Source organism: Magnetospirillum sp. UT-4 (genome assembly GCF_902729435.1).
Lineage (GTDB): Bacteria > Pseudomonadota > Alphaproteobacteria > Rhodospirillales > Magnetospirillaceae > Magnetospirillum.
In genome coordinates this window covers 1-54,762 of sequence record NZ_CACVCG010000030.1, presented here as the reverse complement: position 1 = coordinate 54,762, position 54,762 = coordinate 1, and the positions used below count along the sequence as shown (strand labels likewise).

The following is a 54,762-nucleotide window of genomic DNA, read 5'->3' as shown; positions in this document are numbered from 1 at the left end:
GCCGGCACGATCAGCGCCACCAGATGGGGGCGCTTGTCGCCGTGGACCATGGCCTGGGCGATCTCGGGCTGCAGCGTCAGGAATCCCTCGATGCGCTGCGGCGCGATGTTGTCGCCGCCGGAATTGACGATGATGTCCTTCTTGCGGTCGGTGATGCGGATATAGCCGTCGCCGTCGATCTCGCCGATGTCGCCGGTGTGCAGCCAGCCGTCCGGGCGCACGGCGCGCCGCGTCGCATCCTCGTCGCGCCAGTAGCCCTGCATCACCACCTCGCCGCGGACCAGGATCTCGCCGTCACCGGCGATCCGCACCTCGATGCCCTCCAGCGGCGGGCCGACGGTGTCGATCTTGACCCGGTCGGGCGGGTTGCAGCTGACCGCCGGCCCCGCCTCGGTCTGGCCGTAGCCCTGCAGGATGCGCACACCCAGCGCGGTGAAGAACAGCCCGACCTCGAAGGACAGCGGCGCCCCGCCCGAGACCAACGCCTTCAGCCGGCCGCCGAAGCGGGCCCGCACCTTGGACCGCACCAGCCGGTCGAGCGCCAGATCGGCCAGGGAATCCAGCGGCCCCAGCCGCCCGCCCTGACGGTAGCGCTTCGCTCCCAGCGCCACCGCCCACCGGAACAGTCTGGCCTTCAGCCCGCCCTGGCGCTCGATGGCGTGCAGGATGCGCCCGCGCATGGTCTCGTAGAGGCGGGGCACCGCGGTCATGATGGTGGGGTGGGTCTCGGCCATGTTGGCGGCCAGGTGCTCCAGGCCCTCGGCGTAGCGGATCTGAGCGGCGATGGCGATGGGGAAGATCAGGCCCACCGTGTGCTCGTAGGAATGGGACAGCGGCAGGAACGACAGGAACACCTCGTCGCCCAGGCCGAACCCGGCCAGCAGGCGGTGGGCGCCGAGGCAATCGGCGATCAGGGCGCCGTGCGACAGCATCACCCCCTTGGGCGCGCCGCCGGTGCCCGAGGTGTAGATGATGCAGGCGGTGTCGGTGCGGGCGATGGCCGCCGCCGAGGCCCGCATCTCCAGGTCGCGGCCGCGCCCGGCTTCCGTCACCGCCGCCCAGTCCAGCACGGTGACGCGGCAGGCCTGCGCCATGACGGCCGGCTCCAGGCAGATGACGGCCGGCGGCACCGCGGCCTGGGCGGCGGCGGCCAGCACCCGCTCGGCCAGGGCGCGGGTCGAGACGATGGCGACGCGCGCCCCCGAATCGGTCATCACGTGCAGGTGGTCGGCGGCGGTGTTGGTGGTGTAGGCCGGCACGGTGACGCCGCCGGCGATCATCGCGGCAAGGTCGGCGATGGCCCATTCCGGCCGGTTCTCCGCCACCAGCATGACCCGGTCGCCGCTTTGCAGGCCCAGATTCTTCAGGCCGGCGGCCAGGGCCAGCGCCGCGTCGCGGGTCGCCGCCCAGCTCCACGGCCGCCACACTCCGTCGCGCCGGGCCCACAGGAACGGCCGCTCGCCCAGGCGGTCGGCCTGCTCCAGGAACATGGCCGGGACGCTTTGACAGGTCGAATAGTCCACGAACATCGCGAGGCCCCTTGCGCCGGTCGGAAGTTCGACGTTTGATCCTAGTCCTTGGCCGCGCCGCCGGCCATACCCATATCCGCAGCGGACACGAAGGAGTCACCGAATGACGGCGAATGTCGCGAACGCTTCCCTGGGCAATCTTCCCGAATGGGACCTGTCCGACCTCTACCCGTCCCCGGATTCTCCCGAACTGAAGCAGGACCTGGATGCGTCCGAGGCCGCCGCCAAGGCCTTCCACGACCGCTACGGCGGCCGGCTGGAGACCCTGTCGGGCGACCAGTTCGCCGCCGCCATTGCCGAGTACGAGCGCATCGGCGAGGTCATCTACCGCGCCATGTCCTATGCCCAGTTGCATTATTCCGGCGACCAGACCGATGCGGAGCGCGGCCGCTTCTACCAGGGCATGAGCGAGCGGGTGACCGCCATCTCCACCCACACCCTGTTCTTCACCCTGGAGATCAACCGCCTGGACGACGCGGTGCTGCAGGCCAAGCTGGCCGAGCCGGCGGCCGCCCGCTACGCGCCGTGGCTGCGCGACGTGCGGGTGTTCCGCCCGCACCAGCTGTCGGACGAGGCCGAGCGGCTGCTGCACGAGAAGTCGGTCACCGGCCGCGCCGCCTGGCACCGCCTGTTCGACGAGACCATGGCGCGGCTGCAATTCCCCTACCAGGGCCGCATGCTGTCCTCGGCCGAGGCGCTGCACCTGATGAGCGACCGCGACGGCGCCGTGCGCAAGGCCGCAGCAGGGACCCTGGGCAAGGTGCTGGGCGACAACACGCCGCTGTTCGCGCTGATCACCAACACCCTGGCCAAGGACAAGGAGATCGAGGACGGGTGGCGCGCCTATGCGCGGCCGCAATCCTACCGCAACCTCTCCAACCACGTTGAGGACGAGGTGGTCGACGCCCTGGCGGCGGCGGTGCAGGCCAGTTCTCCGCGCCTGGCCCATCGCTACTACGCGCTGAAGGCCAGGTGGTTCGGGGTGGACGCGCTCGACTACTGGGACCGCAACGCGCCGCTGCCCGACGATGCCGACCGCACCTTCGATTGGGAGACGGCGCGCGACACCGTGCTCGACGCCTACGGGCGGTTCAGCCCCGACCTCGCCGCGGTGGGGCGCAAGTTCTTCGACAATGCCTGGATCGACGCTCCGGTGCGGCCGGGCAAGTCGCCCGGCGCCTTCGCCCATCCGACGGTGACCACGGCGCACCCCTATCTGCTGGTCAACTACCAGGGCAAGACCCGCGACGTCATGACCCTGGCCCACGAGCTGGGCCACGGCGTCCACCAGGTGCTGGCGGCCGGGCAGGGCGGGCTGATGGCCGACACGCCGCTGACCCTGGCCGAGACCGCCTCGGTGTTCGGCGAGATGCTGACCTTCCAGGCCATGCTGGCGGCCGAGACCGACCCGGTGCGGCGCAAGGCCATGCTGGCCGGCAAGGTCGAGGACATGCTGAACACGGTGGTGCGCCAGATCGCCTTCTACCAGTTCGAGTCGCTGGTCCACGACGAGCGCCGCTCGGGCGAGCTGTCGCCCGACCGCATCGGCGAATTGTGGATGCGGGTGCAGGGCGAGAGCCTGGGTCCGGCCATCCGCTTCCACGACGAATACCGGGCGTTCTGGACCTACATCCCGCACTTCGTGCACACGCCCTTCTACGTCTACGCCTATGCCTTCGGCGACTGCCTGGTCAACTCGCTGTATTCGGTCTACCAGGACGGCGAGGCGGGCTTTGCCGAACGCTACCTGGAGATGCTGAAGGCCGGCGGCACCAAGCGGCACAAGGAGCTGCTGGCCCCCTTCGGCCTGGACGCTTCGAAGCCCGAATTCTGGTCCAAGGGGCTGGACGTGGTGTCGGGGTTCATCGACCAGCTGGAAAAGATGTAGCGGAATGCCTGACGAGCAGAACACCCTTGGCGGCCGCGTCCGCCGCTACGCCCAGGTCGGCCGCGCGGTGGGCGGGCTGGCGGCCCGGGTGGGGGCGGAGCGGGTGCTGGGGGTCAAGCTCGACCGCCCGGCCCACGCCGCCGAACTGACCACGGCCCTGGGCGGCCTCAAGGGGCCGTTGATGAAGGTGGCGCAGATCCTGTCCACCATCCCCGACGCCCTGCCCAAGGAATACACGCTGCAGCTGGCCCAGCTGCAGGCCAACGCGCCGCACATGGGCTGGCCCTTCGTCAGGCGCCGCATGGCCGCCGAGCTGGGGCCGGACTGGCTGTCCCGCTTCCAGAGCTTCGAGCACGAGGCGGCGGCGGCGGCCTCGCTGGGGCAGGTGCACCGGGCGGTCGGGCCGGACGGCCGCGCCCTGGCGTGCAAGCTGCAGTACCCGGACATGGCCAGCACCGTGGAGGCCGACCTGCGGCAGCTGAAGGTCATCTTCGGCCTGTACGCCGCTTACGACCGCGCCATCGACACCGGCAACATCCACGCCGAGCTGTCCGAGCGCCTGCGCGAGGAACTGGACTACCGCCGCGAGGCCCGGCACATGCGGCTCTATGCCCGCATGCTGGCGGACGAGGCCGGGGTGCGCGTGCCAGAGGTGGTGGACGAACTGTCCACGGGCCGCCTGCTGACCATGACCTGGGCCGAGGGGGCGCGTATCCTCACCCTGGCCGAGGCGCCGGTGGAGGTGCGCAACCGCGTCGCCATGAACATGTTCCGCGCCTGGTACATGCCGTTCTACGGATACGGGGTGATCCACGGCGATCCGCACCTGGGCAACTACACGGTGCGGGCGGACGACCACTCCATCAACCTGCTCGATTTCGGCTGCATCCGCATCTTCCCGCCCGGGCTGGTGCAGGGGGTTATCGACCTCTACCACGCGCTGGAGCGCGGCGACCGGGAACTGGCGGTGCATGCCTACGAGACCTGGGGCTTCCGCAATCTCAGCCACGAGACGGTGGACATCCTCAACATCTGGGCCGGCTTCATCTATGCCCCGCTGATGGAGAACCGCCCGCGCGCCATCGACGAGACCAATTCCGGCGCCTACGGCCAGGAGGTGGCGGCCCGCGTCCATGGCGAGCTGAAGCGCATCGGCGGCGTCACGCCGCCCCGGGAATTCGTGCTGATGGACCGCGCCGCCATCGGCCTGGGCTCGGTGTTCCTGCACCTCAAGGCCGAGGTCAACTGGTACCGATTGTTCCACGAGCTGGTGGAAGGCTTCGACGCCACCGCCCTGGCCACCCGCCAGGCCGAGGCGCTGGCGGCGGTGGGCCTCGGCCCTTCCCCTTGAGGGGGGAGGGTTGGGTGGGGGTGATGGCGCCGCGCGTCGGGTGCGTCACGCATCGTCGCGGAACCGCCACCCCGCCCCCGACCCCTCCCCATCAAGGGGAGGGGAGTCCCGTCACGCCGCCGCCGCCGCGGGCGCGGCCGTTTCCTCCAGGCACGCATCCTCCTCGTCCTGCCTCGGGCATCGCCCGGATGGGAAGGTGACGGTCACCGTGGTGCCGACGCCCACCTCGCTGGTCAGATGCAGGCCGCCGCCGTGCAGTTCCATCAGCCGCTTGGCCAGGGGCAGGCCCAGCCCGGTGCCCTCGTCGGTCAGCACATGGGTGTGGGCGGCCTGCAGGAACGGCGTCATCACGCGTGGAATTTCGTGGACGGGAATGCCGATGCCGGTGTCGGCGACGTCGATGGCCACCGCGCCGCCCTCGCGCCGCACCCGCACCGAAACCGTGCCGCCGCGCGGCGTGAACTTCACCGCGTTGGTCAGCAGGTTGAGCATGACCTGCTTCACCTTGGTGCGGTCGCACAGCACCGCCACCGGCGTCCCGGTGTCGAGGTCGAGGGCCACGCCCGCCCGGCGCGCCCGTTCGCCCAGCAGACGCTGGCAGCTGAGCAGGATCGGGCCGAGGTCGTGGGTGTCCTCGTGCAGTTCGAGGCGGCCGGCCTCCAGCCGCGACAGCTCGAGGACGTCGTCGATGAGGTCGAGCAGGTGACGGGCCGAATAATGGATGTCGCCGGAATACTCGACGTAGCGGCGGGTTCCCATCGGTCCCATCATCTCGCCCTTGAGAATTTCGGAAAATCCCAGGATGGCGTTGAGCGGGGTCCGCAGCTCGTGGCTGAAATTGGCGAGATAGGCGCTTTTGGCCATGTGGGCGGCGTGCTCCTGCACCAGCTTGCGCCGCGAGCGCACCAGCTCCCACACCAGCACCGCGATGATCGCCTCGGAGCCGAGGAAGACCAGGGCGAACAGCGGCGGCAGCTGGAACAGGGAATAAACCATGCCGATGGCGAGGATCACCAGCAGGGCGGCCAGGGCTGTCGATCGGTAGGTGGACATGGGGCACCCGCAATCAGCTGTAGGGAGGCTTACTTTAGTCGCCGGGCGTTACCGCCGGATGGCGGGATGGTTATGGATTGGTTAATGCGAGCACCACCCGGAGGGGTGGTTTTGGCATACCCAGGGTAGCCACTCGTTGGGCATAGTGCGCACGATGCGCTCGCTTCCCGGCGGGATGTGGTGTACCTCGGACGGATATGGTGCGCCGCACAATCGGCTTCAGGTTATCGCGGCAGCGCAACAAAAATGACGGGACGGTGCAATTTCCTGATGTTATATTTCTTGATGCCGATTTCGCCACGGCGTGGTCCGTGCATCCTGTCCAATTCCTAGGCAGTCCGTCTTTCGAGCAGGGGAACAAGGATAATGAAGATCGCCATACCCAAGGAGCGGCGTGCCGGCGAGGCGCGTGTGGCCGCTTCGCCCGATACGGTCAAGAAGTTCGTCCAGATGGGCTTCGAGGTGGTCGTCGAGACCGGCGCCGGTGACGGCACCGACATCGCCGACGCGGTGTTCCAGGAGGCCGGCGCCACCATCGCCGCCGATGCCCGGGCCGCCTTCGAGTCCGACGTGGTGCTGAAGGTCCAGCGCCCCACCGAGGACGAGATCGCCCTGCTGCGCGAAGGCTCGGTGCTGATTTCGGCGCTGGCCGCGCTGACCAACAAGGAGATGGTCCAGGCCATCGCCGCCCGGAAGGTCACCGCCTTCGCCATGGAACTGGTGCCGCGCATCACCCGCGCGCAGAGCATGGACATCCTGTCGTCGCAGGCCAACCTGGCCGGCTACAAGGCGGTGCTGGACGGCGTGCATGAATTCAAGCGCGCCGTGCCGATGATGATGACCGCCGCCGGCACCGTGGCGCCCGCCCGCTTCCTGGTGATGGGCGCCGGCGTCGCCGGCCTGCAGGCCATCGCCACCGCCAAGCGCCTGGGCGGCATCGTGTTCGCCTTCGACGTCCGCCCGGCGGTCAAGGAGCAGGTGGAATCGCTTGGCGGCAAGTTCGTCGAGGTCGATCCCGAGGCGACCAAGGACGCCGAGACCGCCGGCGGCTACGCCAAGGAAATGAGCGAGGAGTACAAGCAGAAGCAGGCGGCCAAGATCGCCGAGATGGCGGTCAAGTCCGACATCATCATCTGCACCGCGCTGATCCCCGGCAAGCCCGCCCCGGTGCTGATCACCGAGGACATGGTCAAGTCCATGAAGCCCGGTTCGGTCATCGTCGATCTGGCGGTCGAGGCCGGCGGCAACTGCCCGCTGTCGGAATTCGACAAGGTGGTGGTCAAGCACGGCGTCACCCTGGTCGGCCACGGCAACGTGCCGTCGCGCCTGGCGGTGGACGCCTCGTCGCTCTATGCCAAGAACCTGCTGAACTTCATCGCGCCGCTGGTCGACAAGGAGACCAGGACGCTGAAGTTCAACTGGGAGGACGAGATCCTGAAGGGCGCGTGCGTGGCGCGCGACGGTCAGGTCGTCCATCCCGCGCTCGCCGGCTAAGGAGGAATCGGAAATGGATCCCAAGGAACTCGTCGAAGGCGCCGCAGGGCTCGCCACCGACGCCCAGGCCCTGGCGGCCAAGGCCGCCCTGCTGGCGCAGCAGGCCACCCAGCTGGCGGTGCAGACCGGCGACGCCGGCCACATGAGCTTCATGTCGCTGTTCACCGTGTTCGTGCTGGCCTGCTTCGTCGGCTACTACGTGGTGTGGCGGGTCACTCCGGCGCTGCATTCGCCGCTGATGGCGGTGACCAATGCGGTATCGTCGGTGATCATCGTCGGCGCCCTCATCGCCACCTCGACCGACACCATGGCGTCCAAGGTGCTGGGGTTCCTGGCGGTGATCCTGGCCTCCGTCAACATCTTCGGCGGCTTCATCGTCACCGAGCGGATGCTGTCCATGTTCAAGAAAAAGCAGAAGTAAGGGGGCGGACATGGCTGGAAGTCTGACGCAATTCGCCTATCTCGTCGCCGCGGTGTGCATGATCATGGCGCTCCGCGGGCTGTCGAGCCCGGAAACCTCGCGCGGCGGCAACCGTTGGGGCATGGCCGGCATGGCCATCGCCATCGTCACCACCGTGCTCACCCCCGACGCCTCGTACATCCTGATTCCGCTGGGCCTGCTGATCGGCGGCGCCATCGGCACGGTGGTGGCCAGGAAGATCCAGATGACGGCGCTGCCGCAGCTGGTGGCGGCGTTCCACTCGCTGGTCGGCCTGGCGGCGGTGTTCGTCGCCGGCGCGGCGCTGTCGGCCCCCGAGGCCTACGGCATCGTCGGCGCCGACGGCGGCATCATGGCCGCCTCGCTGATCGAGATGAGCCTGGGCGTCGCCATCGGCGCCGTCACCTTCACCGGCTCGCTGGTGGCCTTCGCCAAGCTGCAGGGCCTGGTCTCGGGCAAGCCGCTGGTGTTCCCCATGCAGCACCCGCTGAACGCGGCGCTGGGCATCGCCATGGTGCTGCTGATCGTGCTGTTCGCCATGTCGGGCGGCTCGATCGCGATGTTCGTGCTGATCACCCTGATCGCCCTGGCCCTCGGGTTCCTGCTGATCCTGCCCATCGGCGGCGCCGACATGCCGGTGGTGGTGTCCATGCTCAACTCGTATTCGGGCTGGGCGGCGGCGGGCATCGGCTTCACCCTGGGCAACCCGCTGCTGATCATCGTCGGCGCCCTGGTGGGCAGCTCGGGCGCGATCCTGTCCTACATCATGTGCAAGGGCATGAACCGCTCGATCTTCAACGTCATCCTGGGCGGCTTCGGCGGCGAGGTGGCGGGGCCGGCGGCCGGTGCGGCCGGCGGCGACAAGGCAGTCAAGGCCGGCTCGGCCGACGACGCCGCGTTCATCATGAAGAACGCCTCGAAGATCATCATCGTGCCCGGCTACGGCATGGCGGTGGCGCAGGCCCAGCACGCGGTGCGCGAGATGGCCGACATGCTGAAGAAGGAAGGCGTCGACGTGCGCTACGCCATCCACCCGGTGGCGGGGCGCATGCCCGGGCACATGAACGTGCTGCTGGCCGAGGCCAACGTCCCCTATGACGAGGTGTTCGAGCTGGAGGAAATCAACCACGAATTCGGCACCGCCGACGTGGCCTATGTGATCGGCGCCAACGACGTCACCAACCCGGCGGCCAAGACCGACCCCACCTCGGCCATCTACGGCATGCCGATCCTGGACGTCGAGAAGGCCAAGACGGTGCTGTTCATCAAGCGCTCGATGGCGTCCGGCTATGCCGGCGTCGACAACGAGCTGTTCTTCCGCCCGAACACCATGATGCTGTTCGGCGACGCCAAGAAGATGACCGAGGAAATCGTCCAGGCCCTGGGCTGATCCCCCTCACCGGCGACGGCGCCGCATCCCCGGTTGGGGGTGCGGCGCTTTTTTTTTTGGGATTCAGCTGTCCGACTGGCCCAGGCCTTTGAACACGTCGGCCATGCTGGTGTACTGGTCGTCGGGCATGCCGTCCAGGGCCTTGATGATGTCGTCCGAGGCGTTCTTGGAACGGGCGTATTCGACGATCTTGCTTCTGTCGGCGGGGAAGTCGATGCCGGCCAGGGTCTGGGCGGCGTCATGCGGCATGGATTGGCGGGCGAGCGGCATCTCCGGTCCTCCGTGGGGAAGGGTGGGTTCCGCTCTCCGAACACCGGCGGGCGCGCGCGAGTTCCCGCGCCAGGAACACCCTTGGCGCCGCCGGCCGTCCTTGTTCGGGGGGGACGGGGGACAGGGGGAGTTTCCCGAGCCAGACGGCCGGCAAACGCCAAGAGCGCCGCGACTGTGCCATCGCGGCGCTCTCGGATATTTGACTTTGGTCAGCTGTCACGGCCCGGAAGGGCCGGCGGAACCGGGCGCGAAGGGGTAGAGGAGGCTTGGCCCCCGCGCCCCTTGGCCCGGCTAGAAGCCTTCGCGTTCCAGGCGCTTGCGCTCGAGCTTGCGGGCCCGGCGAACCGCCTCGGCCTTTTCGCGGGCGCGGCGCTCCGAGGGCTTCTCGTAGTTGCGGCGCAGCTTCATCTCGCGGAAAACGCCCTCGCGCTGCATCTTCTTCTTGAGCGCCTTAAGGGCCTGATCGACGTTGTTGTCACGAACGAGAACTTGCACGTTTCGTCACCGCTCCTCTACGCTGAAAACCGTCCCGACGCACGGCAGCGTCTGCCGTCCGGGAGGACGGGTACATATCACAGCCCACCGGGCTTGTGAAGAGGGCGTGAACATCCTATGCCGATTCCGAAGCCAGGGCGATTTTGAAGCCATGCCGATCCTGAAGATTGCCCGCATGGGGCACCCGGTGCTGGCCCGCCCGGCCGAGCCGGTGGCCGACCCCACCGCCCCGGACATCCGCCGTCTGGTCGCCGACATGATCGAGACCCTGGAGGATGCCGGCGGCGCCGGGCTGGCGGCGCCGCAGGTGCATGTGCCGCTCAGGGTGGTGGTGTTCCGGGTGCCGCCGGGGCGCGACGCGCCAAAGCAGGACGGGGCGGGCGAGGTGCCGCTCACCGTGCTGGTCAACCCGGTGGTGGAGCCCCTCGACGGCGAACTCCGTCTGGGGTACGAAGGCTGCCTGTCCATTCCGGGGCTGACCGGGGCGGTGCCGCGCTTCCACCGCGTCCGCTACCGGGGCTTCGGGCTGGACGGCGCGGTGGTGGAGAGGGAAGCCGAGGGATTCCACGCCCGGGTGGCGCAGCACGAATGCGATCACCTGGACGGCGTGCTCTATCCCGCCCGCATGCCCGACCTGGCCACCTTCGGCTTCGTCGAGGAGGTGAAGCGAACCATGGAGCAGAGCCGATGACCGCCGCACCCTTCCAGTCCGTCCGCGATCGTCTGGTGCTGGCGGCGCTGCCGCATGCGGTGTTCGACGGCTGGTCGGCGCGCAGCCTGGCGGCGGCGGCGCGCGACGAGGGCCTCGACCCGACCATGGCCGAACGGGCCTTCCTGGGCGGCCCGGCGGCGGCGGTGGACCACCTGGTCGATCTTGCCGACCGCCTGATGGCCGAGGAGGCCGCCGGCCTCGACCTGGACTCCATGCGGGTGCCCGACCGCGTCTTCACCCTGCTGAAGCTGCGCTTCGAGCGGTGGGCGCCGCACCGCGAGGCGATCCGCCGCGCCATGGCGCTGCTGGCGCTGCCCGGCAACGCGGCGGGCGCCGCCCGCATCACCTGGCGCACCGCCGATGTGGTGTGGCGGCTGGCCGGCGACCGCTCCCACGATTTTTCCTGGTACACCCGCCGCGCCACCCTGGCGGCGGTGTGCTCGGCGACGCTGCTCTACTGGCTGGACGACCCGTCCGAGGACAGCGCCGACACCTGGGCCTTCCTGCGCCGCCGCCTGGCCGATGTCGGCCGCGTCACCCGCGCCCGCAAGCAGGCGCAATCGTGGCTGGAAGGCCTGCCGCGGCGGATGCCGAGGGGCCTGCGCCCTTGATGCAGAAGTCATGGATTATTCACGGCCCCGGCCATTCGGCGTGGGTTGGCGATAAGGCCATCCGGGTGTAGCATCGGGGAACGCTTACCCTATGGGGGAGTTTCGCATGCCAGGGGTGGACACGCCCGCCAGCGCCGCGACGGTATTCGACCTGGACGGCCTCGCCGCCCTCGTCACCGCGCTGAAATCCAAGGGTTATCGCGTCATCGGTCCCCGCGTGGCGGACGATGCCGTGGTTTACGACGACATCGACGACGTTCGGGACCTTCCCGCCGGCATCGGCGACGAACAGGCGGGTGGGCGCTACCGGCTGCGCAAGCGGGGCGATAGCGCCGTGTTCGGCTATACCGTCTCGCCCCAGGGCTGGAAGCGCCACCTCTTTCCGCCGCGCCAGAAGCTGTTCGCCGCCCGCCGCAGCGCCACCGGCTTCGAGGTGCTGCCGCCCGACCCGGCGCCGCCGCCCTTCGCCTTCATCGGCGTGCGCGCCTGCGAGCTGGCGGCCATGGCGGTGCAGGCCAAGGTCTTCGGCGACAAGGACTACGCCGATCCCGGCTACCAGGGCCGCCTGAAGGACGCCTTCGTGGTGGCGGTGGAATGCGGCGAGGCCGGCGATCTGTGCTTCTGCGCCTCCATGGGCACCGGCCCGGCGGTGAAGGCGGGCTACGACGTCAAGCTGGTGGAACTGGCCGGCAAGGACGGCCCCCGCTTCATCGCCACCGCCGGCACCGCGCGGGGCGAGAAGATGCTGGGCAAGCTGAAGGCGGCCAAGGCCGCCGACGGCGACCTCAAGGCCGCCGCCGACCGTGTCGCCAAGGCGGCCAAGAAGATGGGCCGCAAGATGGAGACCGCCACCTCGGCGCGGCTGAAGGAGTTTTCCGAGCATCCGCGCTGGGACCAGGTGGCGGCCCGCTGCATGACCTGCGGCAACTGCACCATGGTCTGCCCGACCTGCTTCTGCACCACCGTCGAGGACGTCACCGATCTCAAGGGCGACAACGCCGAACGCTGGCGGATGTGGGATTCGTGCTTCTCGGTGGAGTTCTCGTACATCCATGGCGGGCCGATCCGCTCCGAGGCGCGATCGCGCTACCGCCAATGGATCACCCACAAGCTGTCCACCTGGTTCGATCAGTTCGGCACCGCCGGCTGCGTCGGCTGCGGCCGATGCATCGCGTGGTGCCCCGTCGGCATCGACATCACCGAGGAAGTGGCGGCGATCCACGAATCTCTGAAGGGGAGGAAGTGACCATGGTCCAGCCGGAAAACCTGGGTCGCATCATCGACGAGCATCCCTTCTTCCAGGGCATCGACGCCAAGCTGCGTGCCCTGCTGGTGGGCTGCGCCGCCAACGAGCGCTTCGAAGCCGGGCAGTTCCTGTTCCGCGAAGGTCAGGACTCCAACAAGTTCTTCCTGATCCGCGCCGGCACGGTGGCGGTGGAGATCGACGTCCCCGGCAAGGCCCCGATCATCATCGAGACCATCGGCGAGGGCGAGGTCGCCGGCTGGGCCTGGGTGGTGCCGCCCCACCGCGCCACCTTCGACGCCCGCGCCATGACCCTGGTGCGCGCCGTGTCGTTCGACGCCAAGTGCCTGCGCGGCAAGATGGACGCCGATCCGGCCCTGGGCTACGAGGTGCTGCGCCGCTTCGTGCCGATGATGGCGCACCGCCTGTCGGCCGCCCGCATGCAGATGCTCGACCTTTACGGCCCCGGCGCGGTGCCGGCCAGGCTCAAGGACGAGAAGAAGGCCAAGGTGGCCAAGGCGGTGAAGACCTCGAAGGGCCGCAACCGCGCCCCCGACGCCCGCCTCGCCGCCGCCGCCAAGGACACGGGCGAGAAGGCCAAGGCCAGGACCAAGGTCGCCAAGGAGGCCAAGCCGGTCAAGGCGCCGAAGGCGGCCAAGCCGGTCAAGGCGCCGAAGGCGGCCAAGGCCAAGAAGAAGGCGGGATGACCATGACGGCCAGCCCCAAGGACCCCATGCTGCCCAGGCAGTTCCGCATCGACAAGGTGCGGCGCGAGCTGTCCGACACCTTCACCATGGAGCTGACGCCGGACGCGAAGGCCGGCTTCGTCTTCAAGCCGGGCCAGTTCAACATGCTTTACGTCTTCGGCGTCGGCGAAGTCCCCATCTCCATTTCGGGCGATCCCGGCGACCGGACCAAGGTCGTCCACACCACCCGCGCCGTGGGCGCGGTCACCCGGGCCATGGACGCCCTCAAATCGGGCGACACGGTCGGCGTGCGCGGCCCGTTCGGCACCGCTTGGCCGGTCGAGGCGGCCTACGGCCAGGACATCGTGTTCGTCGCCGGCGGCGTCGGCCTGGCCCCCTTGCGTCCCGCCATCTATCACGCCATGGCCAATCGCGAGCGTTTCGGCAAGGTGGTGGTGCTCTACGGCGCCCGCACCCCCGAGGACATCCTGTTCCGGGCCGAGGTGGAGAAGTGGCGCGGCCGCTTCGACATGGACGTGCTGGTGACGGTGGATCGCGCCACCGGCAAGTGGGGCGGCAATGTCGGCGTCGTCACCAATCTGGTCGGGCGCGGCGGCTTCGACCCCTTGCACACCACCGCCTTCGTCTGCGGCCCAGAGGTGATGATGCGCTTCGTGGCGGCGGCGCTGGAGAAGAAGGGCGTCGATCGCTCCTCCATCTGGGTGTCCATGGAGCGCAACATGAAATGCGGCTGCGGCCTGTGCGGCCACTGCCAGTGGGGTCCCCACTTCGTCTGCAAGGACGGCCCGGTCTTCCGCTATGACCGCGTCGCCGACATGTTCCAGGTCAGGGAGCTTTGACCATGGCCGAACGGAAAAAGCCAAAGCTGGCGGTGTGGAAGTTCTCGTCCTGCGACGGCTGCCAGCTCAGCCTGATCGATTGCGAGGACGAGCTGCTGGCCATCGCCGACGAGGTGCGCATCAGCTACTTCCTGGAAGCCACCCGCAAGGTGGAGAAGGGACCCTACGACATCTCGCTGGTGGAAGGATCGATCACCACCCCCCACGACATCAAGGCCATCCGCGAGGTCAGGAAGCAGTCCAAGGTGCTGGTCACCATCGGCGCCTGCGCCACCGCCGGCGGCATCCAGGCGCTCAGGAACTTCAAGAACGTCAAGGAATTCATCCGCTGCGTCTACGCGCATCCGGAATACATCGACACCCTGACCACCTCGACGGCGGTGTCCGACCACGTCCACGTGGATTTCGAGCTGCGCGGCTGCCCCATCTCCAAGCACCAATTGCTGGAGCTGCTCAACGCCACCTTGAACGGCCGCAAGCCCAACGTGTCGCACCATTCCCAGTGCATAGAGTGCAAGCGCAACGGCGTGGTCTGCCGCATGGTGGCGGCCGGCACGCCCTGCCTGGGGCCGGTGACCCAGGCCGGCTGCGGCACCCTGTGTCCGTCCAAGGATCGCGGCTGCTACGGCTGCTTCGGGCCGATGGAGACCCCCAACACGGCGTCCCTGGCCGCCCATCTCAAGGAACTGGGGCAGTCGGGGCGCGACGTCCAGCGCCTGTTCCGCAGCTTCAACGCCAATGCCGAGGCGTTCCGCAAGGAGAGCGAAAGCCATGGCTGAGACCCGCACCATCAAGGTCGAGGCGCTGGCCCGTGTCGAGGGCGAGGGCTCGCTGCACGTCAAGGTCCGCGACGGCAAAATCAAGGAGCTGCATTTCGGCATCTTCGAGCCGCCGCGCTTCTTCGAGGCCTTCCTGCGCGGCCGCGACTTCCGCGAGGTCCCCGACATCACCGCCCGCATCTGCGGCATCTGCCCCATCGCCTACCTGATGGGCGCGTCGCAGGCCATGGAGGACGCGCTGGGCATCCAGGTGACCAAGCCGATCCGCGATCTGCGGCGCCTGATCTATTGCGGCGAGTGGATCGAGAGCCACGCGCTGCACGTCTACATGCTGCACGCTCCCGACTTCCTGGGCCTGGCCGACGCGCTGGAACTGGCCGCCGTCGATCGCACCCTGGTCGAGAAGGCCCTGCGCCTGAAGAAGATCGGCAACGAGATCCTCGAGGTCATCGGCGGCCGCGCCATCCACCCCGTCGGCCTCAAGGTCGGCGGCTTCTACAAGGCGCCCAAGCGGAAGGAGCTGAGGGCGCTGGAGGACAGCCTGAAATGGGGCCTCGAGACCTCCATCGCCACCGCCAAGCTGGTGGGCGGCTTCGAGTTCCCCGAGGTGGAGCAGGACTACAATTTCATGGCGCTGCGCCACCCCGATGAATACGCCATCCACGAGGGCCGGCTGGTCACCTCGCGGGGGCTCGACATCCCGGTGCGCGACTTCCTCGACCACGTCGAGGAGGAGCACGTGCCGTGGTCCAATGCCCTGCACGGCTATGCCAAGGACGGCAGCCCCCACCATGTCGGGCCGCTGGCCCGCTACAACCTCAACTACGACAAGCTGTCGCCCACCGCGCAAGCGGCGGCCAAGGACGGCGGCCTGGGTCCGGTGGTGCGCAACCCGTTCAAGTCCATCGTGGTCCGCTCCGTCGAGCTGGTGCAGGTCTACGAGGACGCGCTGAAGCTGGTGCGGGACTACGAGGAGCCGGACAAGGCCTGTGTCGAGGTGGAGCCCAAGGCCGGCGAGGGCCACGGCTGCACCGAGGCGCCGCGCGGTATCTGCTATCACCGCTACAAGCTGGACAAGGACGGCTCGGTGCTGGACGCCCGCATCATCCCGCCCACCGCTCAGAACCAGAAGGTCATCGAGCTGGACCTGGTCAAGGTGGTCGAGGCCAACCTGGCCAAGGACGACGACACCATCAAGTGGCGGGCGGAACAGGCCATCCGCAACTACGATCCCTGCATCTCCTGCGCCACCCATTTCCTGAAGCTGGAGATGGACAGGGGGTGATGCCGACCGTTTCTTGAACGGGAACGGTCGCTCTACTCGGGCTTCACCAGCACGTGGCGCTTCTTGCCGGCGGTGAGCTTGACGGTGGCGTCGATGACCAGGGTCGCCTTGGCGTCGCGCACCGGCTGGTCGTCGATCTTGGCCCCGCCCTGCTCGATCAGCCGCCGCGCCTCGCCGTTGGAGGCGGCCAGGCCGGCGGCCACCAGCAGCGCCGCCAGGCCGATCTCGGTCCCCTTGGCCAGGGCCAGGGTGGGCAGCGATTCGGCGGCCCCGCCCTCCTCGAAGGTCTTGCGCGCGGTCTCGGCGGCGGCTGCGGCGGCCTCGGCACCGTGGGCCAGGCGGGTGACCTCGCCGGCCAGCACCTTCTTGGCCTCGTTGATCTCGGCGCCCTTCAGCGCCTCCAGCCGGGCGATCTCGTCCAGCGGCAGCTCGGTGAACAGCCTGAGGAAGCGGCCGACATCGGCATCCTCGGTGTTGCGCCAGTACTGCCAGAACTCCCACGGGCTCAGCATGTCGGCGTTCAGCCACACCGCCCCCGAGGCGGTCTTGCCCATCTTGGCCCCCGAGCTGGTGGTCAGCAGCGGGCTGGTCATGCCGAACAACTCGGCCTGGTGGACGCGGCGGCCCAGCTCGACGCCGTTGACGATGTTGCCCCACTGGTCCGAGCCGCCCATCTGCAGCAGGCATTTGTGGCGTGCCCACAATTCGGCGAAATCGTAGGCCTGCAGGATCATGTAGTTGAATTCGAGGAAGGTCAGCGGCTGCTCGCGCTCCAGCCGCAGCTTGACCGAATCGAAGGTCAGCATGCGGTTGATGGTGAAGTGCTTGCCGTAATCGCGCAGGAAGGCGATGTAGTTGAGGTGGTCCAGCCAGTCGGCGTTGTTGACCATCACCGCGTCGCCGGCGCCCTCGCCAAACGACAGGTATTTGGCGAACACCGAGCGGATGCCGTCCATGTTGCCGGCGATGTCGGCATCCGACAGCATCTTCCTGGCCTCGTCCTTGCCCGAGGGGTCGCCGATGCGGGTGGTGCCGCCGCCCATCAGCACGATGGGCTTGTTGCCGGTCTTCTGCCACCACCGCAGCAGCATGATCTGCATCAGCGAGCCCACATGCAGCGACCGCGCGGTGCAGTCGAAGCCGATATAGGCGGTGGCCGAGCCTTCGGTCAGACGCTTGTCGAGGGCCTCCAGGTCGGTGCACTGGTGCAGGAAGCCGCGCTCGGTGACGACGCGAAGGAAGTCGGATCGGGGGCTGGACATGGACCGTTCATTCGGTTGCTTGCGGGAAGGCCGCCCGTTTAGCACAATCCCGCTTTCCCCACAACGGACCGGCCCGGATATCCCGCCATGACCATGCTTGCCCTGGGCCTGATGAGCGGCACCTCGCTGGACGGTGTCGATGCCGCGCTGGTGGTCACCGACGGCGTCGCGGTGGAGCGGCTGGGCCCCAGCCTGACCCAACCCTATCCCGAGACGCTGCGCACCGCCTTGCGCGGCGTGCTGGGCGGGGTCGGGCCGGTGGAGGAGGTCGAGCGCGCCGTCACCCTGTTCCATGCCGAGGTGGTGGCCCGCCTGCTGGCCGACAACCGGCTGGCGGCGGCCGAGATCGATGTGGTCGGCTTCCACGGCCACACCATCCTGCACCGCCCGGCCGAGCGCCGCACCTGGCAGATCGGCGACGGCGCGCTGCTGGCGAAGCTGACCGGCATTCCGGTGGTCGACGATTTCCGCAGCGCCGACGTCGCCGCCGGCGGCCAGGGGGCGCCGCTGGTGCCGGTGTTCCACGCCGCGCTGGCGGCCGGCTTGCCGCGGCCGCTGGCGGTGCTCAACCTGGGGGGGGTCGGCAACGTCACCTGGATCGGCGAGGACGATTCCCTGCTCGCCTTCGATACCGGGCCGGGCAACGCCCTGCTCGACGACTGGGCGCTGGCCCATACCGGCCGGCCGGTGGACGAGGGCGGGGCGCTGGCCAGGACCGGGCGCGTCGATGCCGGCGCCGTCGCCGCCTTCCTGCGCCATCCCTATTTCGCCCGCGTTCCCCCGAAATCCCTGGACCGCGACGATTTCCGCAAGACGGCGGCGGCCCTGGTCGCAGGCCTGGGGGCCGCCGACGGCGCCGCCACCCTGACCGCCTTCACCGCCAAGGCCGCCGGCCTCGCCCGCGCCCATTTTCCCAAGCCGGCCGCCGGCTGGCTGGTGTGCGGCGGCGGCCGCCACAATCCGGCGGTGATGACGGCCCTGGCCGCCGAGTTCAACGTGCCGGTGGCGCCGGTCGAGGCGGTGGGCTGGGATGGCGACGCGCTGGAAGCCCAGGCCTTCGCCTATCTGGCGGTGCGCAGCTTGCGCGGCCTGCCGCTCACCTTCCCCGAGACCACCGGCACCCCGCGCCCCCTGAGCGGCGGCCGCTTCCATCGCTGATACCGGATGTTAACCGGGCGGGAGATAGACTTTCCTTTTCGTCACCCCCGGGCTTGACCCGGGGGTCCACCGGACGTGGATGGCCGGGTCAAGCCCGGCCATGACGGGCAGAAGCGGGATCGGGAAGATGCGACGTCTGATTGTCCCCTTGGCCCTGTGCGGGCTGCTCGCCGCCCCCGCTTACGCCGACCGCGCCACCGCGCTGAAGGCGCTGAAGGGCACGCCGCCGGTGGTCGATGCCACCGTGGACAACAGCGGCAACCTCTACGCCCTGGTCAAGGGCGATTCCAAGATTCCGTGGAACGTGGTGGCGGCCAACATCTGCCGCTTCGTGGCGCCGCATCAGGGGCGCATCTTCAAGGTGCGGGTGGTGGATCTCACCCACGCTTTGCCGGCCAAGCCACCGGCCGCCTGGACCCGCCTGGGCGAGGCCGATTGCGGCAGGTGACGTGCCGGGGCGGCCGGCCCTATTGCGCCGCCGTCGCCAGGGCGACCGGCGGCTCCGCCGTCGCCGCCGAATCGGCCTGGGCCTCGGACAGGTAGCCATCGACCAGCTGGTTGAGCGGATCGAGGTGCGAGCCGAAGAAGTGGTTGGCGCCCTCGACGGTGCGATAGCGCACCCGGATGTTCTTCTGGCTGCCCAGCTTGGCCGCCAGCTTGGCCACCGACGGCTCGGGCACCAGTTCGTCGGCGGCGCCGTGCACGATCAGGCCCGAGGACGGGCAGGGGGCGAGGAACGAGAAGTCGTAGACGTTGGCCGGCGGCGCGATGGAGACGAAGCCGTCGATCTCGGGCCGGCGCATCAGCAACTGCATGCCGATCCAGGCGCCGAACGAGAACCCGCCGACCCAGCAGGCGGCGGCATTGGCGTTGTAGGTCTGCAGCCAGTCCAGCGCCGAGGCGGCGTCGGACAGCTCGCCCTGGCCGTTGTCGAACTTGCCCTGGCTGCGCCCGACCCCGCGGAAATTGAACCGCAAGGTGGAAAAGCCGCGCCGCACGAAGGCGTGGTACAGGGTGTAGACCACCTTGTTGTTCATGGTGCCGCCGTGCTGCGGATGCGGGTGCAACAGCAGGGCGATGGGCGCGTTGGGACTTTTGGAGTGCTGGTAGCGGCCTTCGAGGCGGCCGTCCGGTCCGTTGAAAATCACCTCGGGCATTGCTTCCCCTACCTGTGCAGTCTTCTTGGCCCGGCCACCGGCCTGGAAACCCAAGCGCCAACGTTGGTCACTCGCGCCTGAGAAATCAGTTCAGTGTCGGCCATACTTGACCGACCTTGTCGGGCATCCTATATTCCCTTTCGGCGCATGGGGCCGCGAATGGGTTTCCCCCCTTCATCCGGGCCAGCGCGACGGAGCGGCAGATTAGCATAATCTCAGCTATGATTTTCAAGAGTCTTCAGGAAGAGATCGTTTCCATCCGCCGGCGCGACCCCGCCGCGCACTCCTGGTTGGAGGTGGTGCTGTGCTATCCAGGCCTGCACGCCCTTGCCATCTACCGGGTGTCGCACTGGTGCTGGTCCAACGGCCTGAGGGTGCTGGCGCGCTTCCTGTCCCATTTCGGCAAGATCTTCACCGGCATCGAGATTCATCCCGGCGCCACCATCGGCAAGCGCCTGTTCATCGACCACGGCACCGGTGTGGTGATCGGCGAGACGGCGGTTCTGGGCGACGACGTCACCCTTTATCAGGGCGTCACCCTGGGTGGCACCTCGCTGCACAAGGGCAAGCGCCATCCGACCCTCGAGGACGGGGTGATCGTCGGCTCCGGCGCCCAGGTGCTGGGACCGTTCACCGTCGGCAAGGGGGCGCGCATCGGCGCCAATGCCGTGGTGCTGACCGAGGTGCCCGCCGGTGCGACCATGGTCGGCATCCCCGCCCGCATGGTGATGCGCAAGGCCAAGCCGGGCGAGCCCGACTTCTGCGCCTACGGCCTCGAGGACGAGAACATGCCCGACCCGGTGGCGCGCGCCATCGACGCCTTGCGCAGCCAGGTCGCGCAACTGACCGACCGCATCGCCGACCTTGAGGCGGAGCGGCAGGAGACCCCTCCGGTGGACGGCTTCGATGCCGTCCATCCGACCGACGGCTTTGCAATCGGCGAGGGCGTGAATGACGAGGCGTCGCGGGCGCTCAAGCAGTGAGCCGCGGCAGAGTGCAACTGGGAAGGCGGCGCCAAGACCGCAGGGTTCGACGGGAGATACGGACGTGAAACTCAGCACAAAAGGTCGGTACGCGGTGATGGCGATGGTCGACCTCGCCAGCCATTCCCAGGGCAGCCCGGTGGCGTTGGCGGACATCGCCGAACGCCAGGAAATCTCGCTGTCCTATCTCGAACAGCTGTTCGGCAAGCTCAGGAAGGGCGGGCTGGTGAAAAGCGTGCGCGGTCCCGGCGGCGGCTATCTGCTGTCGCGGCCGGCGCCGCAGATGCGCATCTCGGACATCATCATGGCGGTGGACGAGCCGATCCAGACCACCCGCTGCTCGCCCGGCTCGCCGGCCGGCTGCCACAACAACAAGGGCCGCTGCCTGACCCACGATCTGTGGGAGGAACTGGGCAACCAGATCTACCTCTATCTGTCGTCGGTCTCGCTGCACGACGTCTGCGAACGCCGCATCCTGGGCAGTTCCGGGGTGTTCCACGGCGGCGCCGGATCGGTGGCCGCGCAATAAGGAGAGTTTCCGTGACCGGGGTCGCCTACCTCGACCATAACGCCGGGGTGCCGGCGCTGCCGCAGGTGGTCGCCGCCATGGCCGAGGTGCTGGCCGAGACCGGCAATCCCTCGGCGGTGCATGCCTTCGGCCGCCGCGCCCGCTCCCGCATCGAGGCGGCGCGGGCGGCGCTGGCCGAACTGGCCGGCGCCGATCCGGCGGCGGTGGTGTTCACCTCGGGCGGCACCGAGGCCAACGCCCTGGCGCTGCGCGGCTGCGGCCGCTCCCGGGTGCTGGTGTCGGCGGTCGAGCACGTCTCGGTCGGCGGCGCGGTGGCGGGGGCCGAGACCATCCCGGTGGACGGCGACGGCATCCTCGACCTCGCCGCCCTCGACCGCCTGCTGGCGGCCGATGATACCCCGGCGCTGGTGTCGGTCATGCTGGCCAACAACGAGACCGGGGTGATCCAGCCGGTGGCCGAGGCCGCCCGCATCGCCCATGCCCGCGGCGCCCTGGTCCATTGCGACGCCGCCCAGGCGCCGGGCCGGTTGTCGCTGGATTTGTCGGGTCTGGGTGTCGACTTCCTGACACTCAGTGCCCACAAGATGGGCGGACCGGCGGGAATCGGTGTTTTGATCGGTTCTAAGTCGGACATGGATCTGGCACCGATCTTGCTGGGAGGAGGGCAGGAACGGCGCCGGCGCGCCGGGACCGAGAATATCGCCGGCATCGTCGGCTTCGGTGTCGCCGCCACGCTCCAAATGGGCCGAATGGCGGCTGGCGGAAGCGGGGATGGGGATGCCATATTAGGAATGCGTAATCTTCGCGACCGCCTGGAGGCCGAGGCCATGGCCAGGGTGCCGGCGGCGGTGGTGGTGGGCAATCGGGCCGAGCGGCTGGCCAACACCTCGTGCCTGGCGCTGCCTGGGGTGCCGGCCCAGGTGCAGGTGATGGCGCTGGACCTGGAGGGCGTCATGGTCAGTGCCGGCGCCGCCTGCTCGTCGGGCAAGGTCGAGCCCAGCCGGGTGCTGGCCGCCATGGGATTGCCGCCCGAAGTGGCGGGATGCGCGGTGCGGGTCAGCCTGGGGCCGGCCAGCTCCGCCGCCGAGATCGAGGCCTTCCTGGCCGCCTGGGTCGCCCTGGCGCGGCGGAAGGGACTGGACGTGAGCGATGCGGCCGAGGCCGCGTGATGGAAAAAGGATCGAGAGGATGACCGCTGTCGCCAAGAGCAAGACCATCGGCCGTGGACCGGGCCAGCCGATCTACCTCGACTACCAGGCCACCACGCCCTGCGACCCGCGGGTGGTCGAGAAGATGCTGCCCTACCTGACCGAGAAGTTCGGCAACCCCCATTCGCGCACCCACCGCTACGGCTGGGAAGCCGAAGAGGCGGTGGAAGTGGCGCGCGAGCAGGTGGCCGCCATCATCGGCGCCGACCCCAAGGAGATCATCTTCACCTCGGGCGCCACCGAGTCCAACAACCTGGCGCTGAAGGGCGTCGCCCATTTCTACAAGGACAAGCGCGACCACGTCGTCACCGTGGTCACCGAACACAAATGCGTGCTCGACACCTGCCGCCATCTCGAGCAGGAAGGCTTCCGCGTCACCTATCTGCCGGTCGGCGCCAACGGGCTGATCGACCTGGCCGAGCTGGAGGCGGCGGTGACCGACAAGACCGCCATCGTCTCGGTGATGGGCGTCAACAACGAGATCGGGGTGATCCAGCCGCTGGCCGAGATCGGCGCCATCTGCCGCAAGAAGGGTGCCTTCTTCCACAGCGACTGCGCCCAGGCGGTGGGCAAGATCCCGCTCGACGTCAATGCCATGAACATCGACCTGATGAGCATTTCGGGCCACAAGATCTACGGTCCCAAGGGCATCGGTGCCCTGTACGTGCGCCGCCGGCCGCGCGTGCGCCTGGTGCCGCTGATCAATGGCGGCGGGCAGGAGCGCGGCATGCGCTCGGGCACCCTGGCGCCGTTCCTGTGCGCCGGCATCGGCGAGGCCTGCGCCATCGCTAAGGCCGAGATGGGGGCCGAATCCGAGCGGCTGCGCATGCTGCGCGACCGCCTGCTGAACGGGCTCAACGCCCGGCTCAAGGAAATCTACGTCAACGGCGACCTGGACCAGCGCATCCCCGGCAACATCAACATCTCCTTCGCCTTCGTCGAGGGCGAGGGGCTGATGATGGGGGTCAAGGACCTGGCGGTGTCGTCGGGCTCGGCCTGCACCTCGGCCTCGCTGGAGCCGTCCTACGTGCTGCGCGCGCTGGGGCTGGACGCCGAGATGGCCCACACCTCGCTCCGGTTCGGCATCGGCCGCTTCACCACCGAGGAGGACATCGACTACGCCATCGTCCATGTCGCCGAGGCGGTGGAGCACCTCCGGGCCATGAGCCCGCTGTGGGAGATGCACCTGGACGGCGTCGACATCAAGTCCATCCAGTGGGCGGAACATTGACCCCGTCATGGCCGGGCTTGACCCGGCCATCCAGATGGACCCCCGGGTCAAGCCCGGGGGTGACGGATAGGGGAAGCGGGAACTGAAGACATCCGGCCCTGGCCGGCACATGGTTTGGAGGACAAAATGGCTTACAGCGACAAGGTCGTCGACCATTACGAAAACCCGCGCAACGTCGGCGCGCTGGACAAGGAATCCAGCAATGTCGGCACCGGCCTGGTGGGCGCGCCCGCCTGCGGCGACGTGATGAAGCTGCAGATCAAGGTCAGCGCCGAGGGCATCATCGAGGACGCCAAGTTCAAGACCTTCGGCTGCGGCTCGGCCATCGCGTCGAGCTCGCTGGTGACCGAGTGGGTCAAGGGCAAGACCCTGGACGAGGCGGCCGCCATCAAGAACACCGAGATCGCCCACGAACTGGCCCTGCCGCCGGTCAAGATCCACTGTTCGGTGCTGGCCGAGGATGCTATCAAGGCCGCCATCGCCGATTACCGCAGGAAGGCAGGCCTGCCCGAGGACGAGGCCGAGAAGGCCGCGGGCTGACCGACAGCACAGGGGATTGGTCATGGACATGAAGACGCCGATCACGCTGACCGACGCCGCCGCCGAGCGGGTGCAGGCCATGCTCGCCAAGCGCGGCAAGCCCAGCGTCGGCATCCGCATCGGGGTGCGCACCAAGGGCTGCTCCGGGATGTCGTACACCCTGGAATTCGCCGACGAGAAGTCGCAGTTCGACGAGGTGGTCGAGCAGAAGGGCATCACCCTGCTGATCGACCCCAAGGCGGCCATGTTCATCTTCGGCACCGAGATGGACTGGGTCGAGGAGAAGATGCAGTCGGGCTTCGTCTTCCGCAATCCCAACGAGAAGGGACGCTGCGGCTGTGGCGAATCCTTCCACGTCTGAGCCGCTCATGAACGCGTCCGCCGTCGCCCAACTGGTGCCGTGCTGGTCCTGCAAGGGGCCGGTCGCCTCGCGCGCCCTGTTCTGCTCGGTGTGCGGGGCGGTGCAGGGGCCGGGGGCCATCGACCATTTCACCCGGCTCGGTCTCAGGCCCACCTTCGAGATCGACCAGGACGAGCTGGAGCGTCAGTATTTCGGCTTTCAGCGCCGCCTGCATCCCGACCGTTTCGCCGCCAAGTCGGCCAAGGAGCGGGCGCTGTCGCAAAGCCAGGCGACGGCGCTGAACGAGGCCTACGAGACGCTGAAGGACCCGCTCAAGCGTTCGGCCTACCTGCTCAGCCTGCTCGACCACCCGGTCGACCTCACCGCCTGCGGCACCATCAACGACCCGGTGCTGCTGATGGAGCAGATGGAGAAGCGCGAGGCCATCGCCGAGGCCGACACCCCCGATGCCATCACCCGCCTGTCGGCCGAGGCCGATACCGAGGTGCTGGCCTGCCAGTGCCACATCTCGGCCGCCTTCGCCGCAGGCGACCTGGACGAGGCGGCCCACCTCACCATCCGCCTCAAATACCTGGTCAAGCTGGCGGACGAGGCCCGCACCAGAAAGACGCGGATGACCCGCGCCATGCGGTAGCTGTTTCAGTAGCCTCATCCTGAGGAGCCCCCGAAGGGGGCGTCTCGAAGGACGAGGCGGTGGCACCCTGGGACGGGCCTCGCCCTTCGAGACGGCCCTCTCGGGCCTCCTCAGGACGAGGTCCGAATGCCGCCGACGGTAACAAGAAATTCGAAAGGGTAGAGTTCAAATGTCCGATGGTCTCGTCCTGCTCCAGCTTCACGAACCCGGCGAAACCCCGGCCCCGCACGAGAACGAGAAGGGCGCCGCGGTGGGTATCGACCTGGGGACCACCAATTCGGTGGTGGCCATCGCCTTCGAGGGCAGCGTCGAGGTGCTGCGCGGGGCCGACGGCAAGGCGCTGATCCCCTCGGTGGTGCATTACGGCGACGACGGCTCGGTGGTGGTCGGCGCCTCGGCGCGCGAGGCCATCCTCGACACCCCCGACCACGTGGTCTCCTCCATCAAGCGGCTGATGGGCCGCGGCATCGAGGACGTCAAGGCGCTGGCCGGCACCATGCCCTATGCGGTCGAGCCCAATCCCGAGGGCGGCATGGTCCGCCTCCGGGTGGCCGGGAAGGTGCTGACCCCGGTGGAGATTTCCGCCGACATCCTGCGCGCCATCAAGGCCCGCGCGGAGGAGGCGCTGCTGGGCAGGCACGTGGCCCGCGCCGTGGTCACCGTTCCCGCGTATTTCGACGACGCCGCCCGCACCGCCACCAAGGACGCCGCCCGCCTGGCCGAGATCGAGGTGCTGCGCCTGGTCAACGAGCCCACCGCGGCGGCTTTGGCCTATGGTCTGGAGAACTCGGTCGAAGGCCTTTACGCCGTCTACGACCTGGGCGGCGGCACCTTCGACATCTCCATCCTGAAGATGGAGAAGGGGGTGTTCCAGGTGAAGGCCACCGGCGGCGACGCCGTGCTGGGCGGCGACGACATCGACCACGCGGTGGCCGAGCATTTCCTGGCCGAGCGGGCCGGGGGGCTGGGCGAGCAGACCATCACCGCCGGCGAGGCCAAGCAGGCGCTGATGACCGCCCGCGTCGCCAAGGAATGCCTGACCAGCCGCGCCGACGGCGAATGGATGATCGAGGTCGACGGCAAGCCGTCGCGCCACGCCCTCGACAAGGCGGCGCTGGAGGCCCTGGCGGCCCCCTTCGTGGACCGCACCATCGACATCTGCCGCGCCGTGGTCGAGGATTCCGGCATTGCCGTGGCCGACATCCAGGGCGTGGTGCTGGTCGGCGGCTCCACCCGCATGCCGCTGGTGCGCCGCCGCGTCGCCGAGTTCTTCGGCCGGCCGCCGCTGTCCGACATCAACCCCGACGAGGTGGTGGCGGTGGGCGCGGCGCTGCAGGCCGAGGCGCTGACCGCCGGCTCCGACACCCTGCTGCTGGACGTCACCCCGCTGTCGCTGGGCATCGAGACCATGGGCGGCATCGTCGAGAAGGTGATTCCCCGCAACACCCCGATCCCGGTGGCCATGGCGCAGGAATTCACGACGTATCAGGACGGCCAGACCGCCATGTCCATCCACGTCGTCCAGGGCGAGCGCGAGATGGTGTCGCAGAACCGCTCGCTGGCCCGCTTCGTGCTGCGCGGCATCCCGCCCATGGCGGCCGGCGCCGGGCGCATCCGCGTCAGCTTCCAGGTCGATGCCGACGGCCTGCTCACCGTCTCGGCCCGCGAGATGACCACCGGTACCGAGGCCAATGTGGCGGTCAAGCCGTCCTACGGCCTGTCCGAGGACGAGATGGCCGACATGCTGCGCGACTCGCTGGTCAACGCCCGGGCCGACATGGACCAGCGCCTGCTCACCGAGGCGGTGGTCGAGGCCAGACGTTCGGTGCTGGCGGTGCGCTCGGCCCTGGGCGTCGACGGCGACCTGCTGTCGGCGGACGAGCGCAAGGCGGTGGACGCCGCCGTGGCGGCCGTCGAGGCGGCCTGCGCCGGTTCCGACCGCGACGCCGTCAACGTCGCCGTCGAGGACCTGGAGCAGGCCACCAAGGCCTTCGCCGAGCGGCGCATGGACCGAGGCATCCGCCAGGCGCTGGCCGGGGTTTCGGTGGACCGCCTTGACGATGCCCTGGGGGGCGAGTAGGGAAGAGCGCAACCCGCTCCCGGGACAAGGACAAGGATACGGCAAATGCCCAAGATGACGTTCATCGCACCCGACGGTAACCGCCTTGAGGTCGAGGCCCCCGAGGGGCTGTCGGTGCTGGAAATCGCCCACCGCAACAAGATCGACCTGGAAGGCGCCTGCGAAGGCTCGCTGGCCTGTTCCACCTGCCACATCGTGGTGGCGCCGGAATGGTACGACAAGCTGGCCGCCGCCTCGGACGACGAAGAGGACATGCTGGACCTGGCCTTCGGGCTGACCTCCACCTCGCGGCTGGGCTGCCAGATCATCATGAAGCCCGAGCTGGACGGCCTGGTGGTCACCCTGCCGTCGGCCACCCGCAACATGATGGTGGACAAGAAGTGATGAAATGGGCCGACATCCAGGACATCGCCATCGCGCTGGAGGAGGCCCATCCCGACGCCGACACCATCAATCTGCGGTTCACCGACCTGCATCGCTGGGTCTGCGCGCTGCCGGACTTCGACGACGACCCCGCCAAGTCGAACGAGAAGATCCTCGAGGCCATCCAGATGGCCTGGATCGATGAACGCGACTAGGCTTTAGGTATGATGGAAGTCCAAAGGGGCGTCTTCGGGCGCCCCTTTTTTGTTGGTGCTACATTTGTAGTGAAAACCGCAGTACTTGATGTATCGAGCGCCCGTTGACTATTCTCTGCCCGGTTCGATTCGGGGGGTGATGGTGCAGGGGGACAGGGACAACGGAGCAGTCGAGGCGCCGGCACAGAAGCGCCCGTGGCACGCGCGCCGGTCGGCGGCGGCCCTGGTCCTGGTGCTGGCCCTGGCGCAGGGCGGCGAAAGCTGGCTGGCCTATCGCAACTCGATCGAGGAAACCGAAGCCCAGCTGGCGGAGCGCACGCTGTCTTCGGCCCGCCAGGTGGAGGCCAGCCTGCGTTCGGTCGAGAGCGTGCTGCACGACACCGCCGTCACCTTCGGACCGGGGCGGCCGGCGGTCGGCAATGCGGTGGTGGAACGCTTCCGCGGCCGCATCCGCGCCATGCCCGAACTGGTGGATCTCATCGTCGTCGGCAGTGACGGCCGCATCGTGGCGCCCAACCTGACCGATGGGCCGGCCCCCGGCACCGATGTCGGCGACCGTGATTACTTCCGCATCCAGCGGGACGCATTTCCGCGCGAGGCACTGCATATCGGCACCCCGGTCATCAGCCGCGTCGTCGGCCGGCCGCTGCTTCCGGCGAGTTTGCCCTTCGCCGATCCCCTCGGCGGCTTCGGCGGCGTGGTCGCTGCCGGCACCAATCCCGAGCATTTCGACCAGATCATGGAATCGATCACCCACGCCACGGGGGCCAGCGCCGCCCTGATGCGCCTGGACGGCACCGTGCTGTCGCGCTACCCCGACCCGCGCGAGCATCGCGGCAAGCGGTCGGTGGTCGATCTTCCCGGGGTGCTCAGGCCGGGCCAGCTCACCTTCCTGCGGCTCGACGAAGGGTTCGATGGTGCCGCCCGCTTCGTCGGCCTTCGCCTGGTCGGGTCGTATCCCCTGGTGGTGTCGAGCACCGTCCTGGTCCACGACGCCCTGGCGGAATGGCGGTCGCGGACGTGGATGGCCGCCTCCATCTTCGGCCTGCTCGCGGCCGTCGTCTCCATGCTGGCCCATATCGCCGACCGGCGCGAAATGGCGCGCATGGGCCTGTTGGGGCGGCTGATCGCCCACCGTATCCGGCTCGAGGAGGAGGTGGCGGACCGCACCCGCCACCTGGAGGCGGCACGGGCCGAGGCGCAGCGCCACGGCAAGCGGCTGGACCTGGTGCTGAAGGGGGCCAATGACGGCTGGTGGGACTGGGACCTGGGCACCGACGAGGTCTATTGCTCGCCGCGCTTCTGGAGCATGCTGGGCTTCTCCCCGGAAGCGCGCGAGGCCAATGCCGCCATCCTGAAGGAATACATCCATCCCGATGATGTCGTGCGGGTCGAAGGCGCCATCAACCAGGCCCTGACCGGCGCGCAGCAGGGGTTCGAGACCGAGTACCGGCTGCGTCATCGCGACGGCCATTACCTGCCGGTGCTGTCGCGGGCCTACGTGCTGCGCGACGAATTCGGCCGCGCGGTGCGGGTGTCCGGGTCCAACATGGACCTCACCGAACGCAGGCACGCCGAGGAGGCTGTCCATTCCAGCGAGGAGAAGCTGCGCGCCCTGTTCGATATGGCGCCCGTCGGCATCGCCCGCAATACCATGGACGGCCGCTTTCAGGAGGCCAACGGCGCCTTCCTGCGCATCGTCGGCTACGATATCGAGCGCCTCAACACCCTCAGCTACTGGGACCTGACGCCGGCCAGCTATGCCGACGAGGAGGCCCGGCAGCTGGCGTCGCTGAACAGCGTCGGCGCCTACGGCCCCTACGAGAAGGAGTACATCCACAGCTCGGGCCGGCGGGTGCCGGTGCGGCTGCAGGGCGTGCTGATCGAGGACAGCAACGGCGAGCGCTACATCTGGTCCATCGTCGAGGACGTCTCGGAGCGCCGGGCCGCCGAGCAGGCGCTGGTGGAGAAGTCCCAGGAGCTGGCCCGCTCCAACGACGACCTGGAGCAGTTCGCCTATGTCGCCAGCCACGACCTGCGCGAGCCCCTGCGCATGGTCAATTCCTACGTCTCGCTGCTGGAGCGGCGCTACGCCGACAAGCTGGATGCTGAAGGGCGCGAGTTCATCGCCTTCGCCCGCGACGGCGCCATCCGGCTGGACCGGCTGGTGCTCGACCTGCTCGATTACTCGCGGGTCAAGCGCCAGGGCGGCGATCTGGTTCCGGTCGCCGCCGACGAGGCGATGACCAGCGCTCTCGATACCCTGCACGAGGTGGCGTCCGGAGTCGGCGCCGAGGTGGTGGTGGAGGGGCCGCTGCCCCAGGTCATGGCGGCGCCCATCCAGCTGCAGCGCCTGTTCCAGAACCTGATCGGCAATGCCCTCAAGTACCGGGCCGCGGACCGCCCGCCGCGCATCACCGTGACGGTCGCGCGCGAGCCGGACGGAATGTGGCGCTTCACCGTGGCCGATAACGGCATCGGCATCGAGCCCCACTATTTCGAGCGCATCTTCGGCATCTTCCAACGCCTGCACACCCGCGACCAGTACGAGGGGACGGGCATCGGCCTGGCGCTGTGCCGCTCCATCGTCGAGCATCACGGCGGCCGCCTCTGGGTGGAATCCGAACCCGGAGCGGGCTCGCGCTTCCACTTCACCCTGAAGGGCGCCGACGCCGCCGCGTGACGGTGGCCGGGCAATCGGGTTAAGGATATGGGCATCGCCCCTCAAGACCGTCATCCCCGCGAAGGCGGGGATCCATGGTGACGCGGCGACTCACTGAAAATAAAGGCATTTTGGCGGACACATGGATTCCCGCTTGCGCGGGAATGACGACCTTGTCATTGGACGATTTTTCTTCATCCGATTGCCCTGGTGACGGTGGACTCCGGCCGCCGGGACCGCATATACCGGGCCATGACCAGGGACATCCCACAGGGCCGCCTCCCACAGGGCCGCCTCCCACAGGGCCGTATCGTCGTCGCCATGTCCGGCGGCGTCGATTCCTCCGCCACGGCCGCTTTGCTGCAGGAGCAAGGATGGGAGGTGGTGGGGGTGACGCTGCAGCTCTACGACCACGGCGGCGCCGCCGGCCGCTCCAACACCTGCTGCGCCGGCAAGGACATCGCCGACGCCCGCCGGGTCGCCGAGGCGCTGGGCATTCCCCATTACGTGATCGACATGGAGGCGGCGTTCCGGGCCGCGGTGATCGATCCCTTCGCCCAATCCTACCTGGCCGGCGAGACGCCGATTCCTTGCGTGCTGTGCAATCAGACCGTCAAGTTCCGCGACCTGATGGCGGTGGCCCGCGACCTCGGCGCCGCCGCCCTGGCCACCGGCCATTACGTCCGCCGCGCCGATGGCGCCGACGGGCCGCAACTGCTGAAGGGCGTCGACCCCGCCCGCGACCAGAGCTATTTCCTGTTCGCCACCACCCGCGAGCAGGTGGACTACCTGCGCTTCCCCCTCGGCGGCATGGCGGGCAAGGACGAGACCCGCGCCATCGCCGCCCGCTTCGGCCTGCCGGTGGCGGCCAAGCCGGACAGCCAGGACATCTGCTTCGTGCCCGACGGCGATTATGCCGGGCTGGTGGAGCGGCTTCATCCCGGCGCCATGGCGGCGGGCGACATCGTCGATGGGGCGGGGCGGGTGCTGGGGCGTCATTCCGGCATCGCCCGCTTCACCATCGGCCAGCGCAAGGGCCTGGGCGTCGGCGGTGGCGGCGAGCCGCTCTACGTGGTGGGGCTGGAGGCGGCCACCTCCCGGGTGGTGGTGGGGCCGCGCAGCGCCCTGGGCCGGACCCGCATCGCCCTGCGCGGGGTCAACTGGCTGGGCGTGGACGCTGCCGGGCCGCAGCCGGTCGCGGTCAAGGTGCGCTCCACGCGCCCGGCCATGCCGGCGACCGTCACCCTCGGCCCCGGATCGAGTGCGGCGGTGGTTCTGGAGGCGCCCGAGGACGGCGTGGCGCCGGGCCAGGCCTGCGTGTTCTATGGCGGCGAACGGGTGCTGGGCGGCGGCTGGATCGTGTCGGCCGAATGAGCCTCGCCGTCGCGGCATGAACCGACCCATGGGTCGGTTCATTGGCCGGAGGGGGCTACGCGGCGGCCAGTGCCTCTTCCACCGCCAGCACCGCGAAATTGTGCGAATCGCCGGCGAAATGCAGGATGCGGGTGACCGGGTCGTCGCCCGGCAGGGCCAGCAGCGCGCGGGCCTCGTCGTTGCAGACGCCGCAACGGGTCAGCGCGCGCACGTAGATCTCGTTCACGTCGATGGAACAGCCACGGGACGCGGCGCTGGACAGGGCACCCTCGATGAGGGCGCGGATACGTTCGGCGGGATTACGGGTGCTCACGGATTTCACTCCTCGTCCGGCCTGGTTCGGCCGGTATGGCATCGGACGCCGCCTGTTCGGGTCATGCCGCCCGATTGCACCCAGCATATGGCCGCCCTGGTTAAGGCCCGGTTGATTTTTTCGCAAGTGCAAAAATCGCATGGCGTCCGGCGGCGATTGCCTGCAATATGCGCACGACGCAGCCTTGCACAAAATTTCCTCTCCTGCTGGAGGCCTGCCGCTCGTGTCGCCATCTGATGCCCTCTCGCCGCATATCGCCTGGGTGTTGATGGCCAGCTTCCTGGTGGCCCTCATGCAGGCCGGGTTCACCTGCCTGGAAAGCGGCTTCGTCAGGGCCAAGAACTCCATCAACGTCGCCATCAAGAACCTGGTGGATTTCTGCATCTCCAGCATCCTGTTCACCCTGTTCGGCTACCAGCTGATGTACGGAGCCAGCGTCGGCGGCTGGTTCGGCCTGCCGGTCCTGGTCCGCTACGAGGGGATGAACCCGGGCGACATCACCTATTTCATCTTCCAGCTGATGTTCTGCGGCACCGCGGCGACCATCATCTCGGGCGCGGTGTCCGAGCGCATGCGCTTCGTCGGCTATGCCCTGGTGACGGTGGTGACCGCCGGCGTGATCTATCCGCTGGTCGGGCACTGGGTCTGGAACGGCGCCGCCCAGGGCACGCTTCAGGGCTGGCTGGGGCGGATGGGGTTCGTCGATTTCGCCGGCTCGACGGTGGTGCACAGCGTCGGCGGCTGGGTGTCGCTGGCCGCCGTTCTGGTGATCGGGCCACGGCTGGGGCGCTTCGGCCCCACCGGCCACCGCATCGAGGGCCACAACCTGCCCATGTCGGTGCTGGGCGTGTTCCTGCTGTGGTTCGGCTTCTTCGGCTTCAACGCCGGCTCCACCCTGGCGCTCAACCAGGAGGTTCCGCTGATCGTCGCCAATACCGCGCTGGCCGGGGCGGCCGGCGGCATGGCCGGCCTGGGGCTGAGCTGGTGGGGGCGCAAGCATCCGACGGTGGACGGCATCGTCAACGGCGTGATCGCCGGCCTGGTGGCCATCTGCGCCTCGTGCAACGCGGTCGGCGAGCTGGACAGCATCGCCATCGGGCTGGTCGCCGGCCTGCTGGCGGTGGTGGGCATCTGGGTGCTCGAGCTGGTTGAGGTGGACGACGTCATGGGGGTGGTGCCGGCCCATCTATTTGCCGGCATCTGGGGCACCCTGGCCTTCGCCCTGTTCGCCGACCCGGCCCGGCTGCCGGCGGGCGACCGCTTCGCCCAGTTCGGGGTGCAGGCGCTGGGGGTGGTGGCGGTCGGGCTGTTCGTCCTGCCGCTATGCTGGGGGCTGTTCCGGCTGATCGATCGCTGGATGCCGTTCCGGGTCACCCCGGAGCAGGAGCGGATCGGCCTCAACGTCGCCGAGCACAACGCCACCACCTCGATCCTGGAACTGGTCACACAGATGGACTGGCAGGCCCGCACCGGCGATTTCTCGCGCAAGGTGGCGGTCGAGCTGGAGACCGAGGCGGCCGAGATCGCGCGGTACTACAACGCCGTGCTCGACAAGTTCATGGTCGAGACCGAACGGCGGCAGCAGGCGCTGGAGCGCCTCAACCAGCTCGCCACCACCGACCCGCTGACCGGCCTGCCCAACCGGCGCGCCTTCTTCGATCAGGTCCGGCGCGGACTGGCCGCCGCCCGCCGCACCGGGCGGGACGGCGCGGTGATGTACCTGGACCTGGACGGGTTCAAGGCGGTCAACGACAGCATGGGCCACGAGGCCGGCGACGCCCTGCTGCGCCAGGTGGCGGCCAGGCTGTCCAAGGTGCTGCGCGAGACCGACATGCTGGCCCGCCTGGGCGGCGACGAATTCGCCCTGCTGCTGGCCGAGATCCACGCCCCGGCGGATGCCGAGCACGTGGCGGAGAAGCTGGTCGAGGTGCTGCACGAGCCGTTCGATCTGCCGCAGGGGACGGCACTGATCGGCGTGTCGGTCGGTGTCGCCATGTTCGGCCAGGGGGATCCGCACGACGACGTCGAGGCGGTGGTCAAGCGCGCCGATCACGCCATGTACGATGCCAAGCTGGCCGGCAAGGGCACTTGGCGGTTCGGCGTCCCGGCGTGAGCGGTCACCGGGTCGGCCGGCGCACCACGCAGAACCAGTATTCCTCGAGATTGTGGATGGCGGTGAACAGGTCGCCGGCGTCCACCGGCTTGGTGATGTAGCCGGACGCCCCCAGGCTGTACGAGGACACCACGTCGCGCTCGACATCCGAGGTGGTCAGCACCACCACCGGGATGGATGCCAGCTCGGGATGCGCCTTCATCGCCGCCAGCACCTCGCGCCCGTTCATCTGCGGCATGTTGAGGTCCAGCAGGATGAGGTCCGGTGTCGGTTCATCGACATGGGGCGGCTCGCGGCGGAGGCGCGCCATCGCCTCGCGGCCGTTGACGGCGACCCGGGTGTTGCACACGAAGCGGCCCTCGCCGATGGCCAGGCGGATCAGCTCGACGTCGCCGGGCTCGTCGTCGACGATGAGAATCTCAAACATTGGGGCCGATGCTGCGGGCAAGGGGGTCACTCCGGCGGCGGGTAAAGGACGATGCGGACGAGGGTGCCGCCAGATGGGGCGGCCTCGATGGTGACGGTCCCACCGGCAGCTTCCACGATTCGGCGGGTCAAGGCCAGTCCGATTCCGGTTCCGTCGCACCCAGGCTCGTTATGCAGGCGCTCGAAGACGCGGAACACCCGCTCGCGGAATTCCGGCGCGATGCCGGGGCCGTTATCGGCCACGGTGATGATGGTGCGGCCGTCGGGGGCAGCCTGGGCCGCCACTTCGATCACCGGCGGGACGCCGGGCGAGGCATGCTGGATGGCGTTCTCCACCAAAGCGGCGAGAACGTCGACCAGACGGGCGCGATCCATCCTGGCCATGGCGTCAAGGGAGTCACCGCGGATGGTCGCGCCGGAGGTGCGGATCTGGCCTTCCAGCCGTTCCAGCGCCAGATCCAGCGCGCGCCGGACGTGGCAGGCCTGGGCCGCAGCCGGCAACTGGGCCACCGACAGGTAGAGCTGGACGTCGCGCAGCAGCGCCCGCTGGCGGGCGGCGCCGCGCACCACGTGGTCCAGCGCCCGGGCGGCATCCTCGGTCAAGGCCTCTCCGAGCAGGGTCTTTAGCCGGCTGGCGAAGGCGTGCTGCAGCCGCACCGGTTCCTGCAGGTGATGGGCCAGCACCTCGGTGAACTGGGCGAGGTCGCGGTTCTGCTGCTCGACCGCGGCGCGGGTCGCCACCAGTTCCCCCTCGCGCACCCGCAGGCGGCGCTCGATGGCCTGCTGGCGGACCGCCAGCAGATAGAGCATGGCCGAGCCCGCCAGGATCAAGAGGGTGCCGGCAAGGCCGCCGGCCATCAGCAACTGATGTTCAATGCCGTGGGTGGCGGCCAGCGAAGCGGCCGGGCGGGCGACGGAGACCGCCAGGGGATAGTCCTGTACCTGCCGGAATGCCCGGATGCGCTCGACGCCGTCGATGGGGCTGGGACCGGCGGCGGTGCCCTCGGGCTCGGACCAGAAGCGGTCGAACCCGGCCACCGCCGAGAAGTCCTGCCCGACCATGCGGTCGGCGCCGGCGGCGCGGGCGCGCACGATACCGTCGCGGCCCGGCACGACGATGGTGCTGTCGCTGCCAAGGTCGATCTTGCTGTAGATGTCGGTGATGTAGTCGGGGTTGAGCGAGACCACCATGACGCCGGCGAAGCCGCCGTCCTTGTGGTTGATGCGGCGGGCGAGCTGGATCGACCATTTGCCCGAGGCGCGGCCCAGCACCGGTTTGCTGATGAACAATCGGCCGCTGTCGCTCTCGACATGGGCGCTAAAGTGCTCGCGGTCGGCGAGGTTGATGGGCTTGTCCGGCGGCGGCCGGCCGGCAGTGGAATCCTGCAGAAGGCCGTCCGCCGAGATGATCCCCACCTGCACCGACAGGCCCTTGAGGATCGGGCTGCGCGCCACCTGGGTGCGCAGGTCGAAGGCCTGCGGGTTCTCCTCGTATTCCGCCTTGAGATGCATCACCACCTGGTCGAGGCCGCGGACGACGCTGCGGGTATGGGCCTCGAGCAGGCGGGCGTAGTTGATCAGCTCCAGGCGGTAGGCGGCTTCGCGCAGCGCCGCGGAACGGCGGTCCTGGTCCATCACGCCGGCCCACAGAAGGGCGACCAGCAGCATCCCGAAGACCGGTATGGACAGCCGCTGCACCAGCCAGGTCCGGGTCACGTTCCGCCTCCGGGAGGGGGGAGTGGCCCTGCACGAATGTGCGAGCTTCACTCGACCTTTGTCATACCTAACAAGTTTTGCTGTCAGGTACAACGGACAACCACGCGGGGAGACCCGGCGGCCCGGAATCACAACGGCCACGCCTTCGGGAAAGGCGTGGCCGTTGGGAATGGTAGCGGGAGAGGGACTTGAACCCCCGACCCCAGGATTATGATGCCTTGAAATATCACGTAGTCTCAAGACGCTAGGGCTTCCGTGCGCCATGCGTGCGCCGGCTGGTCGGTGGTGGTGGCGCACCCGGGCGAGCGGGTGGGCGTGGGCAACGTCTCGAACATGGGCGGCCTAGCCTATCCGAACCAGGTTCGGCCCTCACTGTCGCTTCCGCGAGGCTCCACCTCCGACCCGCCCGGCAGTCCCGCCGCCCAGCAGGTGGCGCGGGCCATCCGCAACCTGATGAACCAGGGCAAGCGCGTGCTGATCGCCGATGCCGCCAAGGCGGTGCCGGGGGTCAAGGACGCCAACGACATTCTGAAGGGGGGAGCATGAACGCCATCGTTCCATTCGATTTCGAGGGCCAGGCGGTGCGGGTGGTGCCCGACAACGCCGGCCTGCCGTGGTTCGTGGCGGCCGATGTGTGCCGGTGTTTGGAGATTGGGAACAGCCGGGATGCCATCAGTCGGCTAGACGATGACGAGAAGGGTGTCGCCAATACCGACACCCTTGGCGGCGCGCAGAAGATGGCGATCGTCTCCGAGCCCGGCGTCTACCGCCTGGTGTTCACCTCCCGCAAGCCGTCGGCCGAGCGGTTCAAGCGCTGGCTGGCCCACGACGTGCTGCCCACCATCCGCCGCACCGGCGGCTATCCGGCCGCCGCGCCGGCCATGGACCTGCCCGCCGATCTGCGCGTGCAGGTGGAGATGGTGCGCGAGGCCCGCCTGACCTTTGGCCGCAGCGCGGCGCAGCGCTTGTGGCATGTGCTGGCCCTGCCGGCCGTCGATACCCGACCCCCGGCCCTGCCCGGTCCCGCCCCCGAGGAATGCCTGGCCTACCTGCTGTCCCATGTGGCGACGTGGGGCGGCGAAACCATGGCGCTGGGGCGGTGGCTGTCACCCTATGAGGGAGGTCTGCGCGGCTCGGGCAATGGCCTGGTCGGAGGTCTTGTCGCTCCAGAGGTGGCCGTAGGTGTCCATGGTGAACTGGATGGAGGAATGCCCGGCCCAGGTTGTCACCTGCTTGGGCGTGGCGCCCTGTTCGATCCACAGGGAGACCGCCACATGCCGTAGGGTGTGAAAGGCAAAGAACGGGTGCGCCTTGCCTTCGTCGTCGCCTTCCGTTTCGTCCCATGTGACCAGGCCCGCCCGGGTCAAGAGCGGAACCCAAAAGCGGTGATAGAGGTTGTGGTAGCTTTGCACCCCGCCACCCTCGCCGCGTGAGCCGCCGACGGTGGGGAAGACGAGCCCGAGGTTGGATGCGGTGGCGTTGGGAAGCCACTTGCGGAGCGCCTGAACGGCAATCGGCGGGAGGGGCACGGTGCGCCGTGCCCGCTTGGTCTTGACGGCGCCGATGGCGCGGTACCGATCGGCGCGCTGCAACACCCTCAGGCTCCCGTCGGCGAGGAAGAGGGCACGGCGGGGCAGCGCCAGCAGCTCTGAAATGCGCAGGCCGGCGAATACCAGGACGGACACCATGGCTTCGGCATACCCGGTGTCGTCGAATTCCCGGGCGGCCTGGTAGAGGGCGCGGAGTTGTGCCTTTGGTGGGATGGCCACGGCGCCTTCGTTGTCGTCCTGGTGGCGCTCGCCCCTGGTGCGGATCGTGACGGACCTGGCGGGGTCCGCAGCTATCCATCCCCCTCCGTGGGCGAACTTGATGATCTGCCGGAACATCGCATAGACGCGGGTGGACATGGCGTCGGAAAGCTCGGCTTCCAATGCCCTGCCGTACTGGGTGCAGTCCGGACCGGTTAGACGAGACAGCTTGCGTTTCGCAATCGCATAGGGCCTCAAATGAAGCTCCACCTGGCGCTCATAGGCGTCAAAGGTGGACCGTTCGCGCTTGCCGGCGGCGACCAGCTGTTGGAAGTCCGCGAGGAATGCCTTGGCAGCGTCTTCCACAGTGCGGCTGTCCCTGTCGGGCACGTGGATGCCGCCCGCCAGCTCACCCTCGACCCGAACGCGTTCCGCGTCGGCCTCGGCCTTGCGCGAGAACTGCTTACGGTAGCGTTTGCCGTCGCGGTCCATGTAGGTGAGGGTCCACGCCTCGCGCTTTTCCCCGCTCGGCGTCGTCCATCTTCGCTTGCTGACAGTCGCCATAGTCTTGGCTCGCAATTCGTGCCGGGGGAACCCGGCGTGTTAGTCCGCCGCCGCCAGCTCCAAAATGGCCGCGTAAATTTGCTTTTCAGAAGGACTGAGGTCCCCTTGCTTCTCGTGTTGCGACCACTCGGCGGCAGCCAGATAGATCGGGGCATATTTCTCCCGAAGCTCAGCGTTGCCCTCAAATCGACGCCGATTGCCCAGGATTTCGCAGGATTTCCTAAAGTCGTAGAGGTGTCTCCCGGCGGCGTCAGCCTCCTCAATGGTGCTGTAGGCCGTGGGCAGGCCGGGAGCGCCACGGTCGGCAAGGGAGGCAATTGTCCGTTGGAGGATCTTCTCTGTCTCGGCGCGGATTGGCTCGGCCATCGCGGCCACGTCGAAGGCGCCCCGATCTAGGTTCCCGTCACGCCATGAACTGGCAATGCGGTCCCGATCCAGCGCGAAGGGCGCAGCCGCCGCGTAGACCCACCAGCGGTCAGCCCGGTCACCCGCCCGAACGGTGGCTTCCTTAATGGCCTCCAGGTAGCGGCGGAGGATGAGAACCTCCTCCAGACGTATGTTGGAACCGAACAAGAAGGTGAGAACGTCTTCGGTGAAGAACGATCCTTCAATCCGGGCTTCGGCTTCCTGGCTCTGTGACCGCCCGGACCCGCGCGCCGCGTCTTCCAGCCTGGTCTTTGTTCGGGCCGTCACCCGAAGGCCAAGGGAGTTACGCGCTCCCTCCTGGGCTGGCTGAGCGGGGCGCCCCCGCCCGTTCCCTTGTGCCCTCTCGCTCATTGTCTCACTCCAAACCAATTCTTACTTTTCTATACCGACCTAGAAAATGCTTGTCAAGCACTGGTAGGGATCGGTATTTCTAAGCGGGTGCAGATAATTTGGGTGCCTACGATGCAGGAAGCAAGCCAACTTGGCGAGAGAGCCACCCTCAAGTGGATAGCCGTCACAGTCCTCCCTGATGGTCGGATGGACCGGAAAAACGCGGCCGTCTACCTCGGAATTGCACCGCAGACCCTGGCAAATTTGGCTGCCCGAGGGCGCGGTCCAGATTTCGTGCGAGTTGGTGGGCGGGTATTCTACTATTTGTCCGCGCTTGACGCCTTCATCCATGGTGAGCGCAGCCAATGAGCTTGCTCTCGGCTCTGCCCGGAAGCGCCTCAGCGCCTCACGACCAGCCGGCCGCAGGCCGCACGCCTGGCGCTGGGCTGGCCTTCTGTGAAGGCGGTGGGACGGCGTGCGGCCGGTGCGCGGCCGGGGCCGTTGCTCCATCCCTGAGTGTGAGCGTGGTCGATCCGCGATGGACAATCCCGTCCGCCGCGTCGCGCGCCGATGAGTTGGGCGCCATTCAGGCTTTCGTCAATGCGCGCGGCGTCTCCGTGCGGGCAGGTTTCGGCGCCTTGCAGGCGGAGGCGGATACGCTTCAGGCATTCGGCTATCGCGTCGAGACCCGCCGCCAAGCCGGGCGCCTAGTCTACCACGTCAATGGCAATCCCCATTCGGAGGCCCGCATTCGCAGCCTGGCGCAAAGGTTGCGCGCCGGCCGCGTGGGTTGGCAGCAACACGACGGGAGGGCGCGGAAGTGACCACGGAAGGCATTCGCCAGGTCAAGGTAAGGGTTCTCCCGGACGGTCGCCTGTCGCGCAAGGACGCGGCGGCTTACCTCGGCCTGAAGCCCCAGACCCTCACGAAGATGGCGGCGGCCGGCAAGGGGCCGCGCCGCGTGCGCCTCGGCGGCAAGGTCTACTACTACAAGGCCGATCTGGACGCATTCATTGCGGTGGGCGGGGATGGCGTCATCAGCGTTCGGCGGTCGGCGCAAGGGGATGTCGAATGACCGCCTCCCATTCCCCCGCCTCGATCCACTCCGCACACAACCCCCGCCCCGGCCCGAAGGCTTCGGAAAGAAATTCGGGCGGGTTCTTCGTGACCGGTTTGGTGCCCAGCTTGGGTGCTGGTTTGGCGGAAAATGGCGGAACTCCGCGCTTCCGGGGGTGGGCCAAACCGGAAAACCGGCCAAACCTCCGAAATCACGCCCTAAGAGGGGTTCCCCGTTCCTGGGTGCGCGCACCCCCGGGCATGAGGGCGCACCCGCGTATGCGCGCGTATAGGGGTGCCTAGTTTTGCGGTTTGATGGTTTGTATTTCAATAAGGTGTTGAAATGAAAGAAGAAAAACCAAACTTCGAACCAAACCGCGACCAAACCGCCAAACCGTCCGGCTTGGTTGACGCGGAAGTTGCCCAGGACATCATCGACCACCTGGGCCTTGATGCGGAGCCGCACGAGATGGATGCGGTTATCGCCACCCTCCGCCGGTTCGAGCTCCCGCCTGATGCGTTGTGGGATCGGGCTTCGCCGAAATATGGCGCGGCCATCGCTGGAGACCTTCGCTTCGGCGGGATCGACCGCATGGTGGAGGCGTACAGGCAGGCACACTCTCACGACAAGGCAAAGGCCCGCGAACAACGGCGGTCGGTTCGGCGCCGGCGGAAGGAGGCGAGCTGTTCCGTGGTGATCCGCGTCAAGGTGCCTGGTGGCCAGGACATAATTCACAATCGCCAGTTAATCGAAAGTAAAATCAGAAATAGAATGGCTGAACTATTTCTCGATGAAGACCTTACTATTGTTGATCCTCCAAGTTACGACAGTGATGCTGGGGGCTGGGTGTTCATCGCTCGCGGATTTTCGGCGGACTTTCTGGATGGTGGTGAATAACCAACATGCTCTGCGGTGCTGGCGCAAATAAACAAATGGAATTTACCCTCGGACACCCGTGCGAGGCGGGCGACGTGTGGCCGGCAGCTCAAATGGAGCGCCTGGCGGGAAATGCCAGCGGGAAAGGCGTCCTATGGTTCCGGGGGGTGAACGATCCGGTTCCCCGTGTCGGCAAGACGAACCGCGCCATGTGGCTGGGACTGTGCGGGTGGTGCCTTGATTGCTGCTCGGTAAGGTGGGCCGCCGCGCGTTCGGTCTTCCCCATGCGCCATGGGTCCGGGGGGCGAGGTTCCTTCCGCTCGCATTCGGTGGAATGTGTGGGATTGCGGTGGATAGGCGCCCCGGTTTACGCATCAGCCCTCGCCACCCTCCAGGACGCGGTAGACGGACGCCCGGCCGATCCCAAGGCGCTGGGCAATGGCGGTTGCCCCCAGGCCCTCGCCACCTTCGGCCAACGGGCGATGGAGGCGGCGAACCTCAACTGCGTCGATGCTGGGCTTGCGCCCCTTGTACTTCCCAATCGCCTTGGCCTTGGCGATGCCCTCGGCCTGGCGTTCCTTGCGAAGGTTCGTCTCGAACTCGGCGAACACCCCCAGCATGTCCAGGAATGCCTTGCCGGCGGCGGTGGTGGTATCCACGGGCTGCTCCGTGCAGGCGAGAGCGGCGCCCTTGGCGCGGATGGTCTTCACGATGGATTGCAGGTCCGCGATGGAGCGGGCCAGGCGGTCGATGCGCGTTACCATCAGCACGTCGCCCGGGCGAAGGAAGTCCAGGATGGTGGCGAGTTCGGTGCGGCCTTCGGTGGTGGTGCCGCTGGCCTTCTCCTCGCGGACGATCTCGCACCCGGCGGCGCGAAGGGCTTCAGCCTGGATGGTGGTGTCCTGGTCGGCGGAGCTGACGCGGGCATATCCGATGCGGGTCATGATGGCCTCCAACTGTCTCGTTTGGGTTTAGACCCTTCATTGATACCGTCTCGTAAAGCGGAAGTCAACCCAAATAAGACGCGCATGGCGTCTCGCGGCAGAGCATCGTTAGGGTATACCCAAACGAGACGCACAAGCCCCGAACCAGGTTCGGCCCTCACTGTCGCTTCCGCAAGGCTCCACCTCCGACCCGCCCGGCAGTCCCGCCCATTCGATTTCGAGGGCCAGGCGGTGCGGGTGGTGCCCGACAACGCCGGCATGCCGTGGTTCGTGGCGGCCGATGTGTGCCGGTGTTTGGAGATTGGCACAGAGCAAACCCGGCGGCTCGACGAAGATGAAAAGGGTCTGCGTACTGTGCAGACCCCTGGAGGGCCGCAGCAAATGGCGACGGTCAACGAACCCGGCGTCTACCGCCTGGTCTTCACCTCCCGCAAGCCGTCGGCCGAGCGGTTCAAGCGCTGGCTGGCCCACGACGTGCTGCCCACCATCCGCCGCACCGGCGGCTATCCGGCCGCCGCGCCGGCCGCCGACCTGCCCGCCGATCTGCGCGTGCAGGTGGAGATGGTGCGCGAGGCCCGCCTGACCTTCGGCCGCAGCGCGGCGCGCCCTTCCGCCTCGGCCCCCTTGATCCTGCCCGGCTTCGGCGCTGCCGCGCGCGCCCGCGCGGGCCGACACGGGCACCCCCCCCAATTCACAACTCGTTGCCCAGGACGGGGGGTACAAAAATCTTCCGAACGTTTTGGAAGCCATTGGGCACTGCACAGGAACGTCACGGGCGAGGGTCCGGGTTCGGGGAGTGGTGGGGCGCGAAAAGCCGACGCGAGTGGGGAGGGCGCGGGCCAATGAGCGGAACCGTCGTGAACCTGGTCGCGCGCCGGAAGCGCCTCGTTGGCGAGGCATGTCTTCGCCTCGATTGGGCCTCGGCCTTTCGATTGGCGCTGCCCCTGGCACTTGATGGAGAGCCGAAAGCCCAAGCCATCCTGGGGGCGTTGTATTTCCTTGGCGTCGGTGGCTGTGCCGTTGACCGGATTGAGGCTTGGGCGTGGCTCTACCGGTCAGAACGCGGGGGCAATGCCAGCGCTCACGAACTGCTTGAACTGGTGGAGGCCGGTCTTTCCGCCGACGAACTCAGCGCAGCATTGCAGCGGGCGCTCTCCATCACGCTTTCGGTGCAAAGCCGTTACTGGGCGCTGGCTTATCAGCGCAGCCAATCCGACTAGAGGAGGGGTTATGAGTGGACTGAGGGGGGTGCCGACGTTTCCCCGCTTTGAGCGGCAAGAGCGTCGCCAATCGCTGAATGCGGGTCCGAACCTGGCCGCAATTGGAGCCATGCAAGGCCCCGGCGCACCGCTGGCGGAGCTGCTGCGGCGTGTCGGGCAGGGCGTGATTGACGAGAGCCTGGCGGATCGCGCTCGAGCGGCCGAACGAGAGGCTACGGCCGGCGGTCTTCAGGCGGGGCGCGATGCCGGTGCGCTGGCTGCCGCGTCGATGGCCGAAGAAAGGGATGGGCCGCTGCCGTCGCTCAAGCTGCGTGAGGATGACACGCTAACCGCCCACGCCTTCAACAAGGCGATGCTGGCCGCCTACGTGTCCCGGTTGGACCTGGCGATGGAGGAGCGGGCGGCGCAGTACGCGGCGGAGCATCCCGACGACCCGCGGGCCTTTCTGGCAAAGTGGCAAGGCACTTCCGAGGGCATCATCAGCACCATGCCGCCCGAAGTCCAGATGGGTGTCGAGGTGGAGCTGCGGCAAAAGGGAATGAGGTATCTGCACCCGATCCAACGGGCGGCCAATGAGAGGGTGCTTTATGGGGTCAATGCGGACCTCATCAGGAGCAGCGAAGAATATGCCGCCCGGGCGGCCAGCGCCTACCGTGCCGGCGACAACGAAGGCGGAAGCGAGTGGGCCAAGAAATTCCTCGGAGTTGTCGCAACCCGGACGGACCTGACGCCGGAGCAACGGGACAAAGTGGCGCGGGCCTTCAATGAGGACCGCCGCAACCAAACCGCTCTCGGCATGTTCGAGCGCGAGCTGGCCGTCAGTCCGGACAAGGCCATGCGGTTCGTCGAGGATCTGACGCATCCTGATGCGCATCCCGACTGGCACCCCTCCGACCGCGAGAAATTGGGGCGCCACATGACGGCCATCCTCCATGACCGGGAGAGCGGGTTGGACCGCCAGCGCCGCGAACGTGAGCGGGCGGCGGAAGAGGGGCGCTCCCGGTGGCTGTCGGATTTCGAGATTTCGCTGCACCGAGGCGAACGGACCTATCGAGATATCGAGGCCGCCTATCAGGCCGGCCTGCTGAAAGATCGCGAACGCACCCATGCAAGACCAGCTCGACAAGATCGCCTCGGACTATGCCCGGCTCCGGGTGGGCGTGACCGACGAAAGGCAACTGGAGGTGTTGGACAAGCGGATGCGCGCCGATCTGCGCGACGTGGCGGCGGTGGGCGAACACCAAGGCATGGGGGGATCGCGAGGCGGTCAATGCCTTCCGGGCGGCGCTGGTCAAGGATGTGGATAGGATCATCGCCACGCCCGGTCAGGACAAGCCGCTGTGGATGAGCACGGAGCTGGGCAAGGTGGTGGGGCAGTTCAAATCCTTCGCCTTCGCCAGCACGCAGCGGGTAGCCCTGGCTTCGCTACAGCAGCGGGACGCGGCGGCGCTCAACCGCCTCCTGGGCGCCGCTGAGTTCATCGGAAACGTCGCCGCCGATATCGGCCATCATCTTCTCCAGTTGCCACCACTTGTAGGCAAGGGGGATGACGGGGTCGCTGGTGTGGGCGGCGGTGGCCTCCAGGCGGGCGAGTTGGGACGCCGGTGTGGGGGCGATGTAGAGATGGGGGGTGTCGTCGCCAGGCCGGGTGAGCTGCCGGCATTCCTCGATAAGATTGGTCGGGTCGATCTGCATGGTTGGCCTCCTGGGCTGGGATAAGTGACCCGGGAAGCCTGCCACTAACTCGGCGGCTTCGGATGCGGCTTCTGCGGCCGGCCGGTGGTTGGTCTGGTTGTTCATGCGGGTTGCTCCCATGCTTGGGCTTATCAGGGCCCGCCAGCGGTCGTCGCTGGCGCCGGGAGGCTGATAACGCGGCATAGGTCGCGCGGGCTTCTTCCCCCTCTCGGGGTGTTGTATCCGCCGCCCTCCCGGCATAGCGGGCACGGAACACATGCGCCACCGTGCGCATGATGTGCCGGGGTGCATGGGGTCCGTGGTGGAGGTGCCATCCATCGGGGTGGCGCCGCCTATGCTGTCTGGAGTTATCAGGCTCCGAGTGCCAGGGTGCAGATATCGGGGCCTGGTGTCAATGACGAGGGAAAGGCGCAGCTAGGGCGCCGGATAAAGCCAGGACCCTACCGGCGCGGGGCCTTCAAGTCGCTCGGGGTGCTCCGGTGCGGGACCTCGAATTGGTCTCCGGGCCGCGCGGAGCTTGCGGTGGCCACGATCCGCGGCCACCACCGGATGAGCAGCGCGGCGCGCTCCCACAGGCCCTCTTGGTTCCAGCCCTTTGCCAAGAAGAAGCCTACCAGGCCCGAAGCCCGCAATGCCTCCTTCTCGGCCGGCCGCGTGCGAATGCGCCTGTCCTCGGAAATGAAGACGCAGCCCTCTTGCCGTCCGAGCTCCGGTATCCATTGGAGGTCCTTGGTACCGGCTGGATAAAGGCTTCTGAGGTGGTCGATTTCGTAGGGCTCGTTCTCTGCCAGAACGCCGATTGCCTTTGCCAGGCGCGGCGGAAGGTGTTCGTCGAACACGAACTTCACGCAGACAGCCCAAGTTCGAACGCGACGGCGTCGCGCACGGTTTCCGGGGAGACTTCGAACCAGGCTGCGACCCGCTCGAAAGACCCTTCCGCTTCGTAAGCCTCGGAAAGGGTGGCGGTCGGCACGCCCGATGGCGCATCAATCGGGCGACCGAACGAGCGCTCCGGGTCCAGTACCACATGGGGAAGTTGAGGCGACGGGTGCCAGATTGAAGCGACCCCCTGGGCATTGAACTCGATGCCCTCCCGGAAGCTTTGCTCCAGGACCTCGTACATGGCGAAGTTGTTCTTGGTGAGGTCCATCAGTTTGCGGTCGCCGGTCTCCTCCTGGGTTTCCAGGAAGATTGCCTTTCCGTCGGTGTGGAACCGTGCCAGGGCAAAGGGATGATCGTGGTTCAGGCAACCGCGCGCGCGATCCGCAGCGACCCGGATGGAATGCCAGGTCACCCCATAATTCGCCAGCCAGTTCACGAACTTGACTTCCAGCAAATCGAGGAAGCCCAGGGCCGGCTTGCCCTCAAGCGTTGGCACTTGCCGGTGGATCAGGGGCGCGCTACGGCCGCCGGCCGTCGCGCGCTGGCTGTATCCGTTTATCCACCCACGGATCTTCGTGGCTGGAACGCGGGTCAGCCTGGACGCCTCGGGCACGCTATACAGCCCAATCCCCAGGAACTGTGCCGGCTGGGCGTTCAATGCCATCCTCATCCTCGGTTCATTGACGTGAACTCATACCAGATAGGTGGTGCCGATCCAACGAATTGCGAAACCGTCACGCTGCGGCCCATGTCGGGGGGCGTGATTATTGGCGCTTTCGCTGGAATTGAAAAACACTGGTGATCGGCGCATTGTCCCGTTCGCGGGACTGTCTCCAGCGTTTCGGACGTTTGCTGTCGGGCCATTGGCATGCAGCCGGAGAAACAGGCGCCTCGGCCCGGCATCCTCCCCGGGGGGATGCCGGCGCCGCTGATCCTGCCGTACTTCGCAGGCGTCCCACGGCTCCCTGTCTGATCCGGAACATGCCGGCAACTGCGCCCATGGCGCATGCGCCATCCGTGCGCCATCGAGCAAACACGAAGGCGCGCAAAAATGCGCTAACGCGTTGAAAAACATGCAAACACGAATGTTCCGAGGAACAAAAGCAAAAACCCCCGGAAAACGGCGGTTTCCCAGGGGTTTAGGATGGTAGCGGGAGAGGGACTTGAACCCCCGACCCCAGGATTATGATTCCCGTGCTCTAACCAGCTGAGCTACCCCGCCACAGGGCCTGCGGCCGAAACGACCGCGGGAGGCGCCGATATAAAGGGTCCGGCCGGGGTCTGTCAAGCCCGTGCAGCATGCGATTTCCTGTTGACGGAATCGGGCCGGCGGCCTTCCATTGCCGGCCACGAAGCAACGGAGAAAAGCCATGGCAGCCAAATATCTCGTCAGCGGCATGACCTGCGGCGGCTGCGCCCGTTCGGTGGAATCGGCGATCAAGACCGAGGCGCCGGGCGCCAGCGTCAGCGTCGACCTGCCCACCGCCACGGTGACCGTGGACGGGGCGGACGAGACGCAGGTGAAGAAGGCGGTGGACGAGGCCGGCTTCACCTTCCTGGGCGCGGCGTAAGGCGCCCCGCCCGGCGCCCGAGGGCAAACCCAGTCATTGCCGGGTCAGGGTGTAGTCCAGCGCATCCTCGGCGGCGCGGATCAGCACGCGGGCCTTGTTGATGCACTCCTCGTGCTCGCTCGCGGGCACCGAATCGGCGACGATGCCGGCGCCGGCCTGGACGTACATGGTGCCGTCCTTGACCAGGGTGGTCCGGAGCGCGATGCAGGTGTCCATGTTGCCGTTGCCGGCGAAATAGCCGATGGCGCCGGCATAGAAGCTGCGCCGCTCGGGTTCCAGCTCGTCGATGATCTCCATGGCGCGGATCTTGGGCGCGCCCGACACGGTGCCGGCGGGGAAGCCGGCCATCAGCGCGTCCATGGCGTCGCAATCGTCGCGCAGATCGCCCTCGACGTTGGAGACGATGTGCATGACGTGGCTGTAATACTCGACGATCATCTTCTTGGTGACCGTCACCGAGCCCACCTTGGCGACCCGGCCGACGTCGTTGCGCCCCAGATCCAGCAGCATCAGGTGTTCCGCCAGTTCCTTGGGGTCGGCCAGCAGGTCGGCGGCCAGCGCCTCGTCCTCGGCCGGAGTCAGGCCGCGCCGCCGTGTGCCGGCGATGGGGCGGACGGTGACGCGGCCGTCGCGCAGGCGCACCAGGATCTCGGGGCTGGAGCCCACCAGCTGGAAGCCGCCCATGTCGAGGAAGAACATGAACGGGCTGGGGTTGAGCCGGCGCAGCGCCCGGTAGAGCGAGAAGGGCGGCAGCCGGAACGGCACCGACAGGCGCTGCGACAGCACCACCTGGAAGATGTCGCCGGCGGCGATGTATTCCTTCGCCTTCAGCACCTTGGCGCAATACTCCTCGGGTGCCATCGAGGGCACCGGGGTCGGCGCATGGCCGTCGCGGTCGCCCGGCTCGGTATGGGGCAGGGGGCTCTCCAGCGCCTCGACCACGTGCTCGAGGCGCTCGTTGGCGAGGTCGAAGGCGGCCCGGGCGTCGAGGCCCGGACGCGGCCACACCGGCACCACCGCGGTCAGGGTGCCGTTGACGTTGTCGAACATGGCCATCACGGTGGGACGGATGAAGATGCCGTCGGGCACGCCGATGACGTCGGGATTGGCGTCGGGCAGGCGCTCGACCAGCCGGATCATGTCGTAGGACAGATAGCCGACCAGCCCCGCCGACATGGGCGGCAGGTTGGGCGGCAGGTCGATGCGGCTTTCCGTCACCAGGGCGCGCAGCGAGGCCAGCGTGCCGAGGTCGGCGGCCACCGGGCAGGGCTGGAAGGAGTCGGGGCTGGTGCGCGGCTCGCGGTTGATCCAGGCCTGCTCGCCCTCGCACTTCCACACCAGATCGGGCTTCATGCCCAGCACCGAATAGCGGCCGCGGATGGCGCCGCCCTCGACCGATTCCAGCAGGAAGGAATAGGGCTGGCCGCCGGCCAGCTTGAGGAAGGCCGAGACCGGCGTTTCCAGATCGGCCACCAGGACCCGCCACACCACCTGGGGCTTTCCGCTGTCGTAGGCGGCGCGGAAGGCGGCGAAGTCGGGATGGGCGGTCATGGCTATTCTTCGCGGGTGATCTGGCTGCGGTCGACCATGACGCCGAGATCGGCGTTGAGGGCGGCGATGTACTGGTCGATGAGGTCGCCGGCCAGGGCGGCGGCGACGCGCTGGCCGGCGGCCTCGGCCGTCTTGCCCTCGGCGGCGGGGTTGAACGGCACCACCTTGGCCAGGCGGGCGACCATCCAGCCGCCCTGGGTGCCGGCCATGGCCACCGCCCCGGGCTTGCCTTCGAACATGCCGGCGACGATGGCGCCGGGCAGCTTGGCCGTTTCCGTCCCCTCGCGGGTGAAGGGCTGGGTGGTGCGCACCGTCAGCCCGGCGGCCTGGGCCGCCTTGGCCAGGGACTGGCCCTCCTTCACCTCGTCCAGCAGCTTGCGGGCCTTGGCCTCGGCGCGTTCGTGGCGGCGCTCGGCCGACCAGAAATGGATCAGCTCGTTGCGGATGTCGGCCAGGGGGCGCGGCTGCGGCGGCGTCACCTGGTCGATGCGGACCAGGAAGAAGCCGTCGTTCTCGATCTCGGTCAGCTGGCTTTCGGTGCCTTGGTCGGTGTGGAACACCACGTCCAGGAACGAATCGGTCTTGGGCAGGTCGGGCACTGCCTTGCCCTTGGGGTCCTTGCCGGCGGCATCGACGGCGGGAATGCGGGCGAGCTTCAGGTTGAAACGCGCCGCGGCCTCCTCCAGCGTGGCGCCGCCGCCCAGGGTGTCTTCCAGCTGGTTGGCGGTCTCGGACAGGCGGTCGAGCGCCCGTTCGCGGCGCAGGTCGCGTTCCAACTGGGCGCGGGCGTCGGCAAGGGTGCGGGTGCGGCCGGCGACCACCTGGCCGACCTTGACCACGTGCCAGCCCAGGCTGGTCTGCACCGGCCCGCCGGTGGCGCCGCTGCGCAGCGAAAACACCAGGGTCGCCAACTCGTCGGGCAGGTCGGCGGGCTCGACGGCGCCGAGATCGACCACCGAGGACTTGGCCTCCTTGGCGATGGCCGCGAGATCCTTGCCCGCCTTGACCATCTCGGCGGCCTTGGCCGCCGCCGCCTCGTCGCCCAGCACCAGCTGCGACACCTGCCGGCGTTCGCGGGTGACGAATTCGTCCAGGCGGGCCTGGTAGCCCTCCTGCAGCATCTCCTCGGTGATCTCGATGTCGCCGGCGACGTCCTCGGGACGCAGCCGCAGCACCGTCACCGTGCGGAACTCGGGGGCCATGAAGCGCTGGGCGTTGGCCTGGTAGTATCTTTCCTGCTCGGCGGCATCGGGGGCGGCGGGGGCCGGAACCGAATCGTCGGCCACCGTCACCACCTCGGCGACGCGGCGCTCCTCGCGCCAGCGCACCAGCGGATCGACCAGCACGGCCGGCGCCTTGGGGCCACCCGACAGGGCCGCCGCCACCTGGCCGCGGATCAGGTTGCCCTTCTCCATCTGCATGAACTGCTTTTCCGAGATGCCCACGCGGGCCAGGGCGCGGCGCAGCAGATCGGGATCGAACTGCCCGGCGGCATTGCGGAAGCTGGGATCGGCGGTGACCTGGGCGACCACCGCGTCGTCCGACACGGTCAGGCCGAGCTGGCGCGCCGCCTCGTCGATCAGGGTGCGGCTGACGATGGTGTCGATGGTGCGATCGACCAGGCCCAGCTTGCGCGCCTCCTCCGAGGTCAGCTTGCCGCCGAACAGCGGCTGCAGGCGGTCCATCTCGCGCTTGAACTCGGAATTCACCTGCTCGGCGGTGATCTCCACCGACCCCACCGAGATGGCCGGGCCGCGACCGAACAGCCCGTTGCGGACGACGTCGTCGATGCCCCATGCCAGGAAACTGAGGACAAGGAGGGCAAGCAGGAGCTTGACGACCCAGGTCTTGCTGGCATGGCGGAGGGAGTCGAGCATGGGATCCAGGTCTGGGCGCGAGGGGGCAGGCGGCATGGCGGCCGCAGGGAAAAGTGCCGGCATAATATGGGGGGGGCCATTGGCCCGCAACTGCGAATCGCCCCCTGCGAATCGCGCCGGCCGCGCCCCTGCCGTTCCGCCGGGACATCATACCAATGGGACGGTTGCTCCTTCGCCTGCCGATGCGGTAAACAACACTAGCCGGCGCGTAAAATAAGGGCGATGAATGGACGCCGGAGTTCAACCGAGAGGAACGTCCGCATGGCCTCGACCCCCTTGTTCATCATGCTCGCCTCGGGGGAGCACGAGAAGATCCAGCTGGCCGCCATGATCGCATCGGTGGCGGCGGTGTCGGACCGGCCGGTCCAGGTCTTCGTCACCATGAACGCGATATTGGCGTTCCGGCGCGGCCTGTCGCGGCAGGAGCGCTACCACGGCGGCCATTTCCACGAGCAGTTCATGATCAAGAACGTCCCCGACGCCCTGGAGCTGTTCGAGCAGGGCCGGATGCTGGGCGATCTCAAGATGTGGGCCTGCGCGCTGGTGCTCGACCTCGAACATCTCGACCACGAGAAGGACCTGGTGGAGGGCCTGTTCGACGGTGCCGCCGGGCTGGCCAAGTTTCTCGCCGATGCCGAGGACGGCGAACTCATCACTCTGTGACGGAAGGAAGAAGACCATGGCCGAACGCCAGACCATCGATGCCCGCGGCTCGTTCTGCCCGGGTCCGCTGATGGAACTCATCGCCGCCCTCAAGCTCGCGCAGATCGGCGACGAGATCGAGGTGCTGTCCTCCGACAAGGGCTCGGTCACCGACGTCCCCGCGTGGGTCGCCAAGGTCGGCCACGCCTATGTCGGCACCACCGAACACGACGGCTATTGGGCCGTGGTGGTCAGGAAGGCCAAATAGGCCAGCCGCGGCAAGGGGCGCGCTCAAGACGGCCCGGCGGCATCACCAAACCACAGGGAGGGTAGTCCATGCCTAAATCCGTACTCATCGTCGGTGGCGGCCTGTCGGGCACCATCGTCGCCAACGGCCTGTGCCGCCAGCTTGCCGAGGAGATGCGCACCGGCGCGGTCGCGGTGACCATGATCGGCACCTCCGAGACCCACATGTACCAGCCGGGCCTGCTCTACATTCCGTTCGGGCGCATGCGCGAGCAGGAACTGTTCCGCGACCAGCGCCGGGTGCTGGACCGCCGCGTCAACTTCTTCGTCGACCCCGCCGCCACCATCGACGTCGAGACGAAGCAGGTGACCACCGAGAGCGGCCGCGTCTTCACCTACGATTACCTGGTGCTGGCCACCGGGTCGCGGATCATGCCGCAGACCATTCCCGGCATGACCGAGGCAGGCCACTGGTTCTACGACCTCGAGGGGGCGCGCAAGTTGCGCGACGCGCTGAACGCCTTCCAGGGCGGCCGCATCGTGGTCAACGTCAACGCCCCGCACAAATGCCCGGTGGCGCCGCTGGAAGTCACCTTCATGCTGTACGACTTCCTCAAGGCCAGGGGCCTGTGGGACAAGACCGAGCTGACCTACACCTATCCCATCGGCCGGCTGCACGCGCTGGAGCCGGTGGCGCATTGGGCGCAGCCGGAATTCGACCGCATCGGCGTCAAGTACGAGACCTTCTTCAACACCGAATCCGTCGATCCGGCGACCAAGGTCATCAAGTCCATGGAGGGCTCGGAGATTGCCTTCGACCTGCTCATCACCATCCCGCCCCACGCCGGCGCGCCGGTGATCGAGGCCTCCAACCTGGGCAAGGGCGGCTGGGTGCCGACCAACTCCCGGACCCTGCGCCGCGAGGGCTCGGACAACGTGTTCGTGGTCGGCGACACCACCAACATCCCCATCTCCAAGGCCGGCTCCACCGCCCATTTCGAGGCCGACGTGCTGATCGACAACCTGGTGTCGCTGATCCAGGAGGGGCGCTGGGCCCGCGACTACGACGGCAAGGTGTTCTGCTTCGTCGAGACCGGCCTGGGGGCGGGCACCTATGTGTGGTTCAACTACACCACCCCGCCCAATCCCGGCCCGCCCTCGCAGATGATCCACTGGTTCAAGCTGGCCTATAACCGCTTGTACTGGCTGTCCGCCCGCGGCCTGCTGTAGGGGAGGGGAGGACATGACCGACATGCCCCACCCCGTTTCCCCCATGGCCGGCGAATTCGCCCGCATCGGCGAGGCGCTGACCCAGTCCCTGTCCGACAGCATGGTCGAGCGGCTCGCCTCCACCGGTTCCAACGCCCTGGAGGTGGTCGACAAGCTGAACGAGACCGATGTGCGCGAGGGCCTGATGGCGGTGCTCGACGCGGTCGGCACCATGCACCGCTCGGGGGCGCTGCAGACGGTGATCGACACCCTGTTCCTGATCCACGCCGTGCGTTCGGCGGCCTCGGACAGCATGGTCGACCGCGCCTTCCAGTTCATCGAGCACATGGCCAACAACCTGGGCACCGAGGATCTGGCCACCCTGGCGCACGAGGCCAAGGGCGCCATGGAGGACGCCCTCGACCAGACCGGGGCGCCCGGCAGCGGCGGCGGCCTGATGGGCACCCTGAAACTGCTGTCCAAGCCCGAGACGCAGAACGCGCTGCGCTTCATGCTGGCGTTCTCGTGCTCCTTGCGCAAACGCGCCCAGGTCATCGCCAAGACGCCGCCGGCGCTTTAGGCGAAACGAGGCAGGGACGGGCGGGGCCGGAGACGGACCCGCCCGTTTTCATGCCTTTCGGGTGGCGACGGGCGGGGCCGGCGGTGGTATAGCTCGGGGCAAATCACTAAGGGAGGAGTTCCATGAGCAGACGTCCGCTGATCGCCGGCAACTGGAAAATGAACGGGCTTTCCGCCGACGGCATCGCCCTGGCCAAGGGCGTGGCCGAGAAGCGCAAGGCCGAGGCCGCCCTGGCCTGCGACGTGCTGGTGTGCCCGCCCTTCACCCTGCTGGCCGATGTCGCCCGCGCCCTGGCCGGCTCCGGCGTCGCCGTCGGCGGCCAGGACTGCCACGCCAAGGTCTCGGGCGCCCATACCGGGGATACCTCGGCAACCATGCTGAAGGATATCGGCTGCAGCCACGTCATCGTCGGCCATTCCGAGCGCCGCACCGACCACGGCGAAACCGACGCGGTGGTCAAGGCCAAGGCCGCCGCCGCCCACGCCGCCGGGCTGGTGGCCATCGTCTGCATCGGCGAGACCCTGGCCCAGCGCGACGACGGCCGCACGCTCGAGGTCAACAAGACCCAGCTCAAGGGCTCGTTGCCCGAGGGCGCCAATGCCGCCAACACGGTGATCGCCTACGAACCGGTGTGGGCCATCGGCACCGGCCGCACCGCCACCCCGGAGCAGGCGCAGGAGGTCCATGCCTTCATCCGCTCCGAGTTGGTCAAGCTGGTCGGCGAGACCGAGGCCGACAAGATGCGCATCCTCTACGGCGGCTCCATGAAGCCCGAGAACGCCGCCCAGCTGATCGCCCTGGCCGACGTCGATGGCGGCCTGATCGGCGGCGCCAGCCTGAAGGCCGAGGACTTCTGGGCCATCGCGCGCAACTGCGCGTGATTTTTGGTGTCTTCCCTCTCCCGCTACGGCGGGAGAGAACCGCCTCCTAACCC

General features: G+C 68.0%; 57 protein-coding genes, 1 tRNA gene and 1 pseudogene (1 of these 59 only partly in view). 41 read left to right on the top strand and 18 right to left on the bottom strand.

Annotated features, from left to right (window positions below):
• Positions 1-1,529, bottom strand: partial view of a long-chain fatty acid--CoA ligase gene (locus MTBUT4_RS02135; protein ID WP_173978013.1) — the 5' portion only. 205 nt of this gene lie to the left of the window's left edge; the window shows 1,529 of its 1,734 coding nt (coding positions 1-1,529); the start codon lies at positions 1,527-1,529; its stop codon lies beyond the left edge, outside the window.
• 103 nt (positions 1,530-1,632) lie between these two features.
• On the opposite strand from MTBUT4_RS02135, the gene MTBUT4_RS02130 reads away from it, so the two are divergent.
• Positions 1,633-3,417, top strand: a complete 1,785-nt coding sequence (locus MTBUT4_RS02130) for a M3 family oligoendopeptidase (RefSeq protein WP_173978012.1) — start codon at positions 1,633-1,635, stop codon at positions 3,415-3,417.
• A gap of 4 nt (positions 3,418-3,421) precedes the next feature.
• Positions 3,422-4,768, top strand: coding sequence for an AarF/ABC1/UbiB kinase family protein (locus MTBUT4_RS02125; protein ID WP_173978011.1), 1,347 nt, complete (start codon positions 3,422-3,424; stop codon positions 4,766-4,768).
• Positions 4,769-4,879: 111 nt separating this feature from the next.
• On the opposite strand, the gene MTBUT4_RS02120 is transcribed toward MTBUT4_RS02125, so the two are convergent.
• Positions 4,880-5,821 (bottom strand): HAMP domain-containing sensor histidine kinase, encoded by a 942-nt coding sequence (locus tag MTBUT4_RS02120; RefSeq protein ID WP_173978010.1) that lies wholly within the window; start codon positions 5,819-5,821, stop codon positions 4,880-4,882.
• Between the two features lie 366 nt (positions 5,822-6,187).
• Here MTBUT4_RS02120 and MTBUT4_RS02115 point away from each other — a divergent pair, with 366 nt between their 5' ends.
• The 3 genes from MTBUT4_RS02115 to MTBUT4_RS02105 are packed head-to-tail and all read left to right on the top strand — an operon-like array spanning position 6,188 to position 9,144.
• Positions 6,188-7,315, top strand: a complete 1,128-nt coding sequence (locus MTBUT4_RS02115; protein WP_173978009.1) for a Re/Si-specific NAD(P)(+) transhydrogenase subunit alpha — start codon at positions 6,188-6,190, stop codon at positions 7,313-7,315.
• A gap of 13 nt (positions 7,316-7,328) precedes the next feature.
• Positions 7,329-7,736 carry a proton-translocating transhydrogenase family protein gene (locus MTBUT4_RS02110; RefSeq protein WP_173978008.1) on the top strand — a complete coding sequence of 136 codons (408 nt, stop codon included), beginning with the start codon at positions 7,329-7,331 and terminating at the stop codon, positions 7,734-7,736.
• A 10-nt stretch (positions 7,737-7,746) separates the two neighbouring features.
• Positions 7,747-9,144 (top strand): NAD(P)(+) transhydrogenase (Re/Si-specific) subunit beta, encoded by a 1,398-nt coding sequence (locus tag MTBUT4_RS02105; RefSeq protein WP_173978007.1) that lies wholly within the window; start codon positions 7,747-7,749, stop codon positions 9,142-9,144.
• A gap of 63 nt (positions 9,145-9,207) precedes the next feature.
• Here the strand turns inward: MTBUT4_RS02105 and MTBUT4_RS02100 are convergent, their stop codons facing one another.
• Positions 9,208-9,414 carry a DUF2795 domain-containing protein gene (locus tag MTBUT4_RS02100; protein WP_173978006.1) on the bottom strand — a complete coding sequence of 69 codons (207 nt, stop codon included), beginning with the start codon at positions 9,412-9,414 and terminating at the stop codon, positions 9,208-9,210.
• A gap of 291 nt (positions 9,415-9,705) precedes the next feature.
• On the bottom strand, positions 9,706-9,909 hold the full coding sequence (gene rpsU / locus MTBUT4_RS02095; RefSeq protein ID WP_002726599.1) for a 30S ribosomal protein S21: 204 nt from the start codon (positions 9,907-9,909) through the stop codon (positions 9,706-9,708).
• 151 nt (positions 9,910-10,060) lie between these two features.
• On the opposite strand from rpsU, the gene def reads away from it, so the two are divergent.
• From def to MTBUT4_RS02060, 7 genes are all read left to right on the top strand, one after another.
• Complete coding sequence (gene def, locus MTBUT4_RS02090; RefSeq protein WP_173978005.1) at positions 10,061-10,600, top strand: peptide deformylase; 540 nt, start codon at positions 10,061-10,063, stop codon at positions 10,598-10,600.
• Complete coding sequence (locus MTBUT4_RS02085; protein ID WP_173978004.1) at positions 10,597-11,232, top strand: COQ9 family protein; 636 nt, start codon at positions 10,597-10,599, stop codon at positions 11,230-11,232. The genes def and MTBUT4_RS02085 overlap by 4 nt, the downstream gene beginning before the upstream one ends.
• A 106-nt stretch (positions 11,233-11,338) precedes the next feature.
• Positions 11,339-12,478, top strand: coding sequence for a 4Fe-4S dicluster domain-containing protein (locus MTBUT4_RS02080; protein ID WP_173978003.1), 1,140 nt, complete (start codon positions 11,339-11,341; stop codon positions 12,476-12,478).
• Positions 12,479-12,480: 2 nt separating this feature from the next.
• The gene (locus tag MTBUT4_RS02075; RefSeq protein WP_217424097.1) at positions 12,481-13,182 is read left to right on the top strand and encodes a cyclic nucleotide-binding domain-containing protein; all 702 of its coding nucleotides are present in this window, start codon (positions 12,481-12,483) and stop codon (positions 13,180-13,182) included.
• The gene (locus MTBUT4_RS02070; RefSeq protein ID WP_217424096.1) at positions 13,179-14,021 is read left to right on the top strand and encodes an FAD/NAD(P)-binding protein; all 843 of its coding nucleotides are present in this window, start codon (positions 13,179-13,181) and stop codon (positions 14,019-14,021) included. The genes MTBUT4_RS02075 and MTBUT4_RS02070 overlap by 4 nt, the downstream gene beginning before the upstream one ends.
• Positions 14,022-14,023: 2 nt before the next feature.
• On the top strand, positions 14,024-14,800 hold the full coding sequence (locus MTBUT4_RS02065; RefSeq protein WP_173978002.1) for an oxidoreductase: 777 nt from the start codon (positions 14,024-14,026) through the stop codon (positions 14,798-14,800).
• A complete protein-coding gene (locus tag MTBUT4_RS02060) occupies positions 14,793-16,085 on the top strand; it encodes a Ni/Fe hydrogenase subunit alpha (RefSeq protein ID WP_173978001.1) in 1,293 nt (430 codons plus the stop codon). Before MTBUT4_RS02065 ends, MTBUT4_RS02060 begins: the two co-directional genes overlap by 8 nt.
• Positions 16,086-16,117: 32 nt before the next feature.
• Here the strand turns inward: MTBUT4_RS02060 and tyrS are convergent, their stop codons facing one another.
• Positions 16,118-17,347 (bottom strand): tyrosine--tRNA ligase, encoded by a 1,230-nt coding sequence (gene tyrS, locus MTBUT4_RS02055; protein WP_173978000.1) that lies wholly within the window; start codon positions 17,345-17,347, stop codon positions 16,118-16,120.
• Positions 17,348-17,440: 93 nt separating this feature from the next.
• Here tyrS and MTBUT4_RS02050 point away from each other — a divergent pair, with 93 nt between their 5' ends.
• A complete protein-coding gene (locus MTBUT4_RS02050) occupies positions 17,441-18,505 on the top strand; it encodes an anhydro-N-acetylmuramic acid kinase (protein WP_173978048.1) in 1,065 nt (354 codons plus the stop codon).
• A gap of 127 nt (positions 18,506-18,632) precedes the next feature.
• A complete protein-coding gene (locus MTBUT4_RS02045) occupies positions 18,633-18,953 on the top strand; it encodes a hypothetical protein (RefSeq protein WP_173977999.1) in 321 nt (106 codons plus the stop codon).
• Between the two features lie 19 nt (positions 18,954-18,972).
• On the opposite strand, the gene MTBUT4_RS02040 is transcribed toward MTBUT4_RS02045, so the two are convergent.
• Positions 18,973-19,662: an alpha/beta hydrolase gene (locus MTBUT4_RS02040; protein WP_173977998.1), complete on the bottom strand. Its 690-nt coding sequence runs from the start codon at positions 19,660-19,662 to the stop codon at positions 18,973-18,975.
• A gap of 221 nt (positions 19,663-19,883) precedes the next feature.
• On the opposite strand from MTBUT4_RS02040, the gene cysE reads away from it, so the two are divergent.
• From cysE to mnmA, 12 genes are all read left to right on the top strand, one after another.
• On the top strand, positions 19,884-20,645 hold the full coding sequence (gene cysE / locus MTBUT4_RS02035) for a serine O-acetyltransferase (protein WP_173977997.1): 762 nt from the start codon (positions 19,884-19,886) through the stop codon (positions 20,643-20,645).
• A 64-nt stretch (positions 20,646-20,709) separates the two neighbouring features.
• Positions 20,710-21,174 (top strand): Rrf2 family transcriptional regulator, encoded by a 465-nt coding sequence (locus tag MTBUT4_RS02030; RefSeq protein WP_173977996.1) that lies wholly within the window; start codon positions 20,710-20,712, stop codon positions 21,172-21,174.
• A gap of 11 nt (positions 21,175-21,185) precedes the next feature.
• The gene (locus MTBUT4_RS02025) at positions 21,186-22,343 is read left to right on the top strand and encodes a cysteine desulfurase family protein (RefSeq protein WP_173977995.1); all 1,158 of its coding nucleotides are present in this window, start codon (positions 21,186-21,188) and stop codon (positions 22,341-22,343) included.
• Positions 22,344-22,362: 19 nt separating this feature from the next.
• Positions 22,363-23,613, top strand: coding sequence for an IscS subfamily cysteine desulfurase (locus tag MTBUT4_RS02020; RefSeq protein WP_173977994.1), 1,251 nt, complete (start codon positions 22,363-22,365; stop codon positions 23,611-23,613).
• Between the two features lie 126 nt (positions 23,614-23,739).
• Positions 23,740-24,153, top strand: a complete 414-nt coding sequence (gene iscU, locus MTBUT4_RS02015; protein ID WP_173977993.1) for a Fe-S cluster assembly scaffold IscU — start codon at positions 23,740-23,742, stop codon at positions 24,151-24,153.
• A gap of 22 nt (positions 24,154-24,175) precedes the next feature.
• The gene (locus MTBUT4_RS02010) at positions 24,176-24,514 is read left to right on the top strand and encodes an iron-sulfur cluster assembly accessory protein (protein ID WP_173977992.1); all 339 of its coding nucleotides are present in this window, start codon (positions 24,176-24,178) and stop codon (positions 24,512-24,514) included.
• Positions 24,515-24,521: 7 nt separating this feature from the next.
• Entirely contained in the window at positions 24,522-25,148 is a 627-nt protein-coding gene (gene hscB / locus MTBUT4_RS02005; protein WP_173977991.1) for a Fe-S protein assembly co-chaperone HscB, read from the top strand.
• A 169-nt stretch (positions 25,149-25,317) separates the two neighbouring features.
• Positions 25,318-27,228, top strand: coding sequence for a Fe-S protein assembly chaperone HscA (hscA, locus tag MTBUT4_RS02000; RefSeq protein WP_173977990.1), 1,911 nt, complete (start codon positions 25,318-25,320; stop codon positions 27,226-27,228).
• 45 nt (positions 27,229-27,273) lie between these two features.
• A complete protein-coding gene (locus tag MTBUT4_RS01995; RefSeq protein ID WP_173977989.1) occupies positions 27,274-27,612 on the top strand; it encodes a ferredoxin family 2Fe-2S iron-sulfur cluster binding protein in 339 nt (112 codons plus the stop codon).
• Complete coding sequence (iscX, locus tag MTBUT4_RS01990) at positions 27,612-27,806, top strand: Fe-S cluster assembly protein IscX (protein ID WP_173977988.1); 195 nt, start codon at positions 27,612-27,614, stop codon at positions 27,804-27,806. Before MTBUT4_RS01995 ends, iscX begins: the two co-directional genes overlap by 1 nt.
• 142 nt (positions 27,807-27,948) lie before the next feature.
• Complete coding sequence (locus tag MTBUT4_RS01985) at positions 27,949-30,489, top strand: sensor histidine kinase (RefSeq protein ID WP_173977987.1); 2,541 nt, start codon at positions 27,949-27,951, stop codon at positions 30,487-30,489.
• A gap of 231 nt (positions 30,490-30,720) precedes the next feature.
• Positions 30,721-31,842, top strand: coding sequence for a tRNA 2-thiouridine(34) synthase MnmA (gene mnmA / locus MTBUT4_RS01980; RefSeq protein ID WP_173977986.1), 1,122 nt, complete (start codon positions 30,721-30,723; stop codon positions 31,840-31,842).
• 55 nt (positions 31,843-31,897) lie between these two features.
• On the opposite strand, the gene MTBUT4_RS01975 is transcribed toward mnmA, so the two are convergent.
• Positions 31,898-32,155 carry a hypothetical protein gene (locus tag MTBUT4_RS01975; RefSeq protein WP_173977985.1) on the bottom strand — a complete coding sequence of 86 codons (258 nt, stop codon included), beginning with the start codon at positions 32,153-32,155 and terminating at the stop codon, positions 31,898-31,900.
• Positions 32,156-32,378: 223 nt separating this feature from the next.
• Between MTBUT4_RS01975 and amt the strand changes: the two genes are divergently transcribed.
• Positions 32,379-34,268 (top strand): ammonium transporter, encoded by a 1,890-nt coding sequence (gene amt / locus MTBUT4_RS01970; protein ID WP_173977984.1) that lies wholly within the window; start codon positions 32,379-32,381, stop codon positions 34,266-34,268.
• 4 nt (positions 34,269-34,272) lie between these two features.
• Here the strand turns inward: amt and MTBUT4_RS01965 are convergent, their stop codons facing one another.
• Together MTBUT4_RS01965 and MTBUT4_RS01960 are read right to left on the bottom strand one after the other, a co-directional pair.
• A complete protein-coding gene (locus tag MTBUT4_RS01965; RefSeq protein WP_173977983.1) occupies positions 34,273-34,695 on the bottom strand; it encodes a response regulator in 423 nt (140 codons plus the stop codon).
• 26 nt (positions 34,696-34,721) lie between these two features.
• Positions 34,722-36,410 carry an ATP-binding protein gene (locus MTBUT4_RS01960; protein WP_173977982.1) on the bottom strand — a complete coding sequence of 563 codons (1,689 nt, stop codon included), beginning with the start codon at positions 36,408-36,410 and terminating at the stop codon, positions 34,722-34,724.
• Between the two features lie 255 nt (positions 36,411-36,665).
• Here MTBUT4_RS01960 and MTBUT4_RS01955 point away from each other — a divergent pair, with 255 nt between their 5' ends.
• Entirely contained in the window at positions 36,666-36,956 is a 291-nt protein-coding gene (locus MTBUT4_RS01955) for a hypothetical protein (protein ID WP_173977981.1), read from the top strand.
• Positions 36,953-37,237, top strand: a pseudogene (locus MTBUT4_RS19390) (Bro-N domain-containing protein); the annotation flags it as partial. The gene MTBUT4_RS01955 and the pseudogene MTBUT4_RS19390, both read left to right, overlap by 4 nt.
• Positions 37,238-37,516: 279 nt before the next feature.
• On the opposite strand, the gene MTBUT4_RS19240 reads toward MTBUT4_RS19390, so the two are convergent.
• Positions 37,517-38,722 carry a site-specific integrase gene (locus MTBUT4_RS19240; protein ID WP_217424094.1) on the bottom strand — a complete coding sequence of 402 codons (1,206 nt, stop codon included), beginning with the start codon at positions 38,720-38,722 and terminating at the stop codon, positions 37,517-37,519.
• Positions 38,723-38,761: 39 nt separating this feature from the next.
• Positions 38,762-39,415 carry a TraY domain-containing protein gene (locus tag MTBUT4_RS01945; RefSeq protein WP_173977979.1) on the bottom strand — a complete coding sequence of 218 codons (654 nt, stop codon included), beginning with the start codon at positions 39,413-39,415 and terminating at the stop codon, positions 38,762-38,764.
• Between the two features lie 587 nt (positions 39,416-40,002).
• On the opposite strand from MTBUT4_RS01945, the gene MTBUT4_RS01940 reads away from it, so the two are divergent.
• The 3 genes from MTBUT4_RS01940 to MTBUT4_RS01930 all read left to right on the top strand — a co-directional run bounded on the left by MTBUT4_RS01940 (position 40,003) and on the right by MTBUT4_RS01930 (position 41,432).
• Positions 40,003-40,302: a hypothetical protein gene (locus tag MTBUT4_RS01940; protein ID WP_173977978.1), complete on the top strand. Its 300-nt coding sequence runs from the start codon at positions 40,003-40,005 to the stop codon at positions 40,300-40,302.
• Positions 40,299-40,553 (top strand): AlpA family transcriptional regulator, encoded by a 255-nt coding sequence (locus MTBUT4_RS01935; protein ID WP_217424093.1) that lies wholly within the window; start codon positions 40,299-40,301, stop codon positions 40,551-40,553. The genes MTBUT4_RS01940 and MTBUT4_RS01935 overlap by 4 nt, the downstream gene beginning before the upstream one ends.
• A gap of 324 nt (positions 40,554-40,877) precedes the next feature.
• Complete coding sequence (locus tag MTBUT4_RS01930; RefSeq protein WP_173977977.1) at positions 40,878-41,432, top strand: hypothetical protein; 555 nt, start codon at positions 40,878-40,880, stop codon at positions 41,430-41,432.
• A 353-nt stretch (positions 41,433-41,785) separates the two neighbouring features.
• On the opposite strand, the gene MTBUT4_RS01925 is transcribed toward MTBUT4_RS01930, so the two are convergent.
• Complete coding sequence (locus tag MTBUT4_RS01925) at positions 41,786-42,355, bottom strand: recombinase family protein (protein ID WP_173977976.1); 570 nt, start codon at positions 42,353-42,355, stop codon at positions 41,786-41,788.
• Positions 42,356-42,595: 240 nt separating this feature from the next.
• Between MTBUT4_RS01925 and MTBUT4_RS01920 the strand changes: the two genes are divergently transcribed.
• Genes MTBUT4_RS01920 through MTBUT4_RS01910 form a run of 3 tightly spaced genes read left to right on the top strand, consistent with a single transcriptional unit; the run spans position 42,596 to position 44,923 of the window.
• A complete protein-coding gene (locus MTBUT4_RS01920; protein WP_217424092.1) occupies positions 42,596-43,201 on the top strand; it encodes a Bro-N domain-containing protein in 606 nt (201 codons plus the stop codon).
• Entirely contained in the window at positions 43,198-43,575 is a 378-nt protein-coding gene (locus tag MTBUT4_RS01915) for a hypothetical protein (RefSeq protein ID WP_173977974.1), read from the top strand. Before MTBUT4_RS01920 ends, MTBUT4_RS01915 begins: the two co-directional genes overlap by 4 nt.
• 10 nt (positions 43,576-43,585) lie before the next feature.
• On the top strand, positions 43,586-44,923 hold the full coding sequence (locus MTBUT4_RS01910; RefSeq protein ID WP_173977973.1) for a hypothetical protein: 1,338 nt from the start codon (positions 43,586-43,588) through the stop codon (positions 44,921-44,923).
• A 77-nt stretch (positions 44,924-45,000) separates the two neighbouring features.
• On the opposite strand, the gene MTBUT4_RS01905 is transcribed toward MTBUT4_RS01910, so the two are convergent.
• The 4 genes from MTBUT4_RS01905 to MTBUT4_RS01890 form a co-directional block, all read right to left on the bottom strand.
• Complete coding sequence (locus tag MTBUT4_RS01905) at positions 45,001-45,270, bottom strand: hypothetical protein (protein ID WP_173977972.1); 270 nt, start codon at positions 45,268-45,270, stop codon at positions 45,001-45,003.
• 440 nt (positions 45,271-45,710) lie between these two features.
• On the bottom strand, positions 45,711-46,118 hold the full coding sequence (locus tag MTBUT4_RS01900; RefSeq protein WP_173977971.1) for a hypothetical protein: 408 nt from the start codon (positions 46,116-46,118) through the stop codon (positions 45,711-45,713).
• Positions 46,115-46,816 (bottom strand): hypothetical protein, encoded by a 702-nt coding sequence (locus MTBUT4_RS01895; protein WP_173977970.1) that lies wholly within the window; start codon positions 46,814-46,816, stop codon positions 46,115-46,117. The genes MTBUT4_RS01900 and MTBUT4_RS01895 overlap by 4 nt, the downstream gene beginning before the upstream one ends.
• A gap of 481 nt (positions 46,817-47,297) precedes the next feature.
• Positions 47,298-47,374, bottom strand: a tRNA-Met gene (locus tag MTBUT4_RS01890).
• Between the two features lie 148 nt (positions 47,375-47,522).
• Between MTBUT4_RS01890 and MTBUT4_RS01885 the strand changes: the two genes are divergently transcribed.
• On the top strand, positions 47,523-47,723 hold the full coding sequence (locus MTBUT4_RS01885; RefSeq protein WP_173977969.1) for a heavy-metal-associated domain-containing protein: 201 nt from the start codon (positions 47,523-47,525) through the stop codon (positions 47,721-47,723).
• A 33-nt stretch (positions 47,724-47,756) separates the two neighbouring features.
• Here MTBUT4_RS01885 and trpE read toward each other — a convergent pair whose 3' ends face one another.
• Both trpE and MTBUT4_RS01875 read right to left on the bottom strand, forming a co-directional pair.
• Positions 47,757-49,274 carry an anthranilate synthase component I gene (trpE, locus tag MTBUT4_RS01880; RefSeq protein WP_173977968.1) on the bottom strand — a complete coding sequence of 506 codons (1,518 nt, stop codon included), beginning with the start codon at positions 49,272-49,274 and terminating at the stop codon, positions 47,757-47,759.
• 2 nt (positions 49,275-49,276) lie between these two features.
• Positions 49,277-51,151 carry a peptidyl-prolyl cis-trans isomerase gene (locus MTBUT4_RS01875; RefSeq protein ID WP_173977967.1) on the bottom strand — a complete coding sequence of 625 codons (1,875 nt, stop codon included), beginning with the start codon at positions 51,149-51,151 and terminating at the stop codon, positions 49,277-49,279.
• 261 nt (positions 51,152-51,412) lie between these two features.
• Between MTBUT4_RS01875 and MTBUT4_RS01870 the strand changes: the two genes are divergently transcribed.
• From MTBUT4_RS01870 to tpiA, 5 genes are all read left to right on the top strand, one after another.
• Positions 51,413-51,814: a hypothetical protein gene (locus MTBUT4_RS01870; protein WP_173977966.1), complete on the top strand. Its 402-nt coding sequence runs from the start codon at positions 51,413-51,415 to the stop codon at positions 51,812-51,814.
• Between the two features lie 16 nt (positions 51,815-51,830).
• The gene (locus tag MTBUT4_RS01865; protein WP_173977965.1) at positions 51,831-52,061 is read left to right on the top strand and encodes a sulfurtransferase TusA family protein; all 231 of its coding nucleotides are present in this window, start codon (positions 51,831-51,833) and stop codon (positions 52,059-52,061) included.
• Between the two features lie 68 nt (positions 52,062-52,129).
• Positions 52,130-53,269 carry an NAD(P)/FAD-dependent oxidoreductase gene (locus MTBUT4_RS01860; RefSeq protein ID WP_173977964.1) on the top strand — a complete coding sequence of 380 codons (1,140 nt, stop codon included), beginning with the start codon at positions 52,130-52,132 and terminating at the stop codon, positions 53,267-53,269.
• 13 nt (positions 53,270-53,282) lie between these two features.
• On the top strand, positions 53,283-53,828 hold the full coding sequence (locus MTBUT4_RS01855) for a hypothetical protein (RefSeq protein ID WP_173977963.1): 546 nt from the start codon (positions 53,283-53,285) through the stop codon (positions 53,826-53,828).
• Positions 53,829-53,950: 122 nt separating this feature from the next.
• Positions 53,951-54,709 carry a triose-phosphate isomerase gene (tpiA, locus tag MTBUT4_RS01850; RefSeq protein ID WP_173977962.1) on the top strand — a complete coding sequence of 253 codons (759 nt, stop codon included), beginning with the start codon at positions 53,951-53,953 and terminating at the stop codon, positions 54,707-54,709.
• Positions 54,710-54,762: the final 53 nt, after the last annotated feature.

Excerpts from the sequence above, each read along its gene's own strand:
- MTBUT4_RS02100 (WP_173978006.1), bottom strand. The coding sequence starts at position 9,414 with ATGCCGCTCGCCCGCCAATCCATGCCGCATGACGCCGCCCAGACCCTG.
- MTBUT4_RS02010 (WP_173977992.1), top strand. The coding sequence starts at position 24,176 with ATGGACATGAAGACGCCGATCACGCTGACCGACGCCGCCGCCGAGCGG.
- trpE (WP_173977968.1), bottom strand. The coding sequence starts at position 49,274 with ATGACCGCCCATCCCGACTTCGCCGCCTTCCGCGCCGCCTACGACAGC.
- MTBUT4_RS02065 (WP_173978002.1), top strand. The coding sequence starts at position 14,024 with ATGGCCGAACGGAAAAAGCCAAAGCTGGCGGTGTGGAAGTTCTCGTCC.
- MTBUT4_RS02080 (WP_173978003.1), top strand. The coding sequence starts at position 11,339 with ATGCCAGGGGTGGACACGCCCGCCAGCGCCGCGACGGTATTCGACCTG.
- MTBUT4_RS02020 (WP_173977994.1), top strand. The coding sequence starts at position 22,363 with ATGACCGCTGTCGCCAAGAGCAAGACCATCGGCCGTGGACCGGGCCAG.
- MTBUT4_RS02105 (WP_173978007.1), top strand. The coding sequence starts at position 7,747 with ATGGCTGGAAGTCTGACGCAATTCGCCTATCTCGTCGCCGCGGTGTGC.
- MTBUT4_RS02075 (WP_217424097.1), top strand. The coding sequence starts at position 12,481 with ATGGTCCAGCCGGAAAACCTGGGTCGCATCATCGACGAGCATCCCTTC.
- MTBUT4_RS02060 (WP_173978001.1), top strand. The coding sequence starts at position 14,793 with ATGGCTGAGACCCGCACCATCAAGGTCGAGGCGCTGGCCCGTGTCGAG.
- MTBUT4_RS02040 (WP_173977998.1), bottom strand. The coding sequence starts at position 19,662 with ATGCCCGAGGTGATTTTCAACGGACCGGACGGCCGCCTCGAAGGCCGC.
- iscX (WP_173977988.1), top strand. The coding sequence starts at position 27,612 with ATGAAATGGGCCGACATCCAGGACATCGCCATCGCGCTGGAGGAGGCC.
- MTBUT4_RS02115 (WP_173978009.1), top strand. The coding sequence starts at position 6,188 with ATGAAGATCGCCATACCCAAGGAGCGGCGTGCCGGCGAGGCGCGTGTG.
- cysE (WP_173977997.1), top strand. The coding sequence starts at position 19,884 with ATGATTTTCAAGAGTCTTCAGGAAGAGATCGTTTCCATCCGCCGGCGC.
- MTBUT4_RS01995 (WP_173977989.1), top strand. The coding sequence starts at position 27,274 with ATGCCCAAGATGACGTTCATCGCACCCGACGGTAACCGCCTTGAGGTC.
- hscB (WP_173977991.1), top strand. The coding sequence starts at position 24,522 with ATGAACGCGTCCGCCGTCGCCCAACTGGTGCCGTGCTGGTCCTGCAAG.
- MTBUT4_RS01875 (WP_173977967.1), bottom strand. The coding sequence starts at position 51,151 with ATGCTCGACTCCCTCCGCCATGCCAGCAAGACCTGGGTCGTCAAGCTC.
- MTBUT4_RS01865 (WP_173977965.1), top strand. The coding sequence starts at position 51,831 with ATGGCCGAACGCCAGACCATCGATGCCCGCGGCTCGTTCTGCCCGGGT.
- MTBUT4_RS02045 (WP_173977999.1), top strand. The coding sequence starts at position 18,633 with ATGCGACGTCTGATTGTCCCCTTGGCCCTGTGCGGGCTGCTCGCCGCC.
- MTBUT4_RS01905 (WP_173977972.1), bottom strand. The coding sequence starts at position 45,270 with ATGCAGATCGACCCGACCAATCTTATCGAGGAATGCCGGCAGCTCACC.
- tyrS (WP_173978000.1), bottom strand. The coding sequence starts at position 17,347 with ATGTCCAGCCCCCGATCCGACTTCCTTCGCGTCGTCACCGAGCGCGGC.
- MTBUT4_RS02070 (WP_217424096.1), top strand. The coding sequence starts at position 13,179 with ATGACCATGACGGCCAGCCCCAAGGACCCCATGCTGCCCAGGCAGTTC.
- MTBUT4_RS02050 (WP_173978048.1), top strand. The coding sequence starts at position 17,441 with ATGCTTGCCCTGGGCCTGATGAGCGGCACCTCGCTGGACGGTGTCGAT.
- tpiA (WP_173977962.1), top strand. The coding sequence starts at position 53,951 with ATGAGCAGACGTCCGCTGATCGCCGGCAACTGGAAAATGAACGGGCTT.
- MTBUT4_RS02130 (WP_173978012.1), top strand. The coding sequence starts at position 1,633 with ATGACGGCGAATGTCGCGAACGCTTCCCTGGGCAATCTTCCCGAATGG.
- MTBUT4_RS02085 (WP_173978004.1), top strand. The coding sequence starts at position 10,597 with ATGACCGCCGCACCCTTCCAGTCCGTCCGCGATCGTCTGGTGCTGGCG.
- MTBUT4_RS01965 (WP_173977983.1), bottom strand. The coding sequence starts at position 34,695 with ATGTTTGAGATTCTCATCGTCGACGACGAGCCCGGCGACGTCGAGCTG.
- MTBUT4_RS01930 (WP_173977977.1), top strand. The coding sequence starts at position 40,878 with ATGAAAGAAGAAAAACCAAACTTCGAACCAAACCGCGACCAAACCGCC.
- hscA (WP_173977990.1), top strand. The coding sequence starts at position 25,318 with ATGTCCGATGGTCTCGTCCTGCTCCAGCTTCACGAACCCGGCGAAACC.
- MTBUT4_RS01910 (WP_173977973.1), top strand. The coding sequence starts at position 43,586 with ATGAGTGGACTGAGGGGGGTGCCGACGTTTCCCCGCTTTGAGCGGCAA.
- MTBUT4_RS01870 (WP_173977966.1), top strand. The coding sequence starts at position 51,413 with ATGGCCTCGACCCCCTTGTTCATCATGCTCGCCTCGGGGGAGCACGAG.
- MTBUT4_RS02110 (WP_173978008.1), top strand. The coding sequence starts at position 7,329 with ATGGATCCCAAGGAACTCGTCGAAGGCGCCGCAGGGCTCGCCACCGAC.
- mnmA (WP_173977986.1), top strand. The coding sequence starts at position 30,721 with ATGACCAGGGACATCCCACAGGGCCGCCTCCCACAGGGCCGCCTCCCA.
- MTBUT4_RS02125 (WP_173978011.1), top strand. The coding sequence starts at position 3,422 with ATGCCTGACGAGCAGAACACCCTTGGCGGCCGCGTCCGCCGCTACGCC.
- iscU (WP_173977993.1), top strand. The coding sequence starts at position 23,740 with ATGGCTTACAGCGACAAGGTCGTCGACCATTACGAAAACCCGCGCAAC.
- MTBUT4_RS01855 (WP_173977963.1), top strand. The coding sequence starts at position 53,283 with ATGACCGACATGCCCCACCCCGTTTCCCCCATGGCCGGCGAATTCGCC.
- MTBUT4_RS01860 (WP_173977964.1), top strand. The coding sequence starts at position 52,130 with ATGCCTAAATCCGTACTCATCGTCGGTGGCGGCCTGTCGGGCACCATC.
- MTBUT4_RS01895 (WP_173977970.1), bottom strand. The coding sequence starts at position 46,816 with ATGGCATTGAACGCCCAGCCGGCACAGTTCCTGGGGATTGGGCTGTAT.
- MTBUT4_RS02120 (WP_173978010.1), bottom strand. The coding sequence starts at position 5,821 with ATGTCCACCTACCGATCGACAGCCCTGGCCGCCCTGCTGGTGATCCTC.
- MTBUT4_RS01925 (WP_173977976.1), bottom strand. The coding sequence starts at position 42,355 with ATGACCCGCATCGGATATGCCCGCGTCAGCTCCGCCGACCAGGACACC.
- MTBUT4_RS01915 (WP_173977974.1), top strand. The coding sequence starts at position 43,198 with ATGAGCGGAACCGTCGTGAACCTGGTCGCGCGCCGGAAGCGCCTCGTT.
- MTBUT4_RS01885 (WP_173977969.1), top strand. The coding sequence starts at position 47,523 with ATGGCAGCCAAATATCTCGTCAGCGGCATGACCTGCGGCGGCTGCGCC.
- def (WP_173978005.1), top strand. The coding sequence starts at position 10,061 with ATGCCGATCCTGAAGATTGCCCGCATGGGGCACCCGGTGCTGGCCCGC.
- MTBUT4_RS19240 (WP_217424094.1), bottom strand. The coding sequence starts at position 38,722 with ATGGCGACTGTCAGCAAGCGAAGATGGACGACGCCGAGCGGGGAAAAG.